The 56602-nt window shown below is 39.0% G+C and carries 53 protein-coding genes (1 of these 53 running past the window's edge); 22 read left to right on the forward strand and 31 right to left on the reverse strand.

All coding sequences use genetic code 11. From position 1 onward, the window contains the following. Nucleotides 1-1600, forward strand: partial view of a TonB-dependent siderophore receptor gene (locus ACT3S9_RS15590; protein WP_444751073.1) — the 3' portion only. The gene continues 563 nt to the left of window position 1, outside the view; 1600 of the gene's 2163 nt are visible here — the last part of the coding sequence; the start codon falls outside the window, past its left edge; the stop codon is at nt 1598-1600. Nucleotides 1601-1876: 276 nt separating this feature from the next. Here ACT3S9_RS15590 and dld read toward each other — a convergent pair whose 3' ends face one another. Both dld and ACT3S9_RS15600 read right to left on the reverse strand, forming a co-directional pair. After that, nucleotides 1877-3649, reverse strand: a complete 1773-nt coding sequence (gene dld / locus ACT3S9_RS15595; protein WP_444751074.1) for a D-lactate dehydrogenase — start codon at nt 3647-3649, stop codon at nt 1877-1879. Beyond that, complete coding sequence (locus ACT3S9_RS15600; RefSeq protein ID WP_444751075.1) at nt 3646-5352, reverse strand: L-lactate permease; 1707 nt, start codon at nt 5350-5352, stop codon at nt 3646-3648. Before ACT3S9_RS15600 ends, dld begins: the two co-directional genes overlap by 4 nt. A 175-nt stretch (nt 5353-5527) precedes the next feature. Here ACT3S9_RS15600 and ACT3S9_RS15605 point away from each other — a divergent pair, with 175 nt between their 5' ends. Both ACT3S9_RS15605 and ACT3S9_RS15610 read left to right on the forward strand, forming a co-directional pair. After that, nucleotides 5528-6496 (forward strand): IS30 family transposase, encoded by a 969-nt coding sequence (locus tag ACT3S9_RS15605; protein WP_086959932.1) that lies wholly within the window; start codon nt 5528-5530, stop codon nt 6494-6496. 141 nt (nt 6497-6637) lie between these two features. Continuing rightward, a complete protein-coding gene (locus ACT3S9_RS15610; protein WP_192541258.1) occupies nt 6638-7540 on the forward strand; it encodes a LysR family transcriptional regulator in 903 nt (300 codons plus the stop codon). A 65-nt stretch (nt 7541-7605) separates the two neighbouring features. Here ACT3S9_RS15610 and ACT3S9_RS15615 read toward each other — a convergent pair whose 3' ends face one another. The 17 genes from ACT3S9_RS15615 to mioC all read right to left on the reverse strand — a co-directional run bounded on the left by ACT3S9_RS15615 (nt 7606) and on the right by mioC (nt 23823). Then, a complete protein-coding gene (locus ACT3S9_RS15615; protein WP_086959932.1) occupies nt 7606-8574 on the reverse strand; it encodes an IS30 family transposase in 969 nt (322 codons plus the stop codon). Nucleotides 8575-8667: 93 nt separating this feature from the next. After that, nucleotides 8668-9801, reverse strand: coding sequence for a DcaP family trimeric outer membrane transporter (locus tag ACT3S9_RS15620; RefSeq protein WP_441831065.1), 1134 nt, complete (start codon nt 9799-9801; stop codon nt 8668-8670). Nucleotides 9802-9986: 185 nt separating this feature from the next. Further along, nucleotides 9987-11345 (reverse strand): bifunctional UDP-N-acetylglucosamine diphosphorylase/glucosamine-1-phosphate N-acetyltransferase GlmU, encoded by a 1359-nt coding sequence (gene glmU, locus ACT3S9_RS15625; RefSeq protein ID WP_444751076.1) that lies wholly within the window; start codon nt 11343-11345, stop codon nt 9987-9989. A 248-nt stretch (nt 11346-11593) separates the two neighbouring features. Then, complete coding sequence (locus ACT3S9_RS15630; RefSeq protein ID WP_441834661.1) at nt 11594-12016, reverse strand: F0F1 ATP synthase subunit epsilon; 423 nt, start codon at nt 12014-12016, stop codon at nt 11594-11596. A gap of 13 nt (nt 12017-12029) precedes the next feature. Then, nucleotides 12030-13415, reverse strand: coding sequence for a F0F1 ATP synthase subunit beta (atpD, locus tag ACT3S9_RS15635; protein WP_444751077.1), 1386 nt, complete (start codon nt 13413-13415; stop codon nt 12030-12032). Nucleotides 13416-13448: 33 nt separating this feature from the next. Then, nucleotides 13449-14309, reverse strand: a complete 861-nt coding sequence (gene atpG / locus ACT3S9_RS15640; protein ID WP_441993099.1) for a F0F1 ATP synthase subunit gamma — start codon at nt 14307-14309, stop codon at nt 13449-13451. 59 nt (nt 14310-14368) lie between these two features. Beyond that, nucleotides 14369-15910 (reverse strand): F0F1 ATP synthase subunit alpha, encoded by a 1542-nt coding sequence (gene atpA, locus ACT3S9_RS15645; RefSeq protein WP_444751078.1) that lies wholly within the window; start codon nt 15908-15910, stop codon nt 14369-14371. Between the two features lie 14 nt (nt 15911-15924). Next, nucleotides 15925-16458: a F0F1 ATP synthase subunit delta gene (gene atpH, locus ACT3S9_RS15650; protein ID WP_441993098.1), complete on the reverse strand. Its 534-nt coding sequence runs from the start codon at nt 16456-16458 to the stop codon at nt 15925-15927. 16 nt (nt 16459-16474) lie between these two features. Further along, nucleotides 16475-16945 carry a F0F1 ATP synthase subunit B gene (atpF, locus tag ACT3S9_RS15655; RefSeq protein WP_441834666.1) on the reverse strand — a complete coding sequence of 157 codons (471 nt, stop codon included), beginning with the start codon at nt 16943-16945 and terminating at the stop codon, nt 16475-16477. Nucleotides 16946-16985: 40 nt separating this feature from the next. Continuing rightward, nucleotides 16986-17228 (reverse strand): F0F1 ATP synthase subunit C, encoded by a 243-nt coding sequence (atpE, locus tag ACT3S9_RS15660; RefSeq protein ID WP_441834667.1) that lies wholly within the window; start codon nt 17226-17228, stop codon nt 16986-16988. A 52-nt stretch (nt 17229-17280) separates the two neighbouring features. Continuing rightward, on the reverse strand, nt 17281-18138 hold the full coding sequence (gene atpB, locus ACT3S9_RS15665; protein ID WP_444751079.1) for a F0F1 ATP synthase subunit A: 858 nt from the start codon (nt 18136-18138) through the stop codon (nt 17281-17283). Nucleotides 18139-18153: 15 nt separating this feature from the next. After that, nucleotides 18154-18534 carry an ATP synthase subunit I gene (locus tag ACT3S9_RS15670; protein WP_444751080.1) on the reverse strand — a complete coding sequence of 127 codons (381 nt, stop codon included), beginning with the start codon at nt 18532-18534 and terminating at the stop codon, nt 18154-18156. Between the two features lie 142 nt (nt 18535-18676). Next, the gene (locus tag ACT3S9_RS15675; RefSeq protein WP_444751081.1) at nt 18677-19606 is read right to left on the reverse strand and encodes a ParB/RepB/Spo0J family partition protein; all 930 of its coding nucleotides are present in this window, start codon (nt 19604-19606) and stop codon (nt 18677-18679) included. 20 nt (nt 19607-19626) lie between these two features. Continuing rightward, nucleotides 19627-20412 (reverse strand): ParA family protein, encoded by a 786-nt coding sequence (locus tag ACT3S9_RS15680; RefSeq protein WP_441834671.1) that lies wholly within the window; start codon nt 20410-20412, stop codon nt 19627-19629. Between the two features lie 13 nt (nt 20413-20425). Then, complete coding sequence (gene rsmG, locus ACT3S9_RS15685) at nt 20426-21046, reverse strand: 16S rRNA (guanine(527)-N(7))-methyltransferase RsmG (RefSeq protein ID WP_444751082.1); 621 nt, start codon at nt 21044-21046, stop codon at nt 20426-20428. Between the two features lie 15 nt (nt 21047-21061). Beyond that, nucleotides 21062-22951: a tRNA uridine-5-carboxymethylaminomethyl(34) synthesis enzyme MnmG gene (gene mnmG / locus ACT3S9_RS15690; protein ID WP_444751083.1), complete on the reverse strand. Its 1890-nt coding sequence runs from the start codon at nt 22949-22951 to the stop codon at nt 21062-21064. A gap of 422 nt (nt 22952-23373) precedes the next feature. Further along, a complete protein-coding gene (gene mioC, locus ACT3S9_RS15695) occupies nt 23374-23823 on the reverse strand; it encodes an FMN-binding protein MioC (protein WP_444751084.1) in 450 nt (149 codons plus the stop codon). Between the two features lie 1106 nt (nt 23824-24929). On the opposite strand from mioC, the gene istA reads away from it, so the two are divergent. Together istA and istB are read left to right on the forward strand one after the other, a co-directional pair. After that, nucleotides 24930-26423, forward strand: coding sequence for an IS21 family transposase (gene istA, locus ACT3S9_RS15700; RefSeq protein WP_443490040.1), 1494 nt, complete (start codon nt 24930-24932; stop codon nt 26421-26423). After that, complete coding sequence (istB, locus tag ACT3S9_RS15705; protein WP_208835222.1) at nt 26416-27168, forward strand: IS21-like element helper ATPase IstB; 753 nt, start codon at nt 26416-26418, stop codon at nt 27166-27168. The genes istA and istB overlap by 8 nt, the downstream gene beginning before the upstream one ends. Nucleotides 27169-27461: 293 nt before the next feature. Here the strand turns inward: istB and ACT3S9_RS15710 are convergent, their stop codons facing one another. Both ACT3S9_RS15710 and ACT3S9_RS15715 read right to left on the reverse strand, forming a co-directional pair. Then, nucleotides 27462-27659, reverse strand: coding sequence for a hypothetical protein (locus ACT3S9_RS15710; RefSeq protein WP_441834675.1), 198 nt, complete (start codon nt 27657-27659; stop codon nt 27462-27464). 5 nt (nt 27660-27664) lie between these two features. After that, nucleotides 27665-28969, reverse strand: coding sequence for a TolC family outer membrane protein (locus ACT3S9_RS15715; RefSeq protein ID WP_444751085.1), 1305 nt, complete (start codon nt 28967-28969; stop codon nt 27665-27667). An 859-nt stretch (nt 28970-29828) separates the two neighbouring features. On the opposite strand from ACT3S9_RS15715, the gene ACT3S9_RS15720 reads away from it, so the two are divergent. From ACT3S9_RS15720 to mobI, 5 genes are all read left to right on the forward strand, one after another. Continuing rightward, nucleotides 29829-30671: a hypothetical protein gene (locus tag ACT3S9_RS15720; RefSeq protein WP_444751086.1), complete on the forward strand. Its 843-nt coding sequence runs from the start codon at nt 29829-29831 to the stop codon at nt 30669-30671. Beyond that, the gene (locus tag ACT3S9_RS15725) at nt 30671-31096 is read left to right on the forward strand and encodes a hypothetical protein (RefSeq protein WP_138626151.1); all 426 of its coding nucleotides are present in this window, start codon (nt 30671-30673) and stop codon (nt 31094-31096) included. The genes ACT3S9_RS15720 and ACT3S9_RS15725 overlap by 1 nt, the downstream gene beginning before the upstream one ends. Before the next feature lie 9 nt (nt 31097-31105). Beyond that, on the forward strand, nt 31106-31567 hold the full coding sequence (locus ACT3S9_RS15730; RefSeq protein WP_138626150.1) for a hypothetical protein: 462 nt from the start codon (nt 31106-31108) through the stop codon (nt 31565-31567). A gap of 115 nt (nt 31568-31682) precedes the next feature. Continuing rightward, nucleotides 31683-32312 carry a recombinase family protein gene (locus ACT3S9_RS15735; protein ID WP_441994973.1) on the forward strand — a complete coding sequence of 210 codons (630 nt, stop codon included), beginning with the start codon at nt 31683-31685 and terminating at the stop codon, nt 32310-32312. Nucleotides 32313-32482: 170 nt separating this feature from the next. After that, complete coding sequence (gene mobI / locus ACT3S9_RS15740; protein WP_441994975.1) at nt 32483-33052, forward strand: conjugative transfer protein MobI(A/C); 570 nt, start codon at nt 32483-32485, stop codon at nt 33050-33052. A gap of 203 nt (nt 33053-33255) precedes the next feature. On the opposite strand, the gene ACT3S9_RS15745 is transcribed toward mobI, so the two are convergent. Together ACT3S9_RS15745 and ACT3S9_RS15750 are read right to left on the reverse strand one after the other, a co-directional pair. Beyond that, nucleotides 33256-33987, reverse strand: coding sequence for a hypothetical protein (locus ACT3S9_RS15745; RefSeq protein ID WP_441994977.1), 732 nt, complete (start codon nt 33985-33987; stop codon nt 33256-33258). Then, nucleotides 33984-34823: a hypothetical protein gene (locus ACT3S9_RS15750; protein ID WP_441994978.1), complete on the reverse strand. Its 840-nt coding sequence runs from the start codon at nt 34821-34823 to the stop codon at nt 33984-33986. The genes ACT3S9_RS15745 and ACT3S9_RS15750 overlap by 4 nt, the downstream gene beginning before the upstream one ends. Before the next feature lie 287 nt (nt 34824-35110). Between ACT3S9_RS15750 and ACT3S9_RS15755 the strand changes: the two genes are divergently transcribed. Together ACT3S9_RS15755 and ACT3S9_RS15760 are read left to right on the forward strand one after the other, a co-directional pair. Next, complete coding sequence (locus tag ACT3S9_RS15755; RefSeq protein WP_011328756.1) at nt 35111-35509, forward strand: hypothetical protein; 399 nt, start codon at nt 35111-35113, stop codon at nt 35507-35509. Then, entirely contained in the window at nt 35506-35715 is a 210-nt protein-coding gene (locus ACT3S9_RS15760) for a hypothetical protein (protein ID WP_011328755.1), read from the forward strand. The genes ACT3S9_RS15755 and ACT3S9_RS15760 overlap by 4 nt, the downstream gene beginning before the upstream one ends. Before the next feature lie 384 nt (nt 35716-36099). Here ACT3S9_RS15760 and ACT3S9_RS15765 read toward each other — a convergent pair whose 3' ends face one another. Beyond that, the gene (locus ACT3S9_RS15765) at nt 36100-36774 is read right to left on the reverse strand and encodes a zincin-like metallopeptidase domain-containing protein (RefSeq protein ID WP_441994981.1); all 675 of its coding nucleotides are present in this window, start codon (nt 36772-36774) and stop codon (nt 36100-36102) included. A 41-nt stretch (nt 36775-36815) separates the two neighbouring features. Beyond that, nucleotides 36816-37184: an ArdC-like ssDNA-binding domain-containing protein gene (locus ACT3S9_RS15770; RefSeq protein ID WP_441994983.1), complete on the reverse strand. Its 369-nt coding sequence runs from the start codon at nt 37182-37184 to the stop codon at nt 36816-36818. Between the two features lie 237 nt (nt 37185-37421). On the opposite strand from ACT3S9_RS15770, the gene ACT3S9_RS15775 reads away from it, so the two are divergent. The 10 genes from ACT3S9_RS15775 (at nt 37422) to ACT3S9_RS15820 (ending at nt 50464) form a co-directional block, all read left to right on the forward strand. Further along, nucleotides 37422-39473 (forward strand): type I restriction-modification system subunit M, encoded by a 2052-nt coding sequence (locus ACT3S9_RS15775; protein ID WP_444751087.1) that lies wholly within the window; start codon nt 37422-37424, stop codon nt 39471-39473. After that, a complete protein-coding gene (locus tag ACT3S9_RS15780) occupies nt 39473-40789 on the forward strand; it encodes a restriction endonuclease subunit S (protein ID WP_444751113.1) in 1317 nt (438 codons plus the stop codon). The genes ACT3S9_RS15775 and ACT3S9_RS15780 overlap by 1 nt, the downstream gene beginning before the upstream one ends. A gap of 11 nt (nt 40790-40800) precedes the next feature. Further along, the gene (locus ACT3S9_RS15785; protein ID WP_444751088.1) at nt 40801-41496 is read left to right on the forward strand and encodes a hypothetical protein; all 696 of its coding nucleotides are present in this window, start codon (nt 40801-40803) and stop codon (nt 41494-41496) included. A gap of 3 nt (nt 41497-41499) precedes the next feature. Continuing rightward, the gene (locus tag ACT3S9_RS15790) at nt 41500-44721 is read left to right on the forward strand and encodes a type I restriction endonuclease subunit R (protein ID WP_444751089.1); all 3222 of its coding nucleotides are present in this window, start codon (nt 41500-41502) and stop codon (nt 44719-44721) included. Nucleotides 44722-45048: 327 nt separating this feature from the next. Further along, nucleotides 45049-45354, forward strand: coding sequence for an IS66 family insertion sequence element accessory protein TnpA (tnpA, locus tag ACT3S9_RS15795; RefSeq protein WP_443489032.1), 306 nt, complete (start codon nt 45049-45051; stop codon nt 45352-45354). Beyond that, nucleotides 45351-45704, forward strand: coding sequence for an IS66 family insertion sequence element accessory protein TnpB (gene tnpB / locus ACT3S9_RS15800; protein WP_024605589.1), 354 nt, complete (start codon nt 45351-45353; stop codon nt 45702-45704). Before tnpA ends, tnpB begins: the two co-directional genes overlap by 4 nt. 39 nt (nt 45705-45743) lie before the next feature. Continuing rightward, entirely contained in the window at nt 45744-47267 is a 1524-nt protein-coding gene (gene tnpC / locus ACT3S9_RS15805; protein WP_444751090.1) for an IS66 family transposase, read from the forward strand. A gap of 911 nt (nt 47268-48178) precedes the next feature. Continuing rightward, nucleotides 48179-48373, forward strand: a complete 195-nt coding sequence (locus tag ACT3S9_RS15810; protein WP_138626205.1) for a helix-turn-helix transcriptional regulator — start codon at nt 48179-48181, stop codon at nt 48371-48373. 9 nt (nt 48374-48382) lie between these two features. Continuing rightward, nucleotides 48383-50059, forward strand: coding sequence for a DUF927 domain-containing protein (locus tag ACT3S9_RS15815; RefSeq protein ID WP_442449001.1), 1677 nt, complete (start codon nt 48383-48385; stop codon nt 50057-50059). Nucleotides 50060-50128: 69 nt separating this feature from the next. Next, nucleotides 50129-50464, forward strand: coding sequence for a helix-turn-helix transcriptional regulator (locus ACT3S9_RS15820; RefSeq protein WP_138626206.1), 336 nt, complete (start codon nt 50129-50131; stop codon nt 50462-50464). Between the two features lie 130 nt (nt 50465-50594). On the opposite strand, the gene ACT3S9_RS15825 is transcribed toward ACT3S9_RS15820, so the two are convergent. From ACT3S9_RS15825 to rpmH, 6 genes are all read right to left on the reverse strand, one after another. Continuing rightward, nucleotides 50595-51773 (reverse strand): site-specific integrase, encoded by a 1179-nt coding sequence (locus ACT3S9_RS15825; RefSeq protein ID WP_441995047.1) that lies wholly within the window; start codon nt 51771-51773, stop codon nt 50595-50597. A gap of 170 nt (nt 51774-51943) precedes the next feature. Next, nucleotides 51944-53308, reverse strand: a complete 1365-nt coding sequence (gene mnmE, locus ACT3S9_RS15830) for a tRNA uridine-5-carboxymethylaminomethyl(34) synthesis GTPase MnmE (RefSeq protein WP_444751091.1) — start codon at nt 53306-53308, stop codon at nt 51944-51946. A 157-nt stretch (nt 53309-53465) separates the two neighbouring features. Continuing rightward, nucleotides 53466-55097 (reverse strand): membrane protein insertase YidC, encoded by a 1632-nt coding sequence (gene yidC / locus ACT3S9_RS15835; protein ID WP_444751092.1) that lies wholly within the window; start codon nt 55095-55097, stop codon nt 53466-53468. Nucleotides 55098-55105: 8 nt separating this feature from the next. After that, nucleotides 55106-55378, reverse strand: a complete 273-nt coding sequence (gene yidD, locus ACT3S9_RS15840; RefSeq protein ID WP_441834679.1) for a membrane protein insertion efficiency factor YidD — start codon at nt 55376-55378, stop codon at nt 55106-55108. A gap of 126 nt (nt 55379-55504) precedes the next feature. Continuing rightward, nucleotides 55505-55930, reverse strand: a complete 426-nt coding sequence (gene rnpA, locus ACT3S9_RS15845; protein WP_444751093.1) for a ribonuclease P protein component — start codon at nt 55928-55930, stop codon at nt 55505-55507. A gap of 7 nt (nt 55931-55937) precedes the next feature. Beyond that, complete coding sequence (gene rpmH / locus ACT3S9_RS15850) at nt 55938-56072, reverse strand: 50S ribosomal protein L34 (protein WP_004335215.1); 135 nt, start codon at nt 56070-56072, stop codon at nt 55938-55940. Nucleotides 56073-56602 lie beyond the last annotated feature (530 nt).

Genomic DNA, 56602 nt, shown 5'->3' on the forward strand with positions numbered 1-56602 from the left:
TGAGCATAATATAAGAGCCCGCATTGGTACCAATAACTTAGCAGAGCTCGCACTCGATAGTACTGGCGCTATAACTGATGGCATTAACTATCGGTTTATTGCACTTGCCCGTAATAGTGACGGTCAACAGCAAACCACAGAAGAGCAAAGAATAACGATAGCACCGTCAGTTACTTTTGAACTCAGCGAGCGTACTAACTTAAACCTTAATTTATACTACCAAGACGATCCTGAAATGGTCCCTTCTACGCCTCTGCCGGCTAAAGGCGCTCTTTATGAAACCAGTTATGGAAAATTAGAGGCTGATGCATATGCTGGTGATAAAAATTGGGCCGAGTTTGCTCGTGACGTTACTATGATCGGTTATAAGTTAAACCATGAGTTTTCTGACTCAGTGTCATTTTTACAAAACTTTCGCTATACCAATGCCGATGCCACGCAGCAAAATAGTTATGATTATGGCCTGGCCGATGATGATAAAATATTAACCCGTACAGCGTATAAAACTATCGAGGATGCTGAAGGCTTTGTCGTTGATAACCAACTAGCAAGCCAATTTAACATAGCAAATACCAGCCATAACTTATTATTTGGCTTTGAGTATCAAACGCTTGATTCAACCTTCGATTATGCAGATACCTTTGGTGTAGATACGCCAAGCTTAGACTTATCAAACCCTGATTACGCACAATTTAATGCTGATACAACAGCTGCCTTAGATACTTATCGTCAATTTAGTCGTTTGCATCAATCACAACGTGGGTTTTATTTACAAGACGAAATAAAAATTGACGCTTTAACCGTTATTGCAGGTCTGCGCCATGATAATTATTACAGCTTAACCAACAGTACGGTGAGCGGTGCAACAAGTAATCAAGAAATAGATCAAAGTGATACTACATTCAGAATGGCAGCTATTTATACTTTTGATAATAACATTGCTCCATACGCGAGTTACTCAGAGTCATTTGAGCCAACCTCTGGTGTCGACACCTTAACCGGTTCAGCATTCAAACCCACTACAGCAGAACAAATTGAAGCTGGGGTTAAATATCACAATATTGATTCAAGCACTAAAGTAACGGCGGCATTTTTTGATCTACGCAAAAAAGATGTCGTTGTTAATACCCCTGACTTTATGCAATACACGCAAAATGGTGAAGTACAATCTAAAGGCTTTGAAGTAAGTGTTTATCAACAGCTTAGCAATTCACTAGATATTACCTTAAACCTTACCGATATGGATGTTGAAGTAACCGACAACCCACAAGATCAGACAATAGAAGGAAAAACACCTATTTGGGTGGCTGAGCAACAAGCATCATTATGGTTAAATTACTTCTTAAGTGATGCGCTGGAATTCAATGGCGGCATACGCTATGTAGGTGAAAGCCAGCTTGATGCACAAAACTCAGATACTGTACCTGGTTACACTTTATTAGATGTCGCTGCCAGTTACCGCTTTAATGACAGCTATAAAGTGGGCTTAGCCGTGAGTAACTTAGCTGATAAACGCTATGTTGGTGCATGTTATGACATTAATAGTTGCTGGATGGGTACAGAGCGAAGTGTAGAGCTGAGCTTAAATGCTTCTTTTTAGACTGTATTGAATTTATGTAAAAAAGCGAGTTTTGACTCGCTTTTTTTATTCTCTAACATAAATATTATTACTTCTTAACGGGTTCCTTCTAGCTAGTGATGAGTTAAAGGCCATGAGGCGTTATCGCCAATTTCGCCGAAGCTACCAGTGTTTAAGTATCCTTCCTTTAACGGCATCTGAGCTTAGGAGCTGTTTTTAAATTTACAAACTATTTTATTATAATTAATGCATTAGGTTACTTATAAATAAGTAACCTAATGGTGATTTTATTTATATCTATAAACAGCACGAACAATTACGCTTGTTTTTTTGCATTTTACCAATACCTGGATTAAACGTATTCGTTGGGTCTAAGCTTTTGTAAAAGTTTTGCAGATCAGGTTCTGCTTCGTATAAATGCCCTACATTGTGCTCAGCAGGATATTTTGCGCCTCGCTCATTTAAAAGCGTTAACATCATCTTCTTGACATGTTTAGCATCGCTACCCTTTTTTAATATATAGTCTTGATGAAACACGTAACAAAAGAAGTGTCCATAGTAGAGTTTCTTTTCTAGATGTTTTGTAATTTCGTTAGGGAGCGTTTCAAGCCAGTCTAACTCATTACGAGGTATTGCAATATCAAGCGCTAATATCTCACCAACTTCTTTTTCGTGCATTACTTCATACCTTAATGCTGCACCTGCTGCTGCAAAACGATTCAAAAAGGCGCTTTCAGACTCTTCTTTATTACATTCGAAATAAGTACCTGTTTCAGAAGTTTCAAAAAATGACTTTAAGAAAGTCTGCGCTTCTTCTATGCCATCATCACTCATTTTCATTATTAGATGATGTTCATACTTATCGCGGTATTCTAGCATTCGTTTAGGTAAATGCTGTGGAAATACTTTACCAACTAGCTGCATAGCCTTATCGGTAAAATGTTTTGGCATCCAAGATAACTTATTAAGTTTGGAGTCAACACGCCCTTTAATAGAAAACAATTTAGGTAATGCATCTGTTCCAAGGTGCTTAATACTTAAAAATGTGTCTTTACCGTATTTAGCTGATACATCAAATATATCACGATGCATATATTCACCCACTTCAGGAATGTTTTTGAAGGTAGATAATATTTGTTTTCTCAACTGCGCAAGCTCATTAACGCAACTGGTACCTATGTAAAAAGTTTTCTCTTTTACAGCTGTTGGATATGTGTCTAGGCGTACTGCAAATACTGCAAGCTTTCCGGCACAACCACTCGCTTCATAAAGTCTTCGTTTGTCAGCGTTAAAGCGACTCGGTGTATTGGCATTAACGTCTCTTACTCTAGCGATATATTCTTTATCTGATGCAAGCTTTTCACTTTGAGGTAATTTAGTTTTATCAAAATTACCAGTTTGCAAGTTAGTTAATATTTCTTCAGGAGAATTACCTAACTCAACTTCGAGGTGATTAACTAAAGTTAACTCACCTTTTTCATTAACTTGGGCAAATAATGAGAGCTCAGTATAAGCAGGTCCGCGCTTAACAAGTGCCCCACCAGAGTTATTTGAAACACCACCTATTATTGAAGCTCCAAGTGTTGATGAACCAATAACTGAATGAGGAGTTCTATTTACGGCACTTAGCTCTCTTTGCAAGTGATGTAAAGTCGCGCCAGGTAAGCTAATCACTTGTTCATTTTCGTTGACTAAAAATAGCTGATCCATAGCCAGAGTATTGATGACAACAACAGGCCTGTCATAGTCATTACCACTGGGAGTTGAGCCTTCGGTTAAGCCTGTTTTAGCGGCTTGCATTATAATTATACAATTACCTTCTACACAAACCTCCAAACTACGCCAAATATCTAATAGAGTCTGTGGGAATAGTACCGCTAATGCGCTTCCTCCCCCAGATCGCCAACCCACTCTGTAGTGCTCGTTTTTTTCTGGATCAGCCTGTAAATTACTAGCACCTAATATATTTGTTAGTTTGTCCAAAACTTGGTCAGGGTTCAGCTTAGCTTGAAAAGTAGCTTTTGAAGAATATATATTTTTACCCTGATCTTGAATTATTTCATGATTCATACAGCTAAAGGTCCTTGATAATCAAAAATGTAAATGACAGCCATAGTGATAATTCCACTAAATAACACATAATAAATTGTCGGTAGAATAGTCCGCCTTAGTGTTGAACCTTCCATACCTAGCAAACCAACTGTGGCTGATGCAGCAACTACGTTATGAATAGCAATCATATTACCAGCCGCTGCGCCCACAGCTTGTGATGCAATAATTGTTGAAGGAGATATGCTTAGGTTCATTGCTGCTTCGTATTGAAATTGACTAAACATCATATTTGAAATCGTATTTGAGCCTGCGATAAACGCACCAAGCGCACCAATAGTCGAGCTTATTAATGGGTAAGCATTGCCTAATATACCCGCAAATAATTCTGCACTGGCAACCGGCATACTGACAACGTCAGATAAGTTAGTGCCTGAATTAATAAAAATTCTTACCATTGGTATAGTAAAAATAAGCACAAAACCTGCACCTAATACCGTTTTACCCGACTCTTTAAATGCGTTATTTAGCGCTGTGGCTGGCTTTTTAGTTTGAAAAATAGCCGCAACAAGTGCGCTCACTAACAATATGCCACCAGGCAAATATAGTGGGCTAAGACTTGCACTGATCCCTTCTTCACCTAATATGGCTGAAAAGTCGACTGTCGCGCTAAGCAGTAATTCCTTAAACTCGACAAATACTCGCGAACATACAAGTAATATTGCAACAAGAAGGTAAGGAAACCATGCCATAACCGCAGAAATATTTTTATCTGACTTAGAAGGTGCTACATCATCAGTATTAACAACTAGCTTTCCAAACCATTCTTTTGGCCAATTTTGTGATGGCTCAAAATCCCATGTTTGTTTAGGAGTTAAAAATCCTCGTTTAGCAGCATTAATGACAATAGCGATACTAACTAAACCACCAATGATAGTAGGAAATTCAGGTCCTAAGAAAATCCCCGTAAGTACATAAGGAACGGTAAAAGCTAACCCGGAAAAAATGGCAAATGGCCAAATAGCCGCGCCTTCTTTCCAGCTTTTATTTTTACCAAAAAAGCGAGTTAGCATCATGACCATAATTAGGGGCATAAATGTACCTACAATCCCGTGAATTATGGCAACCTGACTTGTTACTAATTGCAAAAAATCTTGCCACTGTAAGCCTTCTTTTGCCAGTAAGGCACTGATCGCAGTGGTATCAAGTCCTTTATTTACACCGATAATGATTGGCGTACCTACAGCACCAAAAGAGACCGCGGTACTTTGAATCATCATTCCCATTAATACCGCTGCTAAGGCTGGAAACCCTATAGCAACCAATAAGGGGGCTGCGATAGCGGCAGGCGTGCCAAACCCAGACGCACCTTCGATAAATGTGCCGAAGCACCAAGCGATTATAATTACTTGAATACGTCTATCGGGCGACACATTAGTAAAGCCTGAACGTATAATTCCAATTGCACCGGTATGTTTTAGCGTATTTAATAAAAACAATGCACCGAATATTATCCATAAAACTGATACGGTAATAATTAAACCTTGTAGCATCGACGACGAAACGCGGTTTAAAGTCATATCCCATACAAAAATAGCAATAGTAGCGGTCACAGCAAGCACCATCGGCATTGTTTTTTTAGCGGACCACTGTAAACCCAGCAATAAGATACCACAAAGCACAATAGGCAATAGTGCAAGTAACCCATACATTGTCTGACTCATAGCTCGATCCTTATTATTGTGTGTGTCATTTTGATGAAAACCTCTTTCTCACTATAATTCTAAATTTTATTAGGCGAAAATAGCCTTCCTAAATTCGGATAATAAGTGCAATTTCTCAGATTAGATGGCCAGCTGTTATAATTCGGCCATTTTCTCGCCAAAGGAAATTGCTTTAATGAAATATAAACAGCTGACACAAGAAGAAAGATACCAGATTTACGCGTTAATAAAAGCAGGAAATAACCAAAAGCAGATAGCTGAAGAACTAACTCGTTCACCGTCATCTATTTCTAGAGAGCTAAAACGCAATAAAGGACTTAAAGGCTATCGGCCTAACCAAGCCAATAACTTTGCTGAACAAAGACGTAAGTCATCTTTCAAAGCAAGTAAGTTAACAGAGGACGTCACTCACTGGATTAATAAATTGTTGCATGACGGACTTTCCCCTGAGCAAGTGGCAGGCCGCTTAGCTTTAGAGAAACAGGTCGTTTTACATCATGAAACAATTTATCAATATATTTACAGAGACAAGGCTCGTGGTGGCAAGCTACATAAGACACTCACTCGTGCATGTAAAAAGTATAAAAAACGCTATGGAAGCTATGATAAACGTGGACAGATAGTTAATCGAGTCAGCATTGATGAACGCCCAAGTATTGTGGATTCAAAGTCTAGGATTGGTGATTGGGAGGGCGATACAGTGATAGGTAAAGGGCGTAAAAATGCGCTTGTCACAATGGTTGAACGTAAAACGTTATATACAGTCGTTCACAGAATTGAAAGCAAGCATGCGAAAATAACAGCCGATGCGCTGATCACGTGTATGACACCATATAAAGGTAAGGTTATTACCGTGACGTTAGATAATGGAAAAGAGTTTGCTCACCATGAGCATGTTGCACAAAAATTAGAAGCTGATGTGTATTTCGCTCATCCCTATTCATCATGGGAGCGGGGCATAAATGAGAATACCAACGGCTTACTTAGACGCTTCTTCCCCAAGGGAACTGACTTTATGGCGCTAAGTGAAGCAGAGATACAGGCGGCAGTTGATAAGCTCAACCATCGGCCAAGAAAAACAAGAGGGTATAAAACCCCTCATGAATTATTTACGGGGCAATCAGAAGTTCTGGTGGCTGCATAATGATTGCACTTAATACTTGAATTCAAGCTTTATATACTCTACTCCTTGTAAATTAATTGATATATTGCAACAAAAGGTAAAATCATTTTCCTTTTTTGATATAATAAAATGAAAATTACACTATTTAAGGAACTAATTATAATGAAAGCTGATGATTTGATTTTATTAGTTCAAGTAGTTGATGAGGGCTCATTTTCTAAAGTTGCGGATAAACTATCGTTAACGAACTCAGTTGTCAGCAAGCGCATAGCTCGTTTAGAAGAAAGTTTAAATACCCAGTTACTTTACAGAACAACCAGAAAATTAAGCCTTACAGATGCAGGTAAAACACTCTACGATAAAGCAAAAATAGCGAAAAGTGCATTTCAAGAAGCTGAAAATGCAATCACAAGTTATAGTGATGAAATTAAAGGTAATATACGAATGACAGTACCTGTCGTTTCTGCAGACTTAATTCTCAGTCAATCTATTGCTGAGTTTTGTAAAATCTATCCAGGTGTCTCAGTTGAGTTAAATGTTACCAATCGTTTAGTTGATCTTATTGAAGAAGGTTATGACTTAGCCATTAGAACCGCTAAACTTGAAGATTCATCATTAGTTGCAAGACGTTTAATTGATAGCCAGTGGATTATCTGTGCTACTCCGAGCTATTTAAAAAAGCTTGGTACACCTTCAGTCCCTGAGCACCTACAAAGTCATCAATGTTTGCTCTATACATTTGAAAATAAAAGCAATGAAGTATGGCCATTATTAATTGATGACGTAGAACAATTACTCCCTGTTAATGGTCACTTTCGAAGTAATAACCTAAATGCAATAAAGCAAGCTACGCTTAGTAATTTAGGTATCGCCTATTTACCTTTAGCGCTGGTATTTGAAGAATTAAACGATAATTCATTAACACAAATTTTAAGCCCTTTTACACATAAAAAAATGGGCATGTACGCCATGTACCCCAAAGTAAGGCAGCCTGATAAAAAATTAAAGTTATTGGTATCGCACTTACGAGAGTCGCTGCAACAAAAAAAAGCACACTATGATTAAGTGTGCTTTTTTATTATTTTTAACCGTTGCTTATATAACTTGAATTCAAGTATTAAGTGCAATCATTATGCAGCCACCAGAACTTCTGATTGCCCCGTAAATAATTCATGAGGGGTTTTATACCCTCTTGTTTTTCTTGGCCGATGGTTGAGCTTATCAACTGCCGCCTGTATCTCTGCTTCACTTAGCGCCATAAAGTCAGTTCCCTTGGGGAAGAAGCGTCTAAGTAAGCCGTTGGTATTCTCATTTATGCCCCGCTCCCATGATGAATAGGGATGAGCGAAATACACATCAGCTTCTAATTTTTGTGCAACATGCTCATGGTGAGCAAACTCTTTTCCATTATCTAACGTCACGGTAATAACCTTACCTTTATATGGTGTCATACACGTGATCAGCGCATCGGCTGTTATTTTCGCATGCTTGCTTTCAATTCTGTGAACGACTGTATATAACGTTTTACGTTCAACCATTGTGACAAGCGCATTTTTACGCCCTTTACCTATCACTGTATCGCCCTCCCAATCACCAATCCTAGACTTTGAATCCACAATACTTGGGCGTTCATCAATGCTGACTCGATTAACTATCTGTCCACGTTTATCATAGCTTCCATAGCGTTTTTTATACTTTTTACATGCACGAGTGAGTGTCTTATGTAGCTTGCCACCACGAGCCTTGTCTCTGTAAATATATTGATAAATTGTTTCATGATGTAAAACGACCTGTTTCTCTAAAGCTAAGCGGCCTGCCACTTGCTCAGGGGAAAGTCCGTCATGCAACAATTTATTAATCCAGTGAGTGACGTCCTCTGTTAACTTACTTGCTTTGAAAGATGACTTACGTCTTTGTTCAGCAAAGTTATTGGCTTGGTTAGGCCGATAGCCTTTAAGTCCTTTATTGCGTTTTAGCTCTCTAGAAATAGATGACGGTGAACGAGTTAGTTCTTCAGCTATCTGCTTTTGGTTATTTCCTGCTTTTATTAACGCGTAAATCTGGTATCTTTCTTCTTGTGTCAGCTGTTTATATTTCATTAAAGCAATTTCCTTTGGCGAGAAAATGGCCGAATTATAACAGCTGGCCATCTAATCTGAGAAATTGCACTTATTATCCGAATTTAGGTAATCTTAGAAAGTATATTTAGCCGAAAATTGTAAATAGTTAGAATCAATACTTTCCATATTCTTATCATCAATAGCATATTGACCCAATTCAACACCTACATTTAAATCGTCGGTTACATTGGTTATTAAGTTAACCCCCATGTGAGAGCGGTCTTTTTCTGTAACGTCTGTAGTGGCTCCGCCATAAAATAGCGTTGAACGCCAGCTATCAACCCAAACATGTTTATAAGCGACAGTGTATGCCGTTGTTTTTTCAACAACAACGTCTGTACCATCTTCAATTACGATATCAGGTGTAAATCCTGCACCAGTATAACGACCTGGTTCACCCACAGTTAGTTGGAATCGAAAGTCATCGTTACCAAATGTATTTATTTTCCCCGAAAAGCTACCAGCGATCGATGTTTCATCTATGCCGCCTTGATCTACCTTTCTAAGTAATGCCCCAACGGATAATTCACCCCAGCTTTTTTTGTAGTTGTAGCGAGCAACAAAGTCAGGAATTGATTCATCCTTATCAGCGTCTGCGCCTGTCACACCAACGCCACTAGAGGCTGCCCCAGTATCACCATCACCATTTGTTTCAGGACTTTCAATCGCAAACTGCCATCCACCATGACTATAACGAATTTGTGTTTGACGAACGAAAACCTCACCAACATGAGGACCACCAAAGTCTAGCGTTTCTGGAATTGCAACCAATGGCATAAATGTTGACCACGTTTGGCCAACAAGCCAATCTTGATATTGAATATATAGGTGGCGAAGACGATTATTAGAAGAATTACTTACAACTTCATTACCACCGCCACCATAGAAATCTACTTCGGCAAAACCAATGACTTCTCCACGCTGAATTTTTAAATTGATTCTTGATTCTTTAACATTAAAGCCGGTATGGGAGGTATCAATAGGCTCACCTTGCGGGAAGTTACCCGTCCAATAATCTTGGTAAGCTATATCACCAGAAACATGGCGTACATCTGCTTTTGCATATCCGCCAAGTTCAACTTTTGTTTTTTGACCGCCGATATCAATATTTGCTAACTCAATCGCAGCTTGGCTAGATGAAGAATAACTTAAAGAAATAAGCGATAATGCAATAGAGGAAGACAGCGCTGTAATTGTGTGTTTCATGTTATACCTTTTTAATTATAGTCCTAGGACTCTCAATTTAGAGGGTTATAGGTTATTGGTAAACAATAAAAAAGCTATTCTATTTTTCCAAAATTAACATAATTGAAACAGAAAATGATACATATGAGATATGTATGTCAACATAATAGCGAATGTAGGCATTCGCTATTATGTCTTAAAGGTTTTTATTTTTTAACCGGTCGGCTCCAGCCCGTTAAATTACGTTGTTTAGCGCGTGCTATTGCGAGCTGCTCATCTTCAACAGTACTGGTGATTACTGAACCGGCACCAATTGTTGCTGTTGCACCTATATTTACGGGTGCAACTAATGATGAATTAGAACCAATAAAAGCATTATCGCCAATAATAGTTTTGGATTTATTAACGCCATCATAATTACAGGTAATAGTGCCCGCGCCAATGTTAACCTTTTCGCCAATTTCAGCATCACCCAAATAACTTAAGTGGTTAGCTTTAGAGCCTTTGCCTAGACGGGTTTTTTTCATTTCGACAAAGTTACCAATGTGTGAGTCTTCTTCCATAATGGCACCAGGGCGTAGGCGGGCATAAGGACCAAGAGTACATTTAGCAGCAACACGTGCGTCTTCAATTAAGGTATTTGCTTTTATTACAACGTTATCGCCTACAGTGCAGTTTTTAAGTACACAATTTGGGCCAATTTGTACGTTATTACCAAGGATTACATTCCCTTCAAAGATAACGTTTATATCAATTAATACGTCTTCGCCTGTTTTAACGTCGCCACGTACATCAATACGCGCCGGGTCGGCTAGGGTGGCACCATTTAACATTAACTCTTCTGCTTGCCATGCTTGATAAGCACGCTCTAGAGCTGCAAGTTGTACGCGGTTATTTGCGCCTTCAACTTCCATTGCATGATCTGGCTGCGCCGATGTGATTTCTACACCTTCACTGTGCGCCATAGCAACAATATCTGTTAAGTAATATTCACCTTGAGCGTTTTCGTTAGATAAGTTACCTAACCAGCTTTTTAACAACTTGCCGTTAACGGCCATGATACCAGTATTTACTTCGTTAATAAGTAACTGCTCTGAGCTTGCATCTTTTTGTTCAACAATCCCTACTAACTTGTCATCAACACGAAGCATACGCCCATAACCATTTGGGTTAGCTAAACTTACAGTTAATACAGCTAAACCATTTTTAGGTGTTGCAGCAAGTAAACGCTCAAGCGTTGATTGCTTAGTTAATGGTACATCACCATATAAAACCAGCACGGTGTCATCATCATCAATATGCGGGTTAGCTTGCGCAACGGCGTGTCCGGTGCCAAGTTGATCTGCTTGCAGTACCCAGTTTACGTTGTTATCGGCAAGTTGTTGTTGTAATAGTTCGCCACCATGACCGTAAACTAAGTTAGTGGTCGTTGCACCAAGTGCCTTTGCATTATCAATAACGTGCTGCACCATAGGTTTACCTGCCACTTTATGCAGTACTTTTGGTAGAGCAGAGCGCATACGAGTACCTTTACCCGCAGCAAGAATTACTGTTGTTAGAGCCATTAAAACAATTTCCTTTTTTCGTTGTTTTATTGAGTAGTTAATGAAAATAAGTTTACTAGATTACGCATGTCACTCCATGTATACATACTCAGTCATATTATAAAAAATAATGACTGAATCTATGATAAACAAACTGTTCATAATAATTACACTTATTGTAACCAGCTTTGCTAACCGATATAAGTGTAAAGCCAAATTACAGGCACAAAAAAGCCCACATAAAGTGGGCTTTTAAAAACCTGATAGGTTTACTTACTGCGTAATTGTTTAATTACACGTAATTGAGCTATAGCTTCCGCTAGTTGAACTGCTGCTTGTTGGTAATCCAACTCAGCAGCAGAGGCGTTAGCCATTTGCTCTTGTGCTTCACGTTTAGCTTTTGCAGCAGACTCTTCATCAAGGTCTTCACCACGTACCGCAGTATCAGCTAGGATACTAATGATATTTGGTTGAACCTCTAAAGTACCGCCAGCAACATACATCACTTCTTCGTGACCAAATTGCTTAACTATACGAATCATACCAGGTTTTAGGGCAGTCAATAGTGGAGCGTGGCCATAGTTAATACCCAGGTCACCTTCACTACCGCTTACTTGAATCGATTCAACGAGACCAGAAAATAACTTTTCTTCTGCGCTTACTACGTCAAGATGTACAGTCATAGCTGCCATACTACCCTCCTAATTACATGCCTTTGGCTTTTTCTTGAGCTTCTTCGATAGAGCCAACCATGTAGAATGCTTGCTCTGGAAGGTCATCAAACTCACCGTTTAAAATGCCTGTGAAGCCAGCAATTGTGTCTTTCAGTGAAACGTATTGACCTGGCGAACCTGTAAATACCTCTGCCACAAAGAATGGCTGAGATAGGAAACGCTGGATTTTACGTGCACGAGATACAAGTTGCTTGTCTTCGTCAGAAAGCTCGTCCATACCTAGGATTGCAATGATGTCTTTAAGTTCTTTATAACGTTGAAGAACTGTCTGAACGCCACGTGCTATGTTGTAGTGCTCTTCACCAATTACTTGTGGATCAAGTTGGCGTGAAGATGAATCAAGTGGATCTACCGCTGGGTAAATACCTAATGATGCGATGTCACGAGAAAGTACCACTGTTGCATCTAAGTGAGCAAACGTTGTTGCTGGAGACGGATCGGTCAAATCATCCGCAGGTACGTATACCGCTTGGATTGAAGTGATTGAACCTGTCTTAGTCGATGCGATACGCTCTTGCAGTACACCCATTTCTTCAGCAAGTGTTGGCTGGTAACCTACGGCAGATGGCATACGACCTAGCAATGCAGATACTTCTGTACCCGCAAGCGTGTAACGGTAGATGTTATCTACGAAGAAAAGCACGTCACGACCTTCGTCACGGAATTTCTCAGCCATAGTCAAACCAGTCAAAGCAACACGTAGACGATTACCTGGTGGCTCATTCATCTGACCGTATACAAGAGATACTTTGTCGATTACGTTCGAGTCAGTCATCTCATGGTAGAAGTCGTTACCCTCACGAGTACGCTCACCAACACCGGCGAATACTGAGTAGCCGCTGTGCTCGATTGCGATGTTACGGATAAGTTCCATCATGTTAACGGTTTTACCAACGCCGGCACCACCGAATAAACCAACTTTACCACCTTTAGCGAACGGACATACAAGGTCGATTACCTTGATACCAGTTTCTAAAAGTTCAACAGAGCTTGATTGCTCTTCGTAAGTTGGCGCTGCACGGTGAATAGACATACGCTCTTCTTCACCGATTGGGCCAGCTTCATCAATTGGTTCACCAAGTACGTTCATGATACGACCTAAGGTCTTAATACCAACGGGAACTTGAATTGCTTCACCTGTGTTTTCTACTAGTGCACCACGACGTAAACCGTCAGTAGTACCCAGTGCGATAGTACGTACCACACCGCCACCTAGCTGTTGTTGGACTTCTAAAGTCAAACCAGCTAAATCGCCATCTGTTACTTTTAGCGCGTCATATACGGCTGGCACGCTGTCTTGTGGAAATTCGATATCCACAACGGCGCCGATAATTTGGACGACCTTACCTAAACTCATGTCTATTCCTCTCGTTAATCTTTGCCCGAAGCATTAAACTGCTGCTGAACCAGAACAAATCTCACTAATTTCTTGTGTGATTGCCGCTTGGCGAGCCTTGTTATAAACAAGCTGTAACTCATCCATAAGGTCACCGGCATTATCAGTTGCGCCTTTCATTGCAACCATACGGGCGGCCTGTTCTGAGGCAGCGTTTTCAACTACACCTTGGTATACTTGAGATTCAATAAAGCGTACTAGCAAAGACTCTAAAATAGCCTCTGGGTTTGGCTCATACAAGTAATCCCATGCATGTGCAGATACTTCTTCTTCAGCTTTTGGCAAAGGGAGTAACTGATCTACTATTGGCTCTTGCTTCATGGTATTAACAAAGTTGTTATATACCAGGAATAAACGGTCAATTTTACCTTCAGCGAATGCATCAAGCATTATTTTTACTGGACCAATAACGTCCTGTACTGAAGGTTTATCTCCAAGACCTGCTTTTTTGGCAAGTACTTGACCACCAAAACGTTGAAAAAAGCCAGCTGCTTTACCACCTAAAGTAGCAAAATCAGCTTGAACGCCTTTCTCTTTCCACGCCTTGATTTCTAATGCGACTTTTTTAAACTCATTTGAGTTTAAACCACCGCACAGACCACGGTCTGTAGAGATAACAATATAACCAACTCGTTTTACTTCACGTTCTTCTAAGAACGGATGAGTAAAATCAAGATTTGCTTGAGCAATACGACCAATCACTTTACGTAACTTTTCAGCATATGGGCGGCTTGAAGCCACTCGTTCTTGCGCCTTTTTCATTTTAGACGCAGCAACCATTTCCATTGCGCTGGTGATCTTTTGAGTATTTTTAATACTCCCGATCTTGCTTTTAATCTCTTTTCCGCTAGCCATGACTCTCTCTCCGAATCAAGGTGCACTTTTATTAATAAAGTGCACCATTAATAACTAAATTACCAAGTTTGCGTAGACTTGAACTTCTCAAGAAGTTCTTTAAGTTGCGCTTCGATCTCGGCGTTGTAGTTACCAGTTTCATTGATTTGAGCCATAAGCTCTGCGTATGTGCTGTTTGCAAAAGAAAGCGCTGCAGCTTCAAAATCCATAATCTTATCGATTTTGATATCTTGAAGAAAGCCTTTCTCAGCAGCAAATAGCGACAGTGACATTTCAGCAACAGACATTGGTGCGTACTGTTTCTGTTTCATTAGCTCTGTTACACGCTCACCATGCTCAAGTTGAGCACGAGTAGCATCATCAAGATCAGACGCGAACTGCGAGAACGCAGCTAACTCACGGTACTGAGCTAGGGCTAGACGGATACCGCCACCTAGTTTCTTAACGATTTTAGTTTGTGCAGCACCACCAACACGCGATACCGAGATACCAGCATTTACTGCCGGACGGATACCTGAGTTAAATAAGTCAGTTTCTAAGAAAATCTGACCATCGGTGATAGAGATAACGTTTGTCGGTACGAACGCAGAAACGTCGCCGCCTTGAGTTTCAATGATTGGCAATGCCGTCAATGAACCTGTTTTACCTTTCACTTCACCATTGGTGAATTTCTCAACGTAATCAGCGTTTACACGCGATGCACGCTCTAAAAGACGAGAATGAAGATAGAATACGTCACCTGGGTATGCTTCACGCCCTGGTGGACGTTTTAATAGTAATGAGATTTGACGATAAGCAACTGCTTGCTTAGATAAATCATCATATACAATTAACGCGTCTTCACCACGGTCACGGAAGTATTCACCCATTGTACAGCCCGAAAACGGTGCTAAGTACTGAAGTGCCGCAGATTCAGAGGCTGATGCAACAACTATAATTGTATTTGCTAGTGCATCATGCTCTTCTAATTTACGTACTACGTTAGCAATCGTAGATGCTTTTTGACCAATCGCTACATACACACACTTAACGCCTGTGTTTTTTTGATTGATGATGGCATCGATTGCTAATGCTGTTTTACCTGTTTGGCGATCACCAATAACTAGCTCACGTTGACCGCGACCTACTGGGATCATCGCATCGATAGACTTATAACCAGTTTGTACTGGCTCATCTACTGATTGACGTTCGATTACACCAGGTGCAATCTTTTCAACAGATTCAAAACCGTCGTTATCTAATGTGCCTTTACCATCGATTGGAGCACCTAGTGTGTTTACAACACGACCAAGTAAACCACGACCAACAGGCACTTCAAGAATACGACCAGTAGTATAAACTTTTACGCCTTCTGTAAGGTCAGCGTATGGACCCATTACTACTGCACCAATTGAGTCGCGCTCAAGGTTTAGTGCGATAGCATAACGGTTGCCTGGAAGCTCAATCATTTCACCTTGCATACAGTCAGCTAGACCGTGAATGCGGATGATACCGTCTGTAACAGATACGATAGTACCTTCGTTACGAGCTTCACTTACAACTTCGAACTGCTCAATACGTTGTTTGATCAGATCTGAAATTTCAGTGGAATTAAGTTGCATGCTCTTCTTCCCAATTACGATTGTAGTGTAGTAGCTAGGCGGCTTAATTTGCCGCGAATAGAGCCATCGATTACCTTGTCACCAGCCTTGATAACAAGACCACCAACTACAGATTCATCAACACTACAATTCAGCTTAATTTTGCGTGCGAAACGTTTTTCAAGCGCCGCTACCAGTGATTCTTGCTGCTCAGCAGCAAGCGATGTTGCAGAAGTGACATCAACATCAACTTCTTTGTCATACTCAGCTTTAAACGCTGTGAATAACTCAGCAACCGCTGGTAGGGCAACTAAACGCCCATTTTCAGCCATTACCTTAACAAGGTTTTGGCCGTGTTCGTTGAGCTGCTCTGCACAAACTTTAATAAAGAACTCAGCTTGGTCAGTTGCTTTAGACAAACCCGATAAAGCAGAATCAACTTGCTCATTACTGGCAACGTGGCTAGCAAAAAACAACATATCATTCCAACTTTCAACAGTGCCTTTCTCAACGGCAAGTTCAAAAGCCGCTTTAGCGTATGGGCGAGCGATAGTAGTCAATTTAGACATGCTCATACCCTCCTAATTACAGCTTAGCGACAAGTTTTTCAACGATGTCACTATGTGCGGCTTGATTGATTTCACGCTCTAAAATACGTTCAGCGCCAACAATCGCTAAAGTAGCTACTTGTTTACGTAGCTCTTCAGTCACACTGTTACGCTCTGCTTCGATTTCAGAGTGTCCTTGAGCAACAATTTTTTCACGTTCTTCGCGACCACGAGTAGTCTCTTCGTCAACGATTACTGCTGCACGCTTTTTAGACTGTTCAATGATATCAGCCGCTTGTTCTTTTGCTTCTTTAAGCTGCTCAGCAGCTTTTTTTTGCGCAAGTTCTAAGTCTTTTTCGGCTCTATCAGTGGCAGCTAAACCATCTTCAATTTTCTTTTGGCGAGATTCAATTGCGCCATTAAGTGGTGGCCATACATACTTCATACAGAAAAGTACAAACACCGTAAACGCAATTAATTCACCGATAAGAGTGGCGTTAATATTCACAACCGCTCCTCCTTAAAATAGTAAGCTGTTCAAATTAAAATTAAAGTACGAACAAGATTACCATCGCGATACCAACACCAATCATTGCTACAGCATCGATTAAACCAGCAAGGATGAACATTTTAACTTGTAGTGATGGTGCAAGCTCAGGTTGACGCGCACATGCTTCAAGGAATTTACCACCCATGTTACCAAAACCAACAGCTGTACCGATTGCACCAAAACCGATAAGTAGTGCAACTGCGATATATTTTAAGCCTGTTACCAATTCTAAAGCTTCCATTTTTTTCTCCAAAGTTTCAATTATAAATTAAAGTTAAAAGTAAATTTGTAAATTAATGATTGTCTGAACTTGCCATGCTTAGATAAACAACCGTTAGCATCATAAATACGAATGCTTGTAACACGATTACTAAGATGTGGAAAACAGCCCAAACAAAGTGCAACGGAAGTTGCATTAAACCAACTGCGCCGATTAAGATGAAAATCAACTCACCAGCATATAAGTTACCGAACAAACGCAGTGCTAACGAGAATGGCTTAGACACCAGCGCGATTAGTTCAAGTAATAAGTTACAAGGAATTAAGAAAATCATCGCGATTTTACTTTTTGAGCTGAACGGATGAAGCGTAAGCTCGGCGATAAAACCACCAATTCCCTTAATTTTAATTGAGTAGCCGATCATCAATAAAAACACACCAATCGCAAGCGCGGCGGTTAAGTTGATATCAGTTGTTGGTACAACTTTCATGTACACATCGTGTGAGTCCATACCAAATGCAGTTTCGCCAACGAAGCCTGCAAGCGAAGGTAAGAAGTCAACCGGAATTAAATCCATTAAGTTCATCAAAAACACCCAAACGAAAATCGTTAAGGCTAATGGGGCAATGAGCTTACTTTTACCATGAAAAGTATCACGTACGTTGTCACCAATGAACTCAACTATCATTTCAATGAAACATTGAAATTTTCCTGGTACACCCAGTGTTGATTTTGAAGCCGCACGACGGAAGATCCATAAAAATAGTAGACCTAATCCGATTGACCATGCGAGGGTATCTATATGCCATGTCCAGAAACCACTGTCCGTACATGCTTTATTGAAGGCTAGACCGGTGTCGGTCGAGCACATCTTAGCATTGGTTAAGTGATGCTGGATATGGCTTGATATAGTAACTTCTTCTGCAGCCATGTTATATCCCAAAAGTTAATGTTTAAAAAAAACGGGTGCAAACAATCCAATAAAGAGAACCAATACATAAGCACAAAAAAAGGGCATTAATATGACCGAGTACGATTTCAGTATTAGCGCAAACAAAATGATTGTTAGCAAAAATTTTAATCCGTTACCGCGCTTTAGCGAGGTATACACTTGATTTGCTTTACTAGCACCCATAAATCGGAATGCATAAGCAGCAAATACAAAATTAGGGAGGACAGCTACAACACCGCCAGCGAGTACTGAACGGCCGGCATCAACTCCCCAACCTATAAAAATAATTACAGCAGCTATCAACGCCACTAAGCCCTGAAGACAGATTAATTTAAATGCGGCTCGTCGATAAGGACTTGCTAACTTATTCGTCACGTCTAGTTAACCTTAATGACAATCTATATATCAGGGTATGAAAACTGGCGAAAGTATACTTATTTTTACCAGTTTTGCAACTTGAGTTGACGCTTTGTGGTGCAAATTTACTACTAATGTCTATTTTAAGACATGATAAAAATTAAAGTGTAAGGGGGTCGCTGTTAATGCGTTCTAAAATTCCCTCTAATTCATCGAGATTGGTGTAAGAAATAACCAGGTTCCCTTTGCCTTTTTTATTATAGTTAATTTCGACTTTTGCACCCAGATTTTCAGCTAGTTTCAGTTCTAACTTTTTGACATCTGGATCTTTTTCGATAGGTTCTTTAATCGGAGCAGGTTCTAAAATTGAACGCACTAACTTTTCAGTTTCGCGGACAGTAAGCGCTTTAGCAACGGCTAAGCGTGCGGCATCAGATTGAGCATCACCTTCGAGTGCAAGCAAGCACCGAGCATGACCCATTTCGATATCGCCATGTTCTAGCAGTATTTTAACATCTTCATTAAGATTATTTAGGCGTAATAAGTTAGTCACTGTAGTACGAGACTTACCAACGGCCTCAGCGACTTGCTGATGCGTTAATTCAAACTCAGTCAATAGGCGACTTAAGGCAATAGCTTCTTCCATTGCATTTAAGTCTTCACGTTGAATATTTTCAATTAGCGCAATAGCAACAGCAGCTTCATCTGGCACGTCTTTGATAATACATGGCACAGTATCAAGCTTAGCTATTTGCGCAGCACGCCAGCGACGTTCACCAGCAATAATTTCAAAGCTATCTTTGGCTATTGGACGCACAACTATAGGTTGAATAATACCTTGGGCACGAATCGAATTGGCAAGCTCTTCAAGCGCTTCTTCAGACATATCTTTACGCGGTTGATACTTACCTGAGTGTAAATGCTCAATGGCAAGCCTTTGTAATTCACTAGCTTTAACTGGCTCTATAGCCGTGTCAGCTTGCTCAGTGCTAACAGAACTATTACCGTCTTTTACTGCACCGGGTGCAGGTTTTGATGAACTTAATAAAGCATCGAGTCCTCGGCCTAAACCACGTTTTTTAGCAGACATGTTATTTTTTTACCTCAAAGTTAGGCTACTGCTGAAGAAGTTTTCTCTTTTCTACGTAACATTTCACCGGCTAGTGCTAAATAGGCTTTAGCACCACTTGATGCCCGGTCATAATACATTGCTGGTGCACCAAAACTGGGCGCTTCTGCAAGTCGAACATTACGGGGGATTACGGTACGGTATACCTTATCGCCAAAGTGTTGTTTTAATTGCTCAGACACATCATTTGCGAGGCGATTACGCGGATCATACATGGTGCGCAATATGCCTTCAATTTTTAATTCTGGATTAACCATTTTTGCAAGTTGAGTAATGGTATCCATCAAGGCCGTTAAACCTTCAAGTGCATAATACTCACATTGCATAGGCACTAAAATAGAATCTGCGGCAGCCATTGCATTAACTGTCAGCATATTTAGTGACGGAGGACAGTCTATAAATATAAATTCGTATTGATCTTGGATTTTATCTAAAGCCTTACGAAGACGGACTTCACGGGCAAATAGCTCCATTAACTTTACTTCTGCGGCGGTTACATCACCGTTAGCTGCAATTAAATGATATTCACCAGAGGTTTCTTTGTTAATAACCTCTTCAATCGGTTTATCTTCAATTAATAAATCATAAATAGTGGCAACATCACCATATTTATCAACACCGCTCCCCATAGTGGCATTACCCTGGGGATCAAGATCAATTAACAACACTTTACGCTTCGTCGCAGCCATAGAAGCTGCGAGGTTAACAGCGGTCGTTGTTTTACCAACGCCCCCTTTTTGATTTGCTAATGCGATGACTTTTGCCACAGTGTTCTGATCCCTAATCTTTAGACAGAATAATTAAATGCCTTTGTGCATCTAAATTTGGTACTTCCAAGGGTATTTTTTGCTCGAACTTAATACCCCGCGGTAACGACTTTAGCTCTTCACTTGGAAATACGCCTTTTAAGGCTATAAATTTACCTGAATGATCAATCAAGTGTGAACACCAGTCAACCATATCTTGTAAAGACGCAAATGCGCGACTTAATACACCATCTAATTTAACACTTGGTTGATATTCTTCAACTCTAGACTGCACCGGGGTTACATTTTTTAATCCTAGGTCATGTTTAACCTGCATTAAAAAGCGCACTCTTTTACCTAAGCTATCGAGTAAAATAAATTGCGTATCAGGTAGGGCAATTGCCAGTACAATACCAGGTAAACCAGGACCTGTGCCAACATCAATATAATGATGACCGGGTAGGTGCGCAGCAACAACTAAACTATCCATAATGTGTTTTATCATCATCTCTTCAGGTAAACGCACTGAAGTTAAATTATACGCTTTGTTCCATTTGTCGAGTAACTCAACATATTGCACAAGCTGTTGTTGTTGTTTTTCTGTTAGCGCAATATCAGTTTGCGCTAATAAAGTAGTTAATTGTTGCTGTAACACAGTGTTCCTTAATGACTACGCGGTTTTACGTAGCAAGCCTTGCTTTTTTAGATACACTAATAATAGCGAAATAGCCGCAGGGGTGATACCAGAAATACGCGATGCTTGGCCAATCGTATCTGGACGTGCTTCGGTAAGTTTTGCAACAACTTCATTAGATAAGCCAGAAACTGTTTTATAATCAAATTCTTTCGGTAAAATAGTTTCTTCATGGCGCAGTTGTTTATTGATCTCATCCTGCTGACGTGCAATATAGCCTGCGTATTTAGTATGGATCTCCACCTGCTCAAGTGCTGCTTTATTAGTAAAGTCAGATCCTAAACCGTCAATAGCCATTAGATCATTATAACGAATTTCAGGGCGGCGTAGTAATTCTTCTAAACTTGCTTCACGGGTTAATGGTGTTTTTAGTAATTCATTTACTTTATCAACCATGGCATGATCTTTATGGATCCACGTATTTTTAATACGTTGAGATTCTTTAGCAATCACTTCCATTTTTTCGTTGAATGCTTGCCAGCGTGCATCATCAACTAAGCCAAGCTCGCGGCCCTTTTCAGTTAAACGAATATCAGCATTATCTTCACGTAATAATAACCGGTACTCAGCGCGGCTAGTAAACATACGGTATGGTTCTTTAGTACCAAGCGTCGCTAAGTCGTCGATTAACACACCGGTGTAAGCTTCATCACGACGTGGTGTCCATGATTCTTTGCCCTGCACTTGTAATGCTGCATTCATGCCGGCTATTAAACCTTGTGCACCGGCTTCTTCGTAACCAGTAGTACCATTTATTTGGCCTGCAAAGAATAACCCATCAATAAATTTAGTTTCTAGTGATTGCTTTAAGTCTCTAGGATCAAAAAAGTCATATTCAATAGCGTAACCAGGACGACAAATATGAGCGTTTTCAAAACCACTAATTGATTGCACTATTTCAAGTTGTACATCAAACGGTAAACTAGTTGAAATACCATTTGGATAAAGCTCATATGACGTTAAACCTTCTGGTTCTACAAATATTTGATGTTTGTCTTTATCAGCAAAGCGAACAATCTTATCTTCAATTGAAGGGCAGTAGCGTGGGCCAATACCTTCAATAACACCAGAGTACATAGGCGAGCGATGTAAGTTTTTACGGATCACATCATGCGTTTTTTCATTCGTATAAGTGATATAACACGGGATCTGTTGTGGATGATCTGCTTGATTACCCATAAATGAGAATACTGGTGTTGGTGTATCACCTGGTTGTTGCTGCATTTTGTTAAAATCAACAGTACGAGCATCAATACGTGGTGGAGTGCCTGTTTTTAAGCGATCAACACGAAATGGCAATTCACGTAAACGATCAGCCAATGCGATTGAAGGTGGATCACCAGCGCGACCGCCTTTAAATTTCTCAAGGCCTATATGAATTTGACCACCTAAGAAAGTACCTACAGTGAGCACTACAGAGGGCGCGCTAAAGCGTAATCCCATTTGGGTTACCACACCTAAAACACGATCACCTTCGACAATTAGATCATCACATGATTGTTGAAAGATCTTTAAATTATCTTGGTTTTGCAAAGTTTGTTGAATTGCGGCTTTGTAAAGTCCGCGATCAGCTTGAGCTCGAGTCGCGCGAACAGCAGGGCCTTTTGATGAGTTTAAAGTGCGAAATTGAATTCCGCCTTTATCTATCGCGCTGGCCATTGCACCACCTAGGGCGTCAATTTCTTTTACTAAGTGGCCTTTTCCAATGCCACCAATTGCTGGGTTGCAGGACATTTGCCCAAGAGTATCCATATTGTGAGTCAGTAGCAGGGTATTCATACCCATGCGAGCAGATGCTAGTGCGGCTTCAGTGCCTGAATGTCCACCGCCTACTACGATAACGTCAAAATTTTCGTGAAAAATCATTTATGGGATCCTACTTAAATCAGCCAGCAAATTTTCAAAGGGAGCGTATTCTACCTAGAAAACAGCAGAAGATAAATGATTAAACTATGGGCAAGATCTAAGTAGGTGATCTCTAATAATATAAAGGATCTTTTAAAGAGATCTTTTACTGTTATTACTACTACTTAACCCGTTTTCTGTGGGTAACACTCAGATCGTTTTCTTTAACAGTAGCTTAAGACAGATCTAAAGGTGTTAATATGATCGGATCAACCGGCTTGTAACCTCTGATCAAAAGACCGCTTTATACACAGCCCGATTATCAACAGGACTTATCCCATGGATAAGCATGCTTAAAATCGCAGTTAGATCATAGGTTATCCACAAATCGATCTAAATTATTAGTAAATTGTGGGTAACTTTTATAATTATTTATTTTCAAATTAACCCATATCTACTTTTTTAAGCCATGAGGGTAACCAAGCCAGTGCAGTGTCTTCTGGTAAGGCTTCATCAAGTATATTTAATTCCAGTCTTTCACAAATACGTTCAGCACCTTTACTCGCCAGCAGTTGATCTAGATTGCGTCCGGCTAAGTTATAGGTATCGTAACTCGTGTCACCTAAACCAATGACTGTATATTTAATTCCTTTCAAATCAGGTTCTTGTTTTATTTCTTCGATAAAGGTTAATAAATTTTCTGGGTAATCACCTGCGCCATACGTTGATGTACACAGCAGCCAAATAGTCTCTTTTTGAGGAATATTAATTAATTCAGGTTGCTCGTGTAATTGTGAAGAGATCCCATGATTAATAAGTTCATCAGCAAGCTGTTCTGCTACGTATTCGGCAGATCCCATTTGACTACCAATAATTATATTTACTGAATTCATAACGTTATAAGATCAATATTGATGTCTACTAGATGCTTATAATAACCGAGTGAACTGATCAGTAAAGCTTAGTTTTTTATTTTGTATAAGTTTTTACTTACTGATCTGATCTTATTGTTAATTAATTATCTTAACTAATTGAATTTAAACTATTTTAATTTATATACTGTAGTTATAACTAGTGGATCAAGTTGTTGATAAAGTTGGGGAAAGTTCTTGATAATTAATTATCATATTATGCTTATTTAGTTTAACTTATTGATCTTTTATAAATGAATTATGGAAGTACTAATTGGTGAGAAAATTAGGATTAGTGTGGATCGTTTGCTTGTTGATAACGATCTTATTATTGGATCGTATCAATAAAATAAATTTAAAGAAGTGTTATAAACTCTAAAATAATTCACTTTTACCTTTATTTAAGACGGAAATTAGCAAAATAGATCTATTTAAAGTGCTTATAAAAATAATAAACTATAAAAAGTACTGTTGTTGAAGATAAAAAGCCTAAAAAATACGCGAATGTGGATAAAATTTATCGTCGATTGATTATTTATTTTAGTCAATTAGTAAAATGTTAAGTATAAATTCGATTTTTTAGGTTCGAGTTATGAGTAAATAATTCCAATTAAGACCTTCAGTAATCTTAAACTAGTGTAATAAACCGACTAAAAAAGCTATTTATGACGCTAATTAAAACAGTTTTTACAGTTGTAAGCGTGTTTCTAGTGAGTAAATCTATACTTTTAGCTTTGGTATTTGTCGCTTAATAATCGCTTAAATAAAAATAGAGTAATACTAACGACATTGATTTAGAGAGTAAATTAAGCCGCTAAAATGATCATATTTTAATAAAATAAGTATTGAATATGGGGTTAATTTTAGGTGATATTTTGGCTTTTATAATTAATTTTATGAGTGCTTTAAGGTCTATAAGTAAGTTTTACTAGGGGAAAGGGAGCGCAAAAGTAAAATTTTTTGGGACTAAATTAAAGTTAAAGAGGTTAAGCTAGTATTAAGCGACAATTACGGTGGCCGGTCTAGCGACAATTATCTTGGCCGGTTGATCTGATAAGGTTCGGTACAGCAGAACGGAGGAGTTCACTGTGCCGGGAACACGAATCACTGATCAGCAGGTCACTATTTATATGAAACATAGAAAACGTAATAGCCAAGTTATCGCGGCTGCGAAAGCAGGTATTTCAGAACGTTCAGCAAGGCGCATTGATAAACTGGATGAGCAGCCATTGTCTAATAAACGCCAATGGCGAACGCGTATAGATCCACTTGAGTCTATCTGGGACAGTATTGTTGTCCCTCTACTTCAAGGTGATGCAACGTTAACTCCGGTGGGAATTTTTGATCACCTTTGCGAGTTTCACACCGACAAATTTAACCCTAGCTCACGGCGTACATTAGAGCGTCGAATTCATAAATGGCGGGCACTGTATGGCTCAAGTAAAGAGGTCGTATTCCTGCAAACACACGAGTATGGCCTATTAGGTATGTGTGATTTTACACATGTGAAGTCACCCGTTACCATTGCTAGTGAACCCTTAAAGCATATGTTGTTTCATTATCGTATGCCCGCCAGTGGCTGGGCTTACGCCCAAGTGATCTACGGCGGTGAAAGCTTTGCTGCTTTTTCTGATGGCGTGCAAAACGCATTTAAAGCAGCCGGCGGTGTGCCTAAAGAAGTGCGTACAGACAGTCTGAGTGCCGCCTATCGTAATCACACTAATGATAACGATTTTACAGAGCGCTTTAATGAATTAGTCACCCATTATGGCTTTAAAGCGACCCGCAATAACCGCGGTATTGCGCATGAAAATGGGGCTATTGAGAGCCCTCATGGGCATCTTAAATCGCAACTGGAGCAAGCATTAAAAATCCGTGGTAGTTATGACTTTCAGACAAGAGAAGTCTATGAATCGTTTGTTGCCGACATTGTAGCTCGCCGTAATCGCCGTGTAAGTGATAAATACGCAGTAGAGCAGCGACAATTACATGCTTTACCACGGACGATGAGCGTCAATTACACCGAGCATTATCTAACGGTGTCACGTACGAGTACTATTTCATTGAAACGTGTTACCTATAGCGTCCCGTCACGCCTTATTGGTAGCCGATTACTGGTTCGTTTATATGACAACCGTTTAGAGCTGCACTATGGCAGCGATTTAGTTCAAACGTTAGCGCGTGTCTATGCTTCTAAAGGATGCCGTGCACGTAATATTAGTTACTTGCATGTTATTGACGCACTGGTTAAAAAACCATTGGCATTTCGCTACTCACAACTACGTGACGACTTACTTCCAAGCGACAATTACAAAGCTATTTGGGAATACGTTAATGCCCACCTTTTAGCGGATGAAGCGAGCTATTACATGGTAAAACTGCTCCATTTAGCAAAACAAAGTGGGTGCGAACGTCAATTAGGACGATTTGTAGCAGCGTCAATTACTCAGCGACAATTACCGGCCATCCGAGAATGTGAAGCGCAATTTTTAGTGATTGCATCAAACATACCCACAATAACAATAAAGCAACACAGCTTGAGCGCTTATAGCAGCATGATACCGGGAGGTCTACATGGATAACTTCACGGCCTCGTTACCTTTAATGCTGAAACAATTAAAGCTTAGCACCATGCTTCAACAGTGGAATACCCTGGGCAAAAAAGCGATAGAAGAACAATGGAGCCCACAGCAATACTTATCTGAGCTGTGCCATATTGAACTTGCGACACGCGATGATAAACGCCTTCAGCGGCTTTTAAAAGATGCAAAATTGCCCGTGGGTAAACACCTTAGCAGCTTCGACTTTACCCTTGTTGATGGGGTTAGTAAGCCCCTTGTTGCTGATTTAATAAATCAGCCGGATTGGTTGAAGCACGGTGGCAATATATTGCTATTTGGCGCCAGTGGTCTTGGTAAAACGCATATCGCCAGTAGTATCGGTTATGGCCTTATCGAGCAGGGCCATAAAGTTAAGTTTGTTGCCGCGTCAGCGATTGTTCAACAACTCCAGCAAGCAAAGCGACATTTACGCTTGCAAGACGAACTTGTAAAGCTCGATAAATACAGCTTATTAATCGTTGATGACGTTGGTTACGTACGAAAAACGGAACAGGAAACGAGCGTGCTGTTTGAATTGATAGCCCATCGCTATGAGCGACACAGCATGATCATCACATCAAACAAATCATTCGAACAATGGGATGAACTATTTGATGATTCAACGATGACTGTAGCGGCAATAGATCGCTTGGTTCATCATGCAACGATTATTCATTGCGAAGGTGAAAGTTACCGACGCAAAACAGCGCTCAATAAGAGCAAATAAAATTCGGTGTCAACCGGCCAAGATAATTGACGCGGAACCGGCCAAGTTAATTGACGCTAGATAAGCTAGTTTATTACCGTATATTCGCCATTTTCTTAAAGCTACTGGGATCAGGAATAGTTAATATTTATTGGCTTCAGTTTAAAAGTGGCTACTAGTTATATCATTGGCGATTAAATATAACTATGTTTGTGGGTTTTGTTTCATTAACCTCTGCAAGTTCAATTACTTTTAGAGGTTAATAAATATTTATTAAGACTAAAATTTATAACTTTTACCGCTGAATGTGGTGTTTAAATTTCAGTTGGGCAACCATCGTTATCGGTTATTGCTTCCTTGTCTGTTCCTTCGCAATTGTCACGAGCATTGATGACACCATCATTGTCGCTGTCATAAAGATCACGTGATTGGTACTTTACGCTATGAATGACAGGGTTTGATACGCACGCTGTAAGCATGACTAAAGTGGTGGCTAATAGAGTATTTTTCATTGTTATTATTCCTCGTCGTCCTTTATCCGCCAAGGCTCTGGCGTATCGACACGTAGTGCTTCTACTAACATACCTGTTGCATTTATTAAACGATAGCTTGCTTTACTTTTATCAAAAGCGGCATTTAAATAATTACGACGAGCTGTAAATAATTCTACTTTAGAATCCAGCACATCCAATAATGAACGATGTCCTAAATCAAATTGTTTTTTATAACCTTGTTGTGTTTCTTTTGCAAAATCAACATTATCTTTATAAAAATCTATTTGTTGCCCAACTAATATATATGCATTCCAAGCCAGTTTAGTTTTCTCACTAACTTGGCGGATTGTTGTGTCACGTACCGCAGTTGCTTCTTGATATCGCCACTTAGATGCTTCAGTTTGTGAGTTAGTACGACCACCACCGTAAAGATCATAGCTCATAGTTAACATTATGCGAGCATCATCATCAGGGCCGTGATAGACGCCTATATTTTGATTATCATTCACATCAAGTTCTAGCGCGAGCTTTGGCCAGTAATCGCTTTTATCATGTTCTATTTGTTCGTTCGCTGCATTGATATTAAGGTTTGCAGCATTAATCTGTGGATGTGATTTTATGGCTAAATCAATCGCGGTATTTAAGCCTCTAGGGATATAATTAGCATCTGGTTTTGGAGTAGTTAGCATTTGTGGATAATCACCAACAAGGTCGTAATAGTTAGCTTCTAAATCAATTTCATTATTTTGCGCAGCAATTAATTCTGCCCGCACCGTTGCTAAACGAGCCTGTACTTGTGCTACATCAGCTTTACTGCTTAGTCCTTTATTCGATCTTTTTAAAATATTTGACCAAGTATCATAGTGATCGTCAATATTTTCTCGCTGTAATTTTACGATTGCTTTTGCTTTAAGTAGATCTAAATAAACTTGTGTGACTTCGAGCCCTATATTTTCAGCTTCAGAAATTAGACTTTGTTGATCTGCTCGCATTTCATAATCAAGTCGAGCAACATTAGAAGAGGTTTTAAAACCATCAAATAGCATTTGAGTAATTCGTAAACCGAGTTCCCGACGAGCCATTTCGGTGTTTATTTTATTTCCGTTATTATAATTTACGTTTTCATAACCATATGCTGCATATAACCTTACTTGAGGTAAGTAATCACTAAATGCAGTTCGTTTATCCCGATACTTAGCCTCGAAGTGCGCGTATTTTTGTAACAAGCGTGGGTTTTTATTTAGTGCTTCTGCAACCGACTGCTCAAGTGTTAGAGCATAAGTGGTGCCACTGAGTGCAATTAATGGAATTAAAACTAAAATACGCATTTTCTGTCCTTCTATGGCTCTTGTATAGTACTAATTTCAATCAATAATTGGATTAAGTTATTACTATAAAAATATTTTACCAGTTAGGATATCTACACTGGTTTTGAATAAAGGGGAAATTGGCTGATTAGCGAATACTTTTCCGTCAATTTTAATATCGGCTTCATAATAGGTGATGCCATCTTCGAGCTATGAGACAAATAAATATAACTTCATCGTCTAATCAAGCCATAAATAACAAAGTCATAAGCACTAAACTTCACTGTTGTTAGCAACAAGCGCTATCAGATGATTTTCTCGATGGTTAGTTTGATAATAGTTTACTCTTAGGTGGACCAATACTGGCCCACATTAAGGAAGTAGGTGGGTCGTTCAAGACCTATATTATGTAACTAAATGAAACGATTGAAAAATAAAACAGCTATCAAGTTAATGAATGAAATAGGTCTTTTAACTTTATTCTGAAGCTTTTCCTTTGGTTTACCTAGTTATTTCCCGATACATAAACTACAAAATTATTTAATATCAATTGCTTATGGTTTTATTGGAGCTCAGGTGGAGTGCAAATTTTTTTAAAAATAAGTAAAAATAAGTAAAAATACCCATAATATTTTCACTTTCATAGCTTCAACTCATTTTAAGACTTGGGAAAAGTGGGAAAGTGGGATTATCACGCTCTTAATTTGTCTAAATATTTTACTAAGACCTTACTAAAAAAGTTATTCTTTTTCTTTATACTTTAATCCGCCTGGTAGTTTGTACCTAAAGTGCAAACTATTGATATGATTAAATATTTTGTGTTTTTCTCTTGCGTTTGCTTTACGTTATGTAATCATCTATTAAACGAGAGGAGAGAATAATGCATAAACGTATATTAATTACTTCAGTGTTACTTACTACTACTTTAATAGGCTGTATATCCCTCACTAGAGATTATAATGCAGGCCAATCACGGGCATTGAACTTGGCTCGTGCTGGCGATATTTATGATATAGATTTACGGGATTCAGCAGATGGAACAAACTCATATAGCAAAGGGGTGTTTGTTCCACTTCTTAATTTTGCAAGCTTAGCAACATCGTTTGATGCACCATTGCGCCACTTATCCGGTAGTCAAACGCTATTATTTAACGCAACAGATATAATGATGACGCCAGATAGTCCATCTGCTAGACCAAGTCTAATTGGGTGGATGCCTGCTTCATTAGTAAAATCAGAAGAGCAAGCATATAACAAATATATTGATTTAGTTGACCATGCAATTGAGCAAGTAAGTATTGATATGGGTTTGACTGCAATTAAGCTTTCAGAAATAGAAACACCTACCATAGATGGCTACCCTTTAATGTTGTGGTCTATTAAAAGCGAAAAATATGGGTGTAATATGGATAACTGTATTGTTGCTTATAATATTCAAGAACCTACATACTGGAAAACACCTGAATACATAATTGACAGTGAACTGAATAGTTACAGCATAACTGCCTCTCACCCAGAAAATTACTCCCGTTTTATATTCAAACAGACAGGAAAAGACAATAACTTTCCAATGGATGAGTTTTATAGAGCTATTAGCGCATCATTGCCTCCATGGATGATTATGTATTATCCGCCCAATAAGATTGTTCAAAGTAGTGAACTCATTTCCTATCCTGTTTTATATGAGCAAGGTAAGCAATTGATATTTAGGAAGCCAAAATAATGGATCCTTTTAATGATGAACTTGATCTAGCTCTATTACAGTTTGAAGATCTGAAGTTAAACAGTGATCACATGACATTTTTGATCAGCCATTTACTCAGAGAATCTGGTTTGTTCCATCAAAGTCGTGTTGGTTGTGTTAGAGATAATATTGTATCTAGATACGTTACCCCTCATTGCTGGATTGAACTAACCAATGGGGCTTATATTGATCTTACGCTTCGAAGAAGATTATATGATGGGGATAATATTCCACATGGGTTATTTAATCCTGCTACCTACCCAGATATTTCATATACGGGTTTACCAGTTAAAGCTCCTAAGATCACCAAATCAGAACTTATTGTAATGACTAATGGAAAGTATCAGAAAGTATTATCTCTTCTCCAAAATAAGTTTTTAAGTAAATATTTATTATCTTTATAGAGTGTAGGTATGAGTAAAAAAATACGTTCATGGCAAAGTAAGTTGAAGTTACTAGGCATTGTACTTTCTATATTTGGATTACTATTTATGGGAGGGGCCGAGTGGCTCACAATTATACTGCTGATTTGGTTTAGCTACTTATTTTGTAAGTTTTTATACCAACTAATATTTTCAATATTTAAATTTAAACAAGATCATGATGAATCTTCTAAGTCAGTAGATGAGAAAATTAAGAATACTAAAGATGATATAGAAGCTTTTGGGCGCACTTTTCTTGATGGACAGAGCTTTAGTGATTACAAGCTAGCTCACCCCGGTAGCTTTGGTGGGAGTAAATTTAAAGGTTGCCATAATTGTGGTGCAAACTCTGTGTGGATAAAGGCTGTCGCGAATACTAAATATGGAATTCATAATCAGCATATTTGCCGTACATGCGGAATTGCACTATGGAGATCGAACATGACTTTTTAGTTCCTTATGGGTACAGCTCATAAGAACCAGCTACTTCCATTAAATATCAACCAATAAAACTACTTATAACAGACCAAATTAAAAGAACTATCTATAACAGACTAAGGAGCTGTCCATGTTTATTCGGGCTTATTTAAGAGCATCTACTCAAGAACAAAATGCAGGGCGGGCCAAAGAGTCATTAATTCAGTTTGCTAAACAGCATAATCAACGCATAGCTACTTTTTACGTTGAAAACATTTCAGGCGCCACATTACAAAGACCAGAGTTAATGCGTTTAATTGATGATTCTAGCAATGGTGACATTGTACTAGTAGAACAAATTGACCGGTTAGCACGTTTGAAACAGCATGACTGGGAAGTTTTAAAAAACAAACTTGCAGCAAAACGTTTATCTATAGTATCGCCAGAGCTACCTACTAGCTGGTTAGCATTAGAGAAAAAAGATAACACAGGCTTTACCGACTCTATCCTTCTAGCAGTGAACGCTATGATGTTAGATATGCTAGCAGCTGTAGCACGTAAAGATTATGATGACCGGCGACGTAGGCAATCTCAAGGGATAAATAAAGCGCGCTTAGAAGGAAAATATTTAGGTCGTCAAAAGGATATGAAAAAACGGCAACATATCGCAAGTTTACTTACCACTGGCCATAGTTACAGTGATATTCAAGATATATTAAACTGCTCTCGGCATTTAATAGCTTCAGTAGCTAAAGAGCTAAGGCAAAAAGCAGATGTTTAGAATGCTAACTGCCGTACCTTCAGTACAGCTTATCAATTATAGTATTTAAATAGTTCATATTTTATTTGGTAAAACTGCTCTTCGCGCCCAAATTGGTTAAATACAGAGCCGTGAATTAACTAGCTGTAGTTATAGAATTTCCTGAACAATAATTTAATGAGGAAATATTTATGACTAATAAATCTGATAGTGCAATAGCAAGTTGGCATAAGGCCGCCAGAGCTGAAAATGTAGACCATATAATTGGTACAGTAGCCGCTTTTTCACAGTGTCGTGGTACTTTAAAATCAATGTTGAAAGTATTAGATTTAGAACGGGCCAAGCTTCGCTATCTAGGGCAGCGTTGCTCTGACCATTATTGGTTACATAATCATGCACATCGCACTAAAGACACTCCTGGCTATCCTTGGCATCATGGCTGCCGTGTTCGATTGGTAAAAAGCAGTTTAGAAATGCACTGGTACTACAATACATTTGTTAAAAAGGAAGAGGGGGAAGGATATAAAGTATTTAGCAAACATATTTGTCGAGAGCTAAAACACCGCTATTCAAAAACTTCTTTTAATCGAGCACAATATTATGAACGGCCGATAATAAATCAAACTGAAGCCGGATTTGAGTTAATTCGTATTATGAATGCAAACCTCAGTGCAATGCGGAGGATGATCAAAATGAATTTGAAAACCTTGGACAAGCTAGAAGATCATATCAATAAATTTGAAAACCCTATAACCAAATAATTTAAAAAATCGCACAAAGCCCACTATTTTTAGTGGGCTTTGAGTTTTATCGTTATATGGAAAAACTTTCACATGTGAAACTTTTTAAGGTCATTGTATTAGCCACATTGCTTACTTCTATTATTTGATAAATAATAATTATGCATTTAAATTTGATACAGTCTGAGCTATATGCCAACAATAAAAAATTTAGCTTACTTACCTTAATTAGGTAAAAATAGTTTAAAAAATTTATGTTCTTTATAACCCAATCTAAACTCCGTATCTCTGCGAGGGTAGTAGCTTTTGATGATTACACTTCTCTCTATTAATTCAACCCCAGCACTTATAAGTGGGTTTAATATAGTTTTAGATAAACGGTAAAATGGTGAGCTTACACCAAACTTTGCAGCACCATAATGAATAATGGCTGCAATATTAGCGTTAGATGAGGTATGCTTTTTTACTTCCAACCCTGGGGTGGGATAGCGCTTAACTTTTATCAACATCTCTTTATACAACGAAGCTGCAAGCTCAAGCGCAGCCCCTTTTTCTAAATCAAAAGGAATGCAATACCACTTCGTCCTTGTGCGATGCGCTTTTAAACTCACTGTATAAACAGGTTTGGGAGTCGTAAGGCGCAATCTAATGAAGTGCTGTTTGTTCGTTAAAACATCAAACTTAGGTATATCTACCTTTGCGACTTGGTAGTTAACTGCCAACTCAAACGCAGTGTGGCTGTGTTTAGGGATGATGAATATTTGTCCCCACCAGGTAATTGTAATAGAGCAGTTATTTGCTTTAAATGACTTAAACAAGCTATGTAATAGCACTAAGCTTGGTTTCCAATCTTTTGCCATTACATCTACACCGCTAACTGGTGATGGGTGATAATCAAGAATTACTCTGCGCTTTTTAGCCTGTTTGATTTCTGATAGCAAAGTTTGAATATTCATATTGACTCAGGCTCAGCCATAATCTTTATACTAAAAGACTGATGTCGCTTACCAAGCTTTCCTTGCTTTGTAATGCCTGTACCACTAAATGTAATTTCTTTATCGTAGTAATAAGCATGTTCAAACCGTAAGCTAGCGGTTCTATTTTTAGTATCAATATTAGTAATTAAATCACCGTAAACCACACCAAAAATACGCATTATGACTCTTAAAAGTATTTGCTCAACCTCCAGTTCTAGCTGTTCAGTTTGTACACTTAGCGTGTTCGATTCTTCATTCAAATCAGATAACAGTTCATCACGACCTGTCGTTAGCACATTGGTGCACTTGTCATCTAAATCTCGAATCGGCGAAACTATATTTTCAAGCTGCCAGTATAAGTCGGAGATTTTTTCAAACGTCTCTTGTTTAGCTTCAAGTTCACGAATTAACGATAAGACTAATGGCACACGTTTTTTATCTAATATAACGCTTTTAATATTCCGCTCTGGTAGAGCTATATCGTCAATATCTACATATGCGGTAATGAAGTGAGGCTCTTTATTTGGGGGTAACAGCCCTGAAAAAGCAATTCTTGTGCTGGTTACATGTAGGTATGAAGTCATCGAATGATGATACCGATTGGTTAGCTCATAAAACCATTTTACCTCCGTGGTTTTTACAACAACCTCATAAAGATTATTTTCTTCTAGCAGTTTACGAGCCTTGTGTACTTCATTAATGAGTATTTCGGCAAATTCAACCAAGCAATAAGTAGGTAATGCTAATCTGTAATGCTCATTGCGTTGCTCTTTATTGAGTAATTGCACCGCTAAACAAATAACTTGATGAGTCATAATTTAAGCCCCTTTTACTACTTTTAAGTGTAGTTCAAAGCAGGTATGAAATTTATACGCTCGATTTCTATAAACCAATATTTATGTCTTAAATATAAAGTTTAGAAAACCATATACAACTAACTCAATGTTATGCTTAAATAAGTAACGGCTTAGACGAAGCCTGCTGTCCACGCAAAAACTTTTCGAGGTTGTCTATTCTTATAAAATTTTGAACGTAAGCTTCATCGCGCACGCTCAGACTTAAGTGGACATTTGATGAGATTGCACGTTACCGGAGAAGTATTATGTCCAAAATATCAAAAACCCTTATCAACAAACTTAAAAAACAAGCCAAACAACAGTCAAAGATTAGTGAGCGAACTTTAACACAGATTCAAGATGAGATTGCTCGCAACTACGGTTATTTAAATTGGCGGACTTTTATTAGTTATCAAGGCCGTGGAGCTGTCACAATAGCTGAGGCCGAGGATTGGTTCCGTTCTAATTTTGAAGCAGCTGCTAATCTTTCAAGAGCAAATATATTTGTAGAAGAGCCTCACGAGATTTTCGATATATTCCAAGAGCACTTCGACTTTGCCTTAGATTACGATGATGGCGGAAGAATGGTAGAGCTAGCTATAAATCTTGCAGAAGAAGATGCTTGGAGTTATAGCACTGGTAACACTCTGGAGGAAATGTCATGAATACGACTAGTTTCCCCAGCGACCCAGAGCTTATAAAACCAGATAATGAACTCATCGTAGCTAACCACTCAGGCTATGGTTACGATGACTCATCAAATTATGAACATGATGATACCGGTGATATTCATAATTACTCTGGCTGCCAAGATATCATATGGTCAGCAGAGTCAGAGCATTGTGGCTGGGAAGATGGCTATGATTACTAGTCCTGAAAATAAAGCCTAAATAAGCTATTTAAGATTAAAAGGTGCCGGTAGCGCGCTACTGGTCACTTCGTGTCAAAATAACGAGACAAATAAGTAAATGACCACAATAAATTGTACAATAAGCATAATCGAAAGAATAAACGAAAATGGGAAAAGTATCAGTTCTGTCATGGCTACGTGCCCTGATTGCATGGAAAAATCTTATGCTTATGGCACGCATGAAAGGAGTAAAACAAGATGCCTTTGCCAGTTAAAGGAGATATGTGAATGCGATGATAGCGACCACCGTTTTTCATTGAAGGCACATATTAATTATTACTCTATTCAGCACTACACCTAGTAGCTAACATGCACTAGGTGTAAAAGCTATTATAAAGCTCGCAATTACCACTCAATAAGATGCTTATTTGGTTTTGAGCATTGCTCACAAAACGATAAATTTTCATAACGGGTTAACGTAACACTATAATTTTCATGGCAATGGTTACAGCACGTACTAACTTTTAGCGTACTTACAAAACCTGTAAGAATTATTTTCTCTGGTTCTACTGCTTCACTATTATTAAGTTGTTCAAACTCTTTATCTTCACAATCCACCTCAGCGTTTTCAATGCCTGTTAACTCATATAAAAAATGTACTGCTTTTTTTGCATCATCTACGGCTTTAAATAAGTAATGAAAATCATCCTTTAAATGCTTTATCCAAGACTTTAAATAAGCAGCATGATCTGTTCTTGGTGTAATTGTATTTTCAAGCCGCGTACATATAATTGCTGCACCAAGTTCAGCAACAAGCTCTTCATACGCATACTGCTCAGTACTATTGTTAGCTAAGTTGCGCTTCATTCTAGTGTCATGACCACTCCAATGAATTAACTCATGAATAGCAGTCGCATAATAATTATGTTTTTTACTGCCATGAGAACTATCTACAAAATTAGTGGGGAATGGCAGGTATATTTTATCTTCGTGTACTCTGTAAAATGCACCGGTATTACCATGAGTAATATTGGCTTTGCATCGAGCTATAAATTTATCAGCACTTGGATCTATCGGCATATCATCTGCAAATAAATCAGGGTGCGCGGGGTTGTACTTATTTACTTGGTCAGCGTTGAATACCGTATAAGGTTTAAATAAATAATATAATCTTCATCACTAGGGTTATTTTTTTTAGCGTAAATAGGGCGAAATAAACGCGTTCCCTTTGAGCGAATTTTTACCTTCGCTTTTTTTGTATTCCATTGTTTAAGTGTAGCCCATTCATCCGATTGAAATGCATTATCAAGGGTAGACGCCCAAAGTAATGTTGCGTTCATTCCACTAAAAAGGTGGTGTGTAATGGCATTTTTAGGTTCTAAAAAGCCATTATGCCAAGGTGCTATCCATTCCCCCACGTTCTCCTGCATTTGCTCAATTAGCTTATCTACAACACTTCTAACATGTGCGTCTACTTCTTCCTTTTTCATAATTTAATTCCGTTTTAAAAGCCATGACTTATTTATAGACTAGCACTTTGCTAGTTATGGATATTACCTTAATTTGGCAAACCTTCTCTACCATATAACTCGATAAGGGTTACAATACCCTTAATAAAAAGTACTGCCTTCAGTGCTGGTAAATAATCCTTAAATCTTGCTTAAAAAATAGCATATCTAGTGATATGGTAAGTTAAGTTACGGAAAACAAAATAATAAAGGGTCAAAATGACAGATAACAACTTCTCTTCAACCGCTGCTTTTTTATGGTCAGTCGCTGACTTGCTTCGCGGTGATTTTAAACAATCTCAGTATGGCCGTATAATCCTACCTTTTACACTGTTAAGGCGTTTAGAGTGTGTGCTTGAAGCCACTAAACCTGCTGTGCTTGAAAAGTACGAAACCGTAAAAGCCATGCCGATTGAAGCGCAAGACAAGCTCCTTACTCACGCAGCGCAGTTTAGTTTTTACAATACTTCAAAAATGGATTTAAACCGCCTTGGCGAAACCGATGTAGCCAGTAACCTAGAAAGTTACATTCAGTCGTTTAGCCCTAATGCGCGTGAAATTTTTGAGCATTTTGATTTTTTTAATACCCTAGATAAGTTGGCAGAAGCCGACCTACTTTATAAAGTAGCTAAACGCTTTGCTACAACCGACCTACACCCAGATGTTATTAATAACTATGGCATGGGTTTAGTGTTTGAAGAGCTAATTAGGCGCTTTGCTGAAAGCTCTAACGAAACCGCGGGTGAGCACTTTACCCCGCGCGACATTGTACGTTTAACCACCTCTTTAGTGTTTACCAATGACGACGATGCGCTTACGCAATCGGGCTTAGTTCGCTCAATTTACGACCCAACAGCGGGTACGGGCGGGTTTTTATCATCAGGCATGGAATACGTATTAGAACTTAACAATAAAGCATCGCTTTCAGCATTTGGCCAAGAGCTAAACCCAGAGTCATACGCTATATGTAAAGCCGATATGCTTATTAAAGGCCAAAAGGTCGATAACATAAAACTCGGTAATACCTTATCAAACGACCAGCTACGCACCGAAAAGTTTGACTACATGTTATCTAACCCGCCATTTGGTGTGGACTGGAAAAAAATACAAAAACAAATTAACGACGAACACACCGAAAAAGGCTTTGAAGGCCGTTTTGGTGCGGGTTTACCGCGTGTATCTGACGGTTCGTTACTGTTTTTAATGCACTTAGTTAGCAAAATGCGACCACAGCATGAGGGTGGCTCGCGCATTGGTATTATTTTAAATGGCTCTCCGTTGTTTACCGGTGGAGCCGGTAGTGGTGAGAGTGAAATTCGCCGTTATATTCTCGAAAACGATCTGCTAGAGGCCATTGTAGCCCTACCTACGGATATGTTTTACAACACCGGCATATCAACGTATGTGTGGGTGCTTTCAAGTCATAAACCTGCTAACCGTAAAGGTAAAGTACAACTTATCAATGCGGCAAAAGAGCGCGCTAAAACAGGCGGCAGAGGCCGTAGTGGTGGCGGTGAAGTTGAAGGAAATGATGAGAATGTATTTTATGCAGCTATGCGCAAATCACTCGGTAGCAAACGTAAAGAACTAACAGAAGATGCAATAGAAACCATTGTAAAAACATACGGCCAATTTGTAGAGAACGACTTTAGTAAAATATTTGATTACCAAGCGTTTGGTTATCGCCGTATTACTGTAGAGCGCCCATTACAACTGGCGGTTTATCCAAAAGATGAGCTACGCATAACTGCCTTAACAACCGATAAAGCATGGGATAAGTTAAACGAGCATGCTCAACATACAATCCTTGCAGCGCTTGCTTCACTTAATAACAAGTATTTATCTCGCGACGTATTCTTAAAAGCATTAACTACCGAGCTAGAAACAGCAACACCAGTGGTTAAGCTAAGCGCTGCACAGCTTAAGCTGATTGTTAAGCACTTGAGCGAACACGATGATGAAGCCGAAATATGCAAAATTAAAGGCAAAATAGAAGCCAACCCAGACTTACGTGATAACGAGAACGTACCACTAACAGAATCCATTGATGATTATTTTGCCCGTGAAGTATTACCCCATGTACCAAACGCGTGGATAGATACTAAAAAAACCGACGAGCAAGACGGTGAAGTGGGTATAGTTGGCTACGAAATACCATTTAATCGCCATTTTTATGAATACGTACCACCAAGATCATTGACCGAAATTGATGCGGATTTAGATAAAGTATCGAGCGATATTATGCAGCTACTTAGCGAGGTGCATTCGTGATGACAGGTCGATATAAGGCATATTCAGATTACAAGGATTCTGGAAGTTATTGGTTAGGCAAAATCCCAACTCATTGGGCTGCTACTGAACTAAAAAGATATTCATTCGTTAAAGGAGGTTATGCTTTTAGCAGTGAATCTTTTAAAGACTCAGGAAAACCTGTTATTCGTATTGGTGATATCAAACAAGATGGTAGTGTATCCGTCAAAAATTGTAAGTATATTGATACTAATAACTCAACCCAATTTTCTGAATATTTAGTCAATAAAGGTGATCTATTGATGGCTATGACAGGAGCTACCATTGGAAAAGCTGGCTGGTATTTGGAAGATGAAACCGCCTTATTAAATCAAAGGGTTGGGGCATTTAAGTGCAATAAAAATAAACTTAATTACCAGTTTTTTTGGTATGTGTTGAACAGCCTTGGATATCAGTCTTATATTTCTTTAACAGCATTTGGTGGAGCACAACCAAATATTAGTGATACAGGTATGGTTGGCTACTATTCTGCAGTTCCAACAATTCAAGAACAACAAAAAATTGCCAATTTCCTCGATCACGAAACCGCTAAAATCGACACCTTAATCGCTAAGCAAGAAAAGCTAATTGAGCTGTTAAAAGAAAAACGCCAAGCGGTGATTTCTCACGCAGTGACTAAAGGGCTAAACCCCAATGCCCCAATGCGCGACTCAGGCGTAGAATGGTTAGGTGAAGTGCCAGAGCATTGGGAAGTTTTACCAACAAAACGCTTCTTTAGATTAGTAACAGAGCCTTCCATAAAAAACCACGGCCAAGAATTACTATCTGTCTATACTGCTATTGGTGTAGCTCCTCGTAAAGACTTAGAGCAAAAAGGTAATAAAGCCAGCAATACGGACGGATACTGGGCTGTTAGGAAAGGCGATATCATTGTAAATAAGCTTCTTGCTTGGATGGGAGCAATTGGTTACTCAGACTATGATGGTGTAACAAGCCCTGCATATGACATATTACGAAAAACGAAAGATATAAATCCAAAATTCTACCATTATTTGTTTAGACAAAAATTTACTCAAAATGAGTTTAAACGATGGTCTCGTGGAATAATGGAAATGAGGTTGCGGCTTTATTTTGAGGAGCTTGGGCGAATTATGATGCCTATGCCGTCGAAAGAAGAACAGAATGCGATTGTTCAGGAAATAGAAAAAATGCACTGCATCTTCGCAGAACTTGAAGACAAGGCGAACCTGCAAATTGAGCTATTAAAGGAGCGAAAAACGGCCCTTATTTCAGCCGCCGTAACGGGTAAAATTGATGTACGAGACGGGAAATTTTAAAAGGAAGTAATATGACATTTCAAACACAGGTATTAGCTAAAAAAAACGGAATTTTAATTGGTGACTATTTTCGAGGTAAACAGCTAAATGAGTTAGGTGTTGAAGAATTAGCTTATATTCACTTAAATTTATTACATATAAGAACTCCGCTTAAAGATTTTTATGTTTCATCAAGTTTAAGAGAGTTAGAGCAAACACTAACTGCATCCTTTGGTAATAAGAGAACTAAACAGTACGTTCCATTAATGACAAGCTTCGCAATATTAGATCAACTAGGCAGCTTATATTCTATTGCAGATGCTAATTGTAATTTCCAAAATGGAATAAAAAAAGCATTAGCTACATTGACCCACATTCGAGATAGGGATGATATTGAAAGCTTGGTAACGTTAAGAAATGGTTTACTACATGACGGAAGTCTGATTAGTCACAACGTTTATAGAGATATAGATGTTATTTACAGAATGACAGTAGGTAGCGGAAAAGTAATAACTCCACCAAAAAAAGTGTGGGATGGTATTTATCGTGATTCTTTATCTGAATATGTAACTTTAATAGACCTAAAAGAGTTACAGGCGGTTGTTTTGAAAGCTATAAAATTGTGCGCTGAACACTTAGAAAACTCAACTCTAATTATTAACTGTACTGATGAAAAAGAGTTCTTTTATAAGTATTTATTTAGTGAAAAAATCGTAAATGGAAATTAGATTATGGCTAATAGTAACGAACTAACATTTCAAAATGACATTATTGACCAAATGCTTTCAAAGGGTTGGTTGCTGGGTGAATCAAATAAATATAATAAAGAGTTAGCCCTTTACCCAGAAGATGTAATTGCTTTTGTAAAAGGCTCTCAGCCTGAGCAATGGGATAAGCTGCAAAAACATTATCCAGAAACTGATAGAAGCCCTAATGCAACCGCTGATGCTTTACTTAAAAACCTAGAACGTAACTTAAAAAATAAAGGCACGCTTTGGGTGTTACGTAATGCGATTAAAGACCGTGGTGCTAAATTTAGCTTATGTAGTTTTAAGCCTGATCACGATTTAAACCCTGATGCGAGTAAACGCTATAACAAAAATATTTTACGCGTGGTACCTGAGCTAAAATACTCACCAAATGGTTATGATGGCCGATTAGATTTAACTTTATTTGTAAATGGCTTACCGGTTGCAACTTGCGAGTTAAAGTCTGAATTTAAGCAGTCGCTCAATAATGCCAAAGTGCAGTACATGAAAGACCGCCAGCCAAAAGATCCAATCACTAAAAAGGCAGAGCCATTATTGACCTTTAAACGTGGTGCGTTAGTTCATTTTGCAGTAAGCCAATACAACGTGGCAATGACTACGCGTTTAGCGGGGAATAAAACCTTCTTTTTACCGTTTGACCAAGGTACAGCCGAAGGCGCTGCGGGAAATGATATTCCGGCTGATGGCAGCTATGCGACCTCGTACCTTTGGAACGAGATTTTTCAAAAAGATAACCTGTTACTTATTTTAAGCCGCTATATTCACTTAGAGGTAAAAGACGAAGAGCAACTAGATGGCTCAATAAAAGTAAAAGAAACCATGATATTCCCGCGTTATCATCAATGGGCTGTGGTTTCTAAGCTTATAAATACAGTTGATTTTGAAGGGACGGGTAAAAAGTACCTTATTCAGCATAGTGCGGGCTCGGGTAAGTCGAACTCTATTGCGTGGCTATCGCACCAGCTGGCCTCTAAACATTACTTAACTGAGCACCCAGAATTACAAAAACAAGCAGGCGACAAAGTATTTGATTCAGTAATAGTAATTACCGATAGAACCGTTTTAGATAGCCAACTACAAGATACTATTTATCAGTTTGATCATAACGAAGGGATGATAGCGCGCGTTAACCGCGAAGAGGCACAAGGCAGTAAATCGAGCCAGTTAGCCGGTGAGCTAAAAGCCAGTACCTCGATTATTATTGTGACCATTCAAACCTTTCCCCATGTTTTAGAGGCAATACGTAAAGATTCAACCTTAGCTGGGCGAAGTTTTGCGGTAATAGCCGATGAAGCGCACTCTAGCCAAACGGGAACAACCGCACGTAAGTTGCGTGAAGTGCTAATGGCTGAGCAACTTGAAGGCGATGACGAGCTAGACAGTGAAGATATGCTGCGTTTATCTTTAGAGGCCCGTAAAGGCTCTAACAATATTAGTTATTTTGCCTTTACAGCAACACCTAAAGCTAAAACTCTAGAGCTATTTGGTCGCCCTGAAGATTTAGACGCACCGCTAAGCGATACTAATAAGCCATTACCCTTTCATGTGTATTCAATGCGCCAAGCCATTGAAGAAGGCTTTATTTTAGATGTGCTGCAAAACTACACCAGTTATCGCGTGGCGTATCAATTAGCTCATGATAACCCGCAGTCTGATCAAGAAGTAGATAGCAAAAAAGCAGCGTCTAAAATGGCTAAATGGGTAAGGCTACACCCCTATAATATTGCACAAAAAGTTGAAACGATTGTTGAGCACTTTAATGCCAAAATTAAACACTTATTAGGCGGTGAAGCTAAAGCAATGGTGGTGACGAGTAGCCGTTTAGAAGCTGTACGTTACAAGCTTGCCTTTGAAAAGTATGTAATGGATAAAGGCTATGAAAACGTCAATGCAATGGTGGCGTTTTCTGGTGAAGTAAACGACCCAGATATCCCTGATCATGCTTTTACTGAAAAAGCGATGAACCCTAATTTACGTGGCCGCGATATGCGCAAAGCCTTTGACACTAACGACTACCAAGTAATGTTAGTAGCGAATAAGTTTCAAACAGGATTTGACCAACCTAAATTAGTAGCTATGTATGTTGATAAACCATTAAAGGGTGTTGAATGTATACAAACGCTCTCTAGGCTAAACCGTACTTGCAAAGGTAAAGATAAAACCTTTGTGCTTGATTTTGTAAACGACCCTAAAGAAATTTTAGAAGAGTTTAAAGTTTACTTTCAAACTGCTGAGCTTTCGGGAGTATCTGACCCTAATATTGTTTACGACATAATGGAGAAGCTTGCTGAGGTGGGTATTTACCAATGGTTTGAGGTAGAAACCTTTGTAACCGCTTATAACAGTAAACATGCCAAGCAAGACAAACTCACCAATATTATGAAAGCGCCGGTTGAACGATTTAAGCTGCGCTACAAAGAAGCCACCACGGTACTGCAATCAGCTCAAAAAGAGCTTTCAAAAGCGAAAGATGAGAACAACGACAAAGCGATTAAGTACAGTGAGAACAGTGTTAAGCACGCTAAAGAAGCCAGAGATATTTTAGATGTGTTTAGAAAAGATTTAATCTCGTTTTATCGTTACTACGAGTTTAGCTCTCAAATTGTTGACTTTAACGACACTGACTTAGAAAAGCTCAGTGTATTTGCTAAAAACTTACACCCACTATTACGCATGGATGTAATAGAAGACGACGTTGACCTAACTGATGTAGTTATGACGCATTATCGGCTGCATGAACAACGCGAAGCTGATTTACAGTTAGGTCATAAAATTGGTGAAGAACCTAAAAGCTATATACCACCAAGTAAGGAAGGCTCGGGCGCAGTACCAAAAGACCCTAAAACGGAGCTTTTAAACGAAATAATTGAGCGTATGAACGACCTGTTTGCTGAAGATGGGCTATCTGAAAACGATATGGTTAATTACGCTAATGCAATTATGGGTAAAGTAGCTGAAAACGAAACCGCAATGGATCAGGTTAAGCACAATACTAAAGAGCAAGCCATGCTAGGCCAATTCCCTGAAGCAATCCAAAACGCGATTATTGAAAGCATGGATACTCACAACGCAATGGCCATGAAAGCACTATCAAGCGATTTAGTGTCTAAAGGCATAGCGAGCTTGGTATTCGACATGCTAATGAAAGGTGTTGCTGCTAAGAGCAATGAGCAACACAGTTAGTAATCATATTTAATTAAGTAAAGCCCTTAAAACAAAGTGTTAGGTTGTTACGGTAAAACAACTCTGTACCAAAAGTTTAAAAAGGGCTTTTACCATTAAATCAATCAATTAATCATTCTTCGTATTTAATTACAAAGTACCTTTAAAGTGCGTTTGAAACAAACAATCGACTTATATGTACTGATGCTACTAAGCAAGCTTTCATTTATTGCCTGGTTACGATTTATCATCTAAATAAAATAGCAAAGTAAGCGCGCAATTAAACCCACATACCAATATTAATGCTACCTATGCATAATTTACTCAGCATATTAACCTGAGGTAATTATGAATAAACAGCAAAAAATAAAACACTGGCAAGGCATTTTTGAGCAGCAAAAATCGAGTGGTTTAGCCATCATTCAATTTTGTCGTGATAACAACATTAACGCATCGACTTTCTATGTTTGGCGTAAACGCCTTTCTGACGAAACGATAAGGGTTAAAAAGCAACAGGTGATCCCGTTTGTTATTCATGAGCAAGCCTTTACGCAACCTTCAATCATTAAACTCACCACACCAAACGGCTATCAAATAGACTTCGAGTCGACATTAGCTAACCAAACGCTAGCCAAATTATTGAGCGTACTGTGACACCTTGCACCCACCAAGTTTACTTGGTCACGGGATTCACCGACATGCGAAAATCAATCAATGGGTTAAGTATTATTGTCAGCGATACCCTATCTCTCGATCCTTTAAGCCAAGCGTGGTTCGTTTTTTGTAATAAACAACGCGATAAATTAAAAATTTTGTTTTGGGATACCAATGGTTTTTGGCTTTATTATCGTCGCTTAGAGCAAGGACGATTTCAATGGCCAAATCATGCTCAAGCACACGTAGCCATGGGGATTGAACAACGGCAGTTACAATGGTTATTATCTGGCTTACCGGTAAATAATAAAACCCGCCACTCAACTTTATCAGGGTTATCAGTGATGTAAATTAACCAGATCGTTTTTTTTACTTGAACGATCTTTCCCATGTGTCATGCTATTAAAATGCCAGACACTATTCTCATCACCGAACTACAAAATCAGCTTGCACTTATGCAGGCTAAGCTTGATGCTTTACAAGAAGATAAGGTTGAAATGCAATCGCGGATTGACCACTTGCTTGCTGAGCTTAAGTTAAGTAAATCCCAAAAATACGGTAAAAAAAGTGAAAAAGCCCCACGGGGCACCTTCAATGAAGCGGAGCAGCATAAAACGACTGAGCCGCCTAAACACCATAAGAAAGGTAAACAAATACTGGCTGAGCACTTTGAACGAGAAGAGGTTGAGCACACCTTAACCGAGTTAACGTGTCAGTGTTGCGGTGAACAACTACATCAATGTGGTAGTGAAGACAGCGAGCAAGTGAAGATTATTCCGGCGAAAGTCAGTGTCATTAAGCACAAACAATTTAAATATGCTTGCAGACATTGCGAGCATGAACAATTGGCCAGTAAAATAATCACCGCGCCTAAACCCAAGCAGCCTATTCCTGGCAGCATTGCGAGTCCAGAAGCGTTATCGGCGGTTGTTACGGGCAAATACTGCGATGCCTTACCGCTTTATCGTTTCGTTGACATACTGGGCCGTGGCGGCCTTGAACTATCGCGCGGAACATTAGCTAATTGGTGTATTAAAGCGGGCCTGCTAATCAGCCCCTTAGTGGCAGCCATGCAACGTCACTTGCTTAGTGAGCACAGTTTATGTGCCGATGAAACCCGTACACAAGTCTTAGATGAAGGTGACAACCCTAGCAGCAATTCCTACATGTGGGTTTATCGCAGCAATGAGGTCAGCCGTGAGCCTGTCGTGATTTACGATTACCAAGCAGGTCGAAGTCGCGCTTGCGCAAAAGAATTTCTTGCCGGTTATCAAGGCTATTTACAGTGCGACGGTTACCGTGTTTATGACGGTATTGAAGGCATTACCCCTGTTGGTTGCTGGGCACACGCTAGACGCAAATATAACGATGCCTTAAAAGCAGAGTCGAAAAACAAAGGTCGAGCGCATAAAGCCATCAGCTTTATCAGCCAATTATATAAACTGGAAACCCACGCTAAAAACAAACAGTTATCTCCTCAAGCGCGGTATCAGTTACGACAAGAAAAAGCCTTACCCATATTAATGCACTTTAAAGCGTGGCTTGATGAAGCCGAAGGTAAAGTAACGGCGGGGAGTTATATTGGCAAAGCGATAAAATACACGCTTAATCAATGGCCGAAATTAATGCGGTATAGTGAAGATGGCGAACTAGGGATTGATAATAATATTACTGAGCGAGATATTCGGCCGTTTACCACTGGTAGAAAAAACTGGCTATTCTCAAAATCGGTTAATGGTGCTCAGGCCAGCGCGATACTTTATAGTATTGTGATGACGTGTCGTGCTAATGACATCAATCCGTATTACTACTTTGTGCATTTATTTAAAACGTTGCCGAATCGAGATGTGGGTGATGATGATTTTACCGACCTAATGCCGTGGAATGTGCAGCTAGACTTCGATTATAGCTAAGCGCACTGCTTAAATGCGCGCTTACATAGCAAAAGTATCAATAGTACATACAAGATAAATTTGAAACCCATCAATTGCGCCTACCTCTTAAACTTCTGTTCTAAATCTTGCTACAAATTTCTCCTGTCTAATACTGGCAATACGGGGAGTAATAATCATATTTTCGCTAGTTATTATTTTTAAGAGCAGTCATTTAGAGCCATTTTTTTAAAGGTAATGTGGGCTATTTTTAGGGGGAGCTGAGCACAAGAGCCTTTCAATACTAACCAAAAACGACCTGGAAAACTCTCCAATCACTTCACATACCTATCTGATTTGGATATTTGCTATGTGATTCCATGGCTGAAAAGTAAGCTCTCTTGGATATTTTCTAATGTAATACTCGTTAAATCTGGATAATTTGTTGGGTAATCCCCTAACTGCTTTTATTCCAGATATGAGGAATGATTTGTATCAAACGCAATTAACTGATCTGTCTTGCGTCAATTAACTTTATCTTTTAATTCCACTTACTGTGCCGTTGAAATTTAGTTGCTAGAGCAATTATGGGTCTCGTAAAGGACTTTTATGATTTTAAAAATAGATATAAAAAATTATAAGGTCTCTAAACAGGCTCATCGGAGGCTGTTGGAAAAAGTAGGTTAATCAACTATTACAGAGTCAAATTATGGGATGGTGGTTCTATTTGACTTTCACATGTGAAACTTTAGCAGCTATTCCTTACAGAAATAGCTCGATAAATAACCTTAAAATGCATTTTTAAATCTTTTTACAATATTTTTTATTTGTATATCAATCGCTTAAGTTGCACCCCTCTGTATTTGCCCAAAATGGACAGTTTGGCAGTTCTGGTTTGATTAAAAATTCATAGATGATTGCTCATGACATAAAACAACTATTCAGGAGTAATCATGAACGAACAAAAAGCTTTAACAGAACGTCTCCTAACATACGAGGAGGTGTGTGCAGTTTTACAAACATCGCAGGCAACGCTGCGTCGTTACGTAAAAATGGGGTGGTTTCCTGCACCTATAAAACCTAATCCATGCGGCAGAGCCGTTCGTTTTCGTTGCCAAGATGTTCAAGCATGGCTAAATAACCTTTAGGTGGAACGTATGCAATACAAGTTACAAAAAGATGGTCTTTATTACCTTAATTCTGATAAATGGCAAAAGATAGGAGGATGGATTCAGGTTGTTGCACGCACTCGCTTATCTGATAAACGCGGGGGTTATGGCGTTCTGCTTGAATGGAAAAACTATGATGGCATTAAATTGCGGGAAGTGATTTATGCACGAGATCTTAATGGTGACCATGCTCGTCATATACGGGATATGCTCATTGACACTGGTTATCCATTAATACCCGCTCAGCCAAGCTGGAGTCGATTACTGCAGTATTTATTAGAGCAAATGACCAATGCAAACCCTGCGATAGTAGTTAACCGTACAGGATGGCACGGGAAAGTTTTTTCAACAAGTAACTGGACTATAGGCACGGAAACAGAGCCTCATTACTTTGTGGGGCAACTGTCGAGTGAACCAATAATTTCGGAGCAGGGTAAGCTTATTGATTGGCAGCAAAATATAGGTGAATTATGCAGAGGAAACCCATTAGCTATTTTTAGCATTGGTACTGCATTAGCAGCGCCGTTGTTAGCCAGAACGGGAATGGAAAATGGTGCATTTCACTTTGTTGGCTCCTCTTCTGTCGGTAAAACAACATTACTGCAGTTAGCCGGTAGTGTGTATGGCGGGAAAGGCTTTGTTCGTAGCTGGATCTCCACAAGTAATGGCCTAGCAGCTGTATCATCAGAGCATAACGATATGCTATTGCCGTTAGATGAGATAGGCATGGCACGTCCTGAAGATATTGATACAGCGATTTATCAAATAATGAATGGCGCAGGGAAGCTGCGAGCCAATGTTTCAGGTGATTTAGCCAAAACTTCACATTGGCGAACGTTAGTATTAAGCAGTGGTGAGGTTTGGATAACTGAATTGTTGCAACAGCTAGGTAAACAATTACGAGCTGGGCAACAAATTAGAGTGGTAGAAATTCCTATTTTTGGTGCTCATGGTACTTTCGATAATTTGCATGGACGCCCTAACTCACAAAATTTTGTGGATGAGCTTAAAGGATCATGTCTGCGCTATCATGGCACAGTGATACGTACATGGATTGGGTTACTGACAGAGGTGGATGATGGGCTTGATACCTATCTGACAAAAGAAGTAAGCAGGTTAACTAGTCTGTGGGTTAATGAAAAAATGGCATCGCAGGTACAGCGAGTAGTTAGGCGTTTTGCTCTGGTAGCTGTTGGATTATGTCTGGCAAATCGTAATTATATTCTTCCTTGGACAGAAGATGAATCGATTAATGCGGTACATAGTGTACTAATTGCTTGGCTGAATAATCGTGGGCACTCTAGAAACTCAGAGGAGTATCTACTGCTAAAGACGTTAGGGAAAAATCTAGCTATTTGGCAGCGAACTATTATTCCTATTGATAAAAGCTCTAATAAGCAGGTAGCGGGTTATTCTTGGTTATTGAATGATGAAGAAGTTTGGCTAATAAGCAAAGATGTTTTTTTAAAAAAACTCAATCTTTCAACACACTACATGCGTGAGGTTCAAATACTACTCCAACATAAGTTGCTTATTAGTAATGAACTCTCCAGGGGAACCTACAGGAAAAAGGTTAATACTGATTTTAAACGCTTTTTCGCACTTAGGCCCAATGAAGTACGAAAACAGCTGACAGAATTGGAGCGAGTAAAAGATGAAAATTAATAAGGTGTTCCCAGTTTCCCAGTTTACCCAGTTTAATTTGATACCAAAAGGGAGGGAGTGAAAGTGAAAATGACCGAGAAAGAAATGTTGCAGCGAATACTGCACGATATAATGGTATTAAAAAAGCTTTTTCAAGACAGTATCAGTACAGATAAAACAATTGATATTGGAAAGGATATATTAAATACCGAAGAATGTGCTGAACTCACAGGCCTAAAGAAAAGCACGCTTTACAGGCTTACTCATGAACGGAAGATTCCCTTTTTTAAACCAAATGGAAACCGTGTGTTTTTTAAACGAACTGATATTATCGACTGGTTACAATCTAACCGTGTCCCTTCTGCTACAGAAATAGATAGAGAAGCAGCAAATCACTTAGTTAGACATCATAGAAGGGCTCCATGATTTAATAATCAAACTATTTATATTCAGGGGAAGGGCGATCCCCTGAATATTCATCTATTAAATTCATGCAAAAATTTATATTGTGTTGATGAGTACCAGTGTTGAATAGGGGGTAAAAAAACCTTTAACTTTAGAGTGAGTTTACGTTTTCATCATTGAATATATCAGGAAAGTTTCTCATGGCTGAGGTGCGTTTTGACTCTATTATATCAGCATATATCTCTGTAGTTTTTAGTTCACTATGGCCTAAAAGCCGTGATAATGAGTAAATATCTACACCTAGAGATAGCTGACTAACAGCAAAAGTATGCCTAGCTGCATGGAAAGTAATGTCTTTAGTTATTCCTGCTCGCATGACCCATTGTGCTAACGCTACATTGGTATAAGAACTATATTTCAGCCCAGTAAATACTCTTTCGTATGGTTTGCCACGATTTTTTAAGTTAAGAAGTTGAACAGCAGAATCGGGGAGATCTAAATACTGTAAACTGTTACCTGAACTCTCCAGCTTCTTTTGTTTAAATATAATCCGGTAATGGCCATTTGCAAACTCCTCTATTTCTTGCCAAACCAGTTTATTAATATCTGACCAGCGAAGGCCTGTAGTACATGAGAATAAAAATGCATTGCGTAGAACTTCGTAACGGCATTCTGTTTTAGCTAAACCTCTAACCTCATCAAGTGTTAAGTAGGCTCTTTGTGTATTTTCAGGTTTTATTGAACTTACAAGCGTTACAGGGTTGTCGCGAATAATACCGTCTCTATAGGCTTTGTTTAAAGCTGCTCTAATTTTATTAAAATAGGTACTGGTTGTATTTTTAGATAGCTTAGCTTTTGATTTTGTTAGCGCCTGATGTTGTAGGTAATACTTAAAACCTTCAAGAAAGTGCTTGTCTACCTGTTCAAAGGTGAGCTCAGACTTAGCGTGGTAGTTATGTAAATGGTTGCGCGCTGAAATCCAAATAGAATAATTGGATTTACTGCCTGTAGATTTACTCTCAACTAATTCATCGTAGTAGTCAAAAAAGCTAGCAGATAACTTAGTTGTATCGTTAAGGTTATGCCTACCAGATTCATACTCCAGTAGTCTCTTTGCACGAATGGCTTCAGCTCTTTGCATAATATCTTTATTATGCTGGCGCTCAATCGCTTGGCGTGGCTTTTTATAGACAAATAAACTTAGAGGCTCGTATGAGCGGTTTTGCTCTCTACTGCCATTGTGAGTCGTTTTTGAACCGTGATAATAAACTAGGCGAAGGCTTTGTTGACCCAGCTTATTAACTTCACGTTTTTGAATGCTAATTTTCATTTTTTTACCCTTTTGTGCTCCGTGTGCTCCGAGACTATAGCCTCGGAGCGTATGCGGAGCAAGATAGGGTAAAGCCCTTCAAATTAAATCATAAGAGTTATAATTAAATTTATTTAAAATCAAACGCTTATTATGATTTAGTTTGATTTGTTTTGATATAATTAGCGTAATTACTTTCCGATACAGAATGAACTAAATATTTTGCCGAGTAAGTCATCAGAACTAAATTCGCCGGTAATTTCATTTAGGTGGTTTTGTGTAAGTCGTAATTCTTCCGCAAGTATTTCACCCGCTATATTCATTTCAAGCTGGTCTTTGCCCGTATGTAAATGATGGGCTGCGTTTTCAAGGGCATCAAGGTGACGGCGGCGCGCCATAAAACCACCTTCAGTTGCACCTTGAAAGCCTATACATGCCTTTAAGTGATTACGTACTAACTCTATACCGTCAGCATTTTTGGCACTTAGATTAATAACTGGGTATTGTGAGTTATCAACCATGCCCACTTTATCGCCAGATAAATCGGCTTTATTTCTAATAACGGTGACTCCCATCCCTTCAGGAAGTTTCGCCATAAATTCAGGCCAAATAGTGTGGGGGTCACTGGCTGTAGTATCGGTACCATCAAGCATAAATAGCACACGATCTGCTTGGCTGATTTCAGCCCACGCACGCTCAATACCAATTTTTTCTACTTTATCAGGACTTTCACGTAGGCCTGCGGTATCTATAATATGCAGTGGCATGCCATCAATATGAATATGTTCACGTAGTACATCACGAGTGGTGCCGGCTATTTCGGTCACTATTGCCGCTTCACGGCCTGCTAAAGCATTAAGTAAGCTTGATTTACCCGCGTTAGGGCGCCCGGCAATTACCACACGCATACCTTCACGCATTATGCTGCCTTGCTTTGCTTGGTCGGTAACGATATTTAATTGGCTAACAATCTCGTTTAAATCACCAGATACTTTGCCGTCAGATAAAAAATCGATTTCTTCATCAGGAAAGTCAATTGCCGCTTCAACATACATACGTAAATGAATGACTTTTTCAACCAGGGTTTCAATATGCTTTGAAAACTCGCCTTGTAGTGATTGTAAGGCGCTTTTGGCTGCTTGCTCTGAGGTTGCATTAATTAAGTCACTAATGGCCTCTGCTTGGGTTAAATCCATTTTGTCATTCATAAAGGCGCGCTCTGAGAACTCACCCGGTTTAGCTAATCGTACACCCTCAATTTGGCTCATTTCTTTTAGCAGCATATCAAGCACCACTGGGCCGCCATGGCCTTGTAGCTCTAGTACATCTTCACCAGTAAATGAGTTTGGGCCTGCAAAAAACAGGGCTATGCCTTGATCAAGTTGCTCACCAGATAAACTTTTAAACGGCACATAATCGGCATAACGAGTCTTAGGGCAGCGACCAATTATTTTTTCGGCAACAGTTTTAGCAAGGCTACCTGAAACGCGAATAATACCTACGCCGCCACGTCCGGGAGGAGTCGCTTGTGCTGCTATGGTGTCTTGATTGATCATACTAATAACTTGCCATTTTGATGAATAACATAATGTGCGTATTGTAACCTATGGCTTTATATGTGGCGAATAGCTTGGCTATATTTTTGTGAATAGGAAGATTAAAAGCAGGCAATAAAAAAGGCGACCTAAGTCGCCTTTGTTTAAGTAGGTGCAATTAGCCCCTTACTTTTATTCCTTTCTTTTCCATACCGCGATAAATGAAAAGCATTTGTGCGATAGAAATAAGGTTAGATACTAACCAGTAAAGTACTAGGCCAGATGGGAACCATAAGAAGAATACAGAGAAGATAACCGGCATGAAGGTCATCATTTTTTGCTGCATTGGATCGGTTACCGTCATAGGTTGTAGCTTTTGAGTAATAAACATACTGGCACCAAATAATATTGGTAGTATGTAGTATGGGTCTTTTGCTGATAAGTCAGTTAACCATAAGAAAAACTCAGCATGGCGCAGCTCTGTTGACTCTAAGAATACATAAAACAGTGCTAAGAAAATTGGCATTTGTAGCAGTAGAGGGAAACAGCCACCCATCGGGTTTACTTTCTCTTTGCGATACATTTCCATGGTTGCTTGACCGAATTTTTGACGGTCACTACCAAACTTTTCTTTAAGAGCTGCCATTTTAGGCTGTAAGGCACGCATTTTAGCCATTGACGTATATTGCGCTTTAGTTAGTGGGTACATTAATGACTTAACAATAATGGTAATGGCAATAATTGCTAGACCCCAGTTACCTAAAATACTGTGTAGCCATTTTAATAGTACAAATAGTGGTTGTGATATAAACCATAGCCAGCCGTAATCTACAGTTAGGTCTAAATTTGGATGAATTGCTTCAAGTGAATCGGATTCTTTCGGACCCATGTAGTATGTAGCGCCAATGGTTTCTTGTTGGTTAGCTTGAATATTTACCGGTTCACCTTTTACACCTATAATAGCAGCATTACCTTTAGCAATTAGGCTGTAAAGGGTATTTTGCTCGTCTTGATTAGGTACCCATGCACTAACAAAGTAGTGCTGAATGAAGGCAATATAGCCACCTTGGGTATTAATATTTAGGTTTTTATCTTCCATGTCTGAAAAGCTATATTTTTCATACTTTTCTTCAGCAGAGCCGTAAGCAGCACCTAAATAGTTTTGATCAACTAAGCTGCCTTTTTCTTGTACGGTGCGCTTAACCTGTGTGTAAAGCTGTACTTGAATTGGCGCGGCGGTGGTGTTGTTTACTGTGTATTCTAAGGCAACATCGTATTGGCCTTTTTTGAATACATAAGTTTTAGTAAAAGTAACCCCGTCACTATTAGTAAATTGTAATGGTACACGTAGTTCATCGCCATTTAAGGTATAGGCTTTTTGTTCTGTTTTATAGACAGGACGACCATCTGCCGATGCATCAGGGCCATTTAAACCAATTAAACCACTTTGTGAAAAATACTGCTTACCATCAAACTTACCTAGCAGCATATAAGGTGTTTCACTGCCTTTAGTTTCTTCGTATTGGAGTAGGTCAGTTTCAACAATGTCACCACCGCGAGTATCAATTTTTACAGTAAATACATCGGTAGTAATATCAATAACTGAGCGCTTAGCAGTGGTTGCTGCTGGCAAACCACCTTCGCTTGAGCTTGGAACATAGTCGTCCGACTCAGGTGTGTTTGCTTGTGCGCTTTGTGTGATGGCACTAGGATCGGCTTTTGGTGCGTTGTAATCTTCATTCCACTCTTGAAAAAGTAAAAATGATACAAGCATCAAACCGATTAATAAAAACGTGCGTTGCGATTCCATAACAGCTCTTATTTCTCGTGTTGGTGGTTAATATGAGTTTTTCCAGGTACGGGATCATCTCCGCCTGAATGTAACGGGTGACATTTTAATATGCGTTTGAGCGCTAACCAACTCCCTTTTAACAATCCATGCGAATTAATTGCTTTAATTGCATAACTGGAGCAGGTTGGATTAAAACGACAATGCGGACCTAATAATGGACTAATCCACTTTTGATAGCCGCGAATTAACATCACTAAACAATAACGTGGAAAAGCAACAAGTGGTTTAAGTAACCTCATGATATTTATGCCCCTACGTAATTGTTAGTCAATGAACACCATGTATTTAAAATAACTATTTGCGATTTTAAATGCATGATTAAAAGGTGAGCTAAAGATACCCTAATTAGCTATGTAATTCTATTGCTATCGGGCTTGTTTATTGGTTTTAGCTGATTTGTTTGGACGTTTTTTGAAAGGGGGCGGTTTTGGTGCACCCGGTTTACAGCGTTCATCTATTTTTCGCCACAATTTATTAAGCTGTTTAGTTAACTCTGCGTTTGATTGTTCATCAATACCACTTTTAACCATCAACACAATATCAATATTATCTATTTTGTGTTGGTTTAAACGAAAACTTTCGCGAGCGATACGTTTAATACGGTTACGTTGACATGCTTTTTTTACGCGCTTTTTAGCGACAGTAAGTCCTAACCTAGGTTTAGCTTGGTCATTAGGTTTAGCAAGTAGGGTAAAGAAAGGAGTCGCAGCGCGAGCTGGTTCATTAAAAATACGAGAGTAATGCGAGGGAGTTAACAGACGTAACTCCCTGCCAAAGTTAAAGTCTTCCACTTATATATTAAGCAGAAAGAACTTTACGGCCTTTAGCGCGGCGACGAGCTAATACTTTACGGCCATTTACAGTTGCCATGCGAGCACGGAAGCCGTGCGCACGTTTGCGTTTTAAAACGCTAGGTTGAAAAGTTCTTTTCATAACAATTCCATCCGATCGGTTAAAGGTTAAAACATCCTATGCAGGTCGCGATCCTGGCACAGGTGCCATTGCGAGCGCGAGATATTATAGATGAAGCCCACAATTGTCAATCATAATTACATGCCAAACACCACTTAATGTAGGCAATAAGGTATAGGCATTACGTATTAAAACCAAATATGATCCGATAGGATCCTTATAAATAAGAAGTTTTCCACAGGCCTTGTATAAAAAGTGAATAAAAGCTTGGGAAAAGTAAATTAGATCATAACTTATGTGTGCGATCGAGGTCTTAATTTGTTATGATCTGGAATCGGATTAAAAATAAATTTCTATATATATCATTTGGTTATTACTTTTAGGTGAAAGGATTATCGTTTTCATCAAAATCACCCTTGTACTTGTGGATAAAGTACCTTCATAATACTCGGTCTTGGACTAATTTATTGTCTATTAGAACGCCATAAATGTATGATTTTCCTTCATTAAATATGAACGGGAATATAAATTAAATCTTAGGGAGTTTAATA

It is taken from the genome of Pseudoalteromonas sp. AOP31-A2-14 (genome assembly GCF_052378035.1).
In the GTDB taxonomy this organism is placed as follows: Bacteria; Pseudomonadota; Gammaproteobacteria; order Enterobacterales; family Alteromonadaceae; genus Pseudoalteromonas.

Bases quoted from the DNA above. Each gene is read 5' to 3' on its own strand.
- ACT3S9_RS15760 (WP_011328755.1), top strand. From the start codon at position 35,506: ATGAATACGACTAGTTTCCCCAGCGACCCAGAGCTTATAAAACCAGAT.
- dld (WP_444751074.1), bottom strand. From the start codon at position 3,649: ATGAATCATGAAATAATTCAAGATCAGGGTAAAAATATATATTCTTCA.
- ACT3S9_RS15610 (WP_192541258.1), top strand. From the start codon at position 6,638: ATGAAAGCTGATGATTTGATTTTATTAGTTCAAGTAGTTGATGAGGGC.
- ACT3S9_RS15770 (WP_441994983.1), bottom strand. From the start codon at position 37,184: ATGAAAAAGGAAGAAGTAGACGCACATGTTAGAAGTGTTGTAGATAAG.
- yidC (WP_444751092.1), bottom strand. From the start codon at position 55,097: ATGGAATCGCAACGCACGTTTTTATTAATCGGTTTGATGCTTGTATCA.
- ACT3S9_RS15615 (WP_086959932.1), bottom strand. From the start codon at position 8,574: ATGAAATATAAACAGCTGACACAAGAAGAAAGATACCAGATTTACGCG.
- atpD (WP_444751077.1), bottom strand. From the start codon at position 13,415: ATGAGTTTAGGTAAGGTCGTCCAAATTATCGGCGCCGTTGTGGATATC.
- atpG (WP_441993099.1), bottom strand. From the start codon at position 14,309: ATGGCTAGCGGAAAAGAGATTAAAAGCAAGATCGGGAGTATTAAAAAT.
- ACT3S9_RS15675 (WP_444751081.1), bottom strand. From the start codon at position 19,606: ATGTCTGCTAAAAAACGTGGTTTAGGCCGAGGACTCGATGCTTTATTA.
- tnpC (WP_444751090.1), top strand. From the start codon at position 45,744: ATGTGTCATGCTATTAAAATGCCAGACACTATTCTCATCACCGAACTA.
- ACT3S9_RS15755 (WP_011328756.1), top strand. From the start codon at position 35,111: ATGTCCAAAATATCAAAAACCCTTATCAACAAACTTAAAAAACAAGCC.
- istB (WP_208835222.1), top strand. From the start codon at position 26,416: ATGGATAACTTCACGGCCTCGTTACCTTTAATGCTGAAACAATTAAAG.
- ACT3S9_RS15630 (WP_441834661.1), bottom strand. From the start codon at position 12,016: ATGGCAGCTATGACTGTACATCTTGACGTAGTAAGCGCAGAAGAAAAG.
- ACT3S9_RS15765 (WP_441994981.1), bottom strand. From the start codon at position 36,774: ATGCCGATAGATCCAAGTGCTGATAAATTTATAGCTCGATGCAAAGCC.
- atpE (WP_441834667.1), bottom strand. From the start codon at position 17,228: ATGGAAGCTTTAGAATTGGTAACAGGCTTAAAATATATCGCAGTTGCA.
- ACT3S9_RS15605 (WP_086959932.1), top strand. From the start codon at position 5,528: ATGAAATATAAACAGCTGACACAAGAAGAAAGATACCAGATTTACGCG.
- ACT3S9_RS15720 (WP_444751086.1), top strand. From the start codon at position 29,829: ATGCATAAACGTATATTAATTACTTCAGTGTTACTTACTACTACTTTA.
- ACT3S9_RS15620 (WP_441831065.1), bottom strand. From the start codon at position 9,801: ATGAAACACACAATTACAGCGCTGTCTTCCTCTATTGCATTATCGCTT.
- ACT3S9_RS15710 (WP_441834675.1), bottom strand. From the start codon at position 27,659: ATGAAAAATACTCTATTAGCCACCACTTTAGTCATGCTTACAGCGTGC.
- ACT3S9_RS15735 (WP_441994973.1), top strand. From the start codon at position 31,683: ATGTTTATTCGGGCTTATTTAAGAGCATCTACTCAAGAACAAAATGCA.
- ACT3S9_RS15745 (WP_441994977.1), bottom strand. From the start codon at position 33,987: ATGAATATTCAAACTTTGCTATCAGAAATCAAACAGGCTAAAAAGCGC.
- ACT3S9_RS15815 (WP_442449001.1), top strand. From the start codon at position 48,383: ATGCAATACAAGTTACAAAAAGATGGTCTTTATTACCTTAATTCTGAT.
- ACT3S9_RS15730 (WP_138626150.1), top strand. From the start codon at position 31,106: ATGAGTAAAAAAATACGTTCATGGCAAAGTAAGTTGAAGTTACTAGGC.
- yidD (WP_441834679.1), bottom strand. From the start codon at position 55,378: ATGAGGTTACTTAAACCACTTGTTGCTTTTCCACGTTATTGTTTAGTG.
- ACT3S9_RS15750 (WP_441994978.1), bottom strand. From the start codon at position 34,823: ATGACTCATCAAGTTATTTGTTTAGCGGTGCAATTACTCAATAAAGAG.
- ACT3S9_RS15780 (WP_444751113.1), top strand. From the start codon at position 39,473: ATGACAGGTCGATATAAGGCATATTCAGATTACAAGGATTCTGGAAGT.
- glmU (WP_444751076.1), bottom strand. From the start codon at position 11,345: ATGGCTCTAACAACAGTAATTCTTGCTGCGGGTAAAGGTACTCGTATG.
- ACT3S9_RS15775 (WP_444751087.1), top strand. From the start codon at position 37,422: ATGACAGATAACAACTTCTCTTCAACCGCTGCTTTTTTATGGTCAGTC.
- atpB (WP_444751079.1), bottom strand. From the start codon at position 18,138: ATGGCTGCAGAAGAAGTTACTATATCAAGCCATATCCAGCATCACTTA.
- mobI (WP_441994975.1), top strand. From the start codon at position 32,483: ATGACTAATAAATCTGATAGTGCAATAGCAAGTTGGCATAAGGCCGCC.
- atpH (WP_441993098.1), bottom strand. From the start codon at position 16,458: ATGTCTAAATTGACTACTATCGCTCGCCCATACGCTAAAGCGGCTTTT.
- mnmE (WP_444751091.1), bottom strand. From the start codon at position 53,308: ATGATCAATCAAGACACCATAGCAGCACAAGCGACTCCTCCCGGACGT.
- ACT3S9_RS15825 (WP_441995047.1), bottom strand. From the start codon at position 51,773: ATGAAAATTAGCATTCAAAAACGTGAAGTTAATAAGCTGGGTCAACAA.
- ACT3S9_RS15790 (WP_444751089.1), top strand. From the start codon at position 41,500: ATGGCTAATAGTAACGAACTAACATTTCAAAATGACATTATTGACCAA.
- tnpA (WP_443489032.1), top strand. From the start codon at position 45,049: ATGAATAAACAGCAAAAAATAAAACACTGGCAAGGCATTTTTGAGCAG.
- ACT3S9_RS15810 (WP_138626205.1), top strand. From the start codon at position 48,179: ATGAACGAACAAAAAGCTTTAACAGAACGTCTCCTAACATACGAGGAG.
- mioC (WP_444751084.1), bottom strand. From the start codon at position 23,823: ATGAATTCAGTAAATATAATTATTGGTAGTCAAATGGGATCTGCCGAA.
- ACT3S9_RS15785 (WP_444751088.1), top strand. From the start codon at position 40,801: ATGACATTTCAAACACAGGTATTAGCTAAAAAAAACGGAATTTTAATT.
- rpmH (WP_004335215.1), bottom strand. From the start codon at position 56,072: ATGAAAAGAACTTTTCAACCTAGCGTTTTAAAACGCAAACGTGCGCAC.
- atpA (WP_444751078.1), bottom strand. From the start codon at position 15,910: ATGCAACTTAATTCCACTGAAATTTCAGATCTGATCAAACAACGTATT.
- ACT3S9_RS15600 (WP_444751075.1), bottom strand. From the start codon at position 5,352: ATGAGTCAGACAATGTATGGGTTACTTGCACTATTGCCTATTGTGCTT.
- ACT3S9_RS15715 (WP_444751085.1), bottom strand. From the start codon at position 28,969: ATGCGTATTTTAGTTTTAATTCCATTAATTGCACTCAGTGGCACCACT.
- ACT3S9_RS15725 (WP_138626151.1), top strand. From the start codon at position 30,671: ATGGATCCTTTTAATGATGAACTTGATCTAGCTCTATTACAGTTTGAA.
- ACT3S9_RS15820 (WP_138626206.1), top strand. From the start codon at position 50,129: ATGACCGAGAAAGAAATGTTGCAGCGAATACTGCACGATATAATGGTA.
- mnmG (WP_444751083.1), bottom strand. From the start codon at position 22,951: ATGATTTTTCACGAAAATTTTGACGTTATCGTAGTAGGCGGTGGACAT.